The following is a 55597-nucleotide window of genomic DNA, read 5'->3' as shown; positions in this document are numbered from 1 at the left end:
TGCGCGCTGGAGCAGTGGCGCGAAGCGGGGATGAAGCAGGGGATCGAGGCCCGCAAGGACCTTTATGCCAATGTGGCAACCGCACTGGAAGAGCTGGGGCAGGGGCTGGTGGCAGCCAATCCGGACCTCCGCGAGAAACTGCAGAGTAGCACGGAGGCAAGGCAGGCCCTTTTCGAGGAAATGCTGCGCACGGTCTATCGCCTGATCTTCCTGGCCGTGGCCGAGGACCGCGATCTGCTGCACCCGCGCCGCACCGGGCAGGACGCACGCGGACTTTATTCCGCAGGATACAGCTTCGGTTTCTGGCGCGAACGCAGCCGCCGACGCGTGGCGCGCGATGCGCACCACGATGCCTGGGAAGCGATGAAGGTAACGCTGGCGGCGCTGGAGCACGGTGAGGACATGCTGGGCCTGCCGGCGCTTGGCGGATTGTTTGCCAGCGGATCGACGCCACACCTGAATGCGGCGCGCATCCCCAACCGCCGCTTCTTGGAGGCGCTGTTCAAACTTGGTTATATCAAGAAGGACGGCGTGCTTCACCGCATCAACTGGCGCGATCTCAAGACCGAGGAACTGGGCTCCGTCTACGAAGGCCTCCTCGAAATCCGCCCCAGCCTCACCGCCAGCGGCGATTTCCAGCTGGGCAGCGGCGCCAAGGGCAACGACCGCAAGACCTCCGGCTCCTACTACACCCCCGACAGCCTCGTCGAATGCCTGCTCGACAGCGCCCTCAATCCGGTGCTCGAACGCGCCGAGGCCTCCGGCGCCACGCCCGAGGAGAAGGTCGCCGCCATCCTCGACCTCAAGGTCATCGACCCTGCCTGCGGATCCGGCCACTTCCTGCTCGGCGCCGCCCGTCGCATGGCCGACCGTGTCGCGCGCCTGCGCAACGAGGATGCGGGCAAGGAGGAAACCCAGGCCGCCCTACGCGATGTCGTCTCCCGCTGCATCCACGGGGTCGATCGCAACCCGATGGCGGTCGAACTCGCCAAGGTCGCTCTGTGGATCGAGTCCGTCTCGCCCGGCCAGCCTCTGGGCTTCCTCGATGCCAACATCCGCTGCGGCGACGCGCTGCTCGGCGTGTTCGACCTCGCCGTGCTCGAAGAGGGCATCCCGGACGAGGCCTACAAGCCGCTCACCGGCGACAACAAGGACGCGGCGAAGTTCTACCTCAAGCTGAACCGTGACGCGAAGAAGGGGCAGGGCAGTTTCGACTTCGCGGGCGGCGGCGGGTCCCTGCCCGCCAAGCCCATCGCGGCGGGGCTTGGCCGGATCAAATCCATGCCCGAGGATACCGTCGGCCAGGTCGAGAAGAAGCGGCAGGCGTTCGAGGCGTGGAAGGCCGATCCCGCGCGCTACGGCACCGAAGTCGCCTGCGATCTCTACATGGCCGCCTTCCTGATGCCCAAGACCGAGGTGCCATTGAACTACCAGCGCGCGATGGTGCCGACCACCGGCGACGTGCGACAGAAGCTGGCGGGCGGCAATGTCTATGGCCCGCTGGAGGGCGCCGCGCGTGAAGTGGCGGGCGCGGCGAGCGTGCTGCACTGGCCGCTTGAGTTTCCCGATGTGATGGTGGGCAAGGGCGGGTTCGACGTGGTGCTCGGCAATCCGCCGTGGGAGCGGATCAAGCTACAGGAGCAGGAGTTCTTTTCATCTGGTTCGATTGAAATCGCGACCGCGCCGAACAAGGCAGCCCGAGACAAGCTTATCAAGGCCCTCGCCGACGCTCCAGAAGGTAGTTCGGATCAGGCCCTCTTTGCTTCGTTTGTCTCAGCAAAGCGAACATCGGAAGCCATCAGCGAGTTTGCTCGTGTTCCTGGTAATCTAGGCGGGCGTTTCACGCATACAGGTCGAGGGGACGTAAACACCTACGCTTTGTTCTCAGAGCTCGTCTTGAACCTGGTCTCAAGGGCTGGGAGATCAGGAACGATCGTCCCGACGGGCATTTGCACCGACGCGAATAATCAATGGTTCTTCAACGAACTAATATCAACCGGCAGGCTGGTATCGCTATACAGCTTCTACGAGATCAGATTGGTATTCACGGCCACTGATGACCGCAATTCCTTCTGTCTTATGACGTTGGGTGAAGGAGGCAACGACCCCGAGTTTGCCTTCTCGATCCTAGACACATCGATGATCTCAGATGAAAATCGTAGATTTCGACTTTCAGCAGACGACATTCGGGCAATAAATCCCTCGACAGGCACTGCCCCGATTTTTCGCAGCAAATCTGACGCAAAACTGACTGCAAAAATTTATCGAAGCGTCTCGCCCCTTTGTGTTGACCGGATTGATGGTCAGTCAAACCCTTGGGGGGCATTCTATCTGCGCCTCGTCGACTTTGGAGATCATTCTGAGGAGCTGCGAACTAAAGATCAAGCAGTCGCGGAAGGCTTCGAATTTAATGGTAGTCGCGGACATCGCGGCAATGAGGTCTTGCTGCCAGTTTATGAAAGCAAATATATAAACTCATACAACCATCGGTTTGCTCAATCTCGAAATGATGGTGAAACAGAGGAGTTTTCATCCTACAGATCGCCGACGGATGAAATTGAAACAAGATATTGGGTTTCTCAGGATTTCTTCTCTGGTCTGATCAAAAAATACCCATATGACCGTGAATGGCTCATTGGCTACCGAGACATAACAAATTCCTCCGCTGAGAGGACGACTATTCCTGTAGCAATTCCTCTTCTGCCAGCGTCAAGGAACCTTCCGATCCTAGGGTTCGACAGCAAGATGCCCGGATTTGCCTTACTTGCGAATTTAAATGCAATCGTCCTTGATTATGTGTCGAGGCAAAAAGTTGGTGGAACACACCTCACATTTACAATCCTAAAGCAACTCCCCATCCTCCCGCCCAGCGCCTACGACGAAGCCGCGCTCGCCTTCATCGTCCCGCGCGTGCTGGAGCTCACCTACACCAGCCACTCCATGGCCCCCTTCGCCCGCGACCTCGGCTACGAAGGCCCCCCCTTCGCATGGGACGAAGACCGCCGCGCACACCTGCGCGCCGAGCTCGACGCCTGGTATGCCCTCGCCTACGGCCTCACCCGCGACGAGCTGCGCTACGTCCTCGATCCCAAGGACGTGATGGGCGAAGACTACCCCAGCGAAACCTTCCGCGTCCTCCAGAAAAACGAAATCGCCCGCCACGGCGAATACCGCACCCGCCGCCTCGTCCTCGCCGCCTACGACGAACTGACGGCGCAAGGGATGCGGCCCAGAACGGAGGGCTGGCGGTGAGCGACTGGCGCGCTCTTCCGGCAGGCAATTTGCCGAAGTACGACAGCGGCCTGCTGCGGCGTTTTCATTCTGAGATCGGGGATCCGACAGCCGTAGTCCTCAACAAGGCTCTGAACAGAAGCTACAAAGCGCCCGTCTACAGTTCAGTCGCGATCCAGCAGCTGTTTTGCCTCAATCTGGAGGGTCACTGTTTCGGCGAGGCACCGCACGCTTGGGCCAAGTTCCACGAGCCGCAGATAACCAAGGGGCTGGCGTACTATCTCGACGCAGGCACCACGGATCTGACCCGGGCTCGGGCGCTGGCATTCTACCGTGCCGCCTGCCGCTGCGCCAACGGCTCGTTCCGCGAGCTGACAGAGGCCGATATCGCCGATGTCGAGATCGTGCCGGAAGAGCGGACTTCCACCGAGCGTGCCAAGCGCGGCACGAAGCGCGTGGCGAGGGGAAGAATTGACGTACTGGTCCACTTCGAACTGGAAGACGGCGGTTCTACGGGCGTCGCACTGGAAGCGAAGTTCGATCACTCGCTGACGGCGGGCCAGCTCAAGAAGTATTCCTGCTATCTAGAGGGGACGCGGAAATGGACGCTGGAGGAATCGCCGCTCCTGCTCGTGGGCCGCGGCGCGCCGGAGATATCAGACTGCAAACATTGGGGCGCGACAACCTGGTGGAAGTTGATGCTCGAATTTGAGCGCGAGATGGCTTCTGTCGACGATGCAGAATTCCGGCAGTTCCGCCGCACGATATGGGAAACGGCTTATGGCTGAGCAGCAGCAACCAGAGATGTTCCATTTCAGCGAAAGCGTGCGCGAGTATTTCGGCAAGCCGGAAGTAAGGTCAGCCGTGGACCTCCTAGTCGAAAATAAGTTCGTCTTTGCCCCAAGCGCCGACGATGAATGGCGAAAGGTCGACACCTTCTACGATGCATTATTGGCCGCGAGACAAACCCAGATCGAATTGGCGAAGGACTTGGCACGGCTCTGGCATGAGGTATGGGGTCAGAACTTTGACGAGCTTAAGCCGATTGCTTCGGACCCAGCTGACGAAACATTGTCCCTAAGCCCTGAAATACGCTGGAATGAAGAATACTTCGAGAGACACTTCAGCTTTGCTCATTCCAGGAAAGCTTGTCTTTGGGTGGTTTTGGGCGATGGGCCAAAGGAACTTTCTACGTTTGATATCGCCTTTGACGTCCGTGCCGGGAAGCGCAGTGTCGCCAAGCGACATCAGAATGCGTTGCCTCCGCAATTGAGTGAGTGGAGGTTCAAACATGATGCGATCCGTGTCTCCATCCAGGCAAATGATGCCGGTGTCTTCAACCTAAAAGAGGCCCGCCAGTTGGCAAAAAACGCCGTCAAGGTGATTGGGACTTTCACATGGTAATCCACATGCAAGAGCAGCAAATGGTGTTTTGAGCATGGCGTCCGACGTCCCTTTGCGCTCACGCACTCCCGGTATGGTCGCCCGATCAGAGTTGCAGGAGGCAGCTTTCAATCACGGGTACCGCAAGGAGACCGGGGTTGCGGATGGGTGGCTCTATTTCCGCTCCGACGAGGGCGTTCCTGGCGAGGTGGGGCTCTCTGCCGGGACGGGAGCCGATGGTGCGCCGTGGTTCCTAGCGGTCGAACACGCCGGTGTGGCGTTCCAGATGCGTGGTGAGTTTGCCTCAGCAGTCGTTGAGCCGCCGCCCGGCCGGTTTCGCGCGTGCTTTGCCTTTGCGCAGCGGACAGCGATGCGGACAGCGCTATCTCGAGCTTTCCACCTGGCGCGCAGCTTGCCAACTTTTCCACTCGCGCAGTTTGAGGACGAAGTGGCTGGGCTTGGCGATACCGAGATCGAGCGGATCGTAAAGCAGCGTGTGGGGCAGGGGTATTTCCGCAAGGCGCTCCTCGATTATTGGAACGGTCGCTGCCCGATCACGGATGTCCGGGAGCCGGCGCTTTTGCGTGCCAGCCACATTGTGCCCTGGGCTCAATGCAAGAGCGACGCAGAGCGTCTCGACGTGCATAACGGGTTATTGCTGGCGGCCCACTGGGATGCGGCCTTCGATGCAGGACTGATCAGCTTCTCGGACGAGGGGGTCGCGATTGCGAAGCCCGGTCTGGCCACCGATGTGGCAGAGCTCCTTGGCCTCTATCAAGCTCGCCCTTTGCCACTGACAATGGACCATCGCAGAAATTTGGCTTGGCATCGCCAGCATTTCGGCTTCGCGTGATGTGCGCCCGGAACTGACGGGTCATTCAGTTATGGATTTCGTGAAGGGTTGGATAGCGCGTGTTCAAGACCGGTGACTTCGTAAGGCTGAAAGAAGATCCTTCCCGAGGGGGAATGATCACCGGCAATACCTCAGTTTCGCGCAACCGGCTGTACTGGGAAGTGATGCTTGCCGATGGTACCGGCACTCAGCTTTTCGCAGAGAGCAAATTAGAAGCGAATGCGGGGCGTGTTGACCCGCTTGAGGAATTGGCGCGAGGCCGGTTTACCGATCCTGACAGATTGCGCCGCTCAATTCTGCATCATCGCCTCACGGGGCGGTTGCGGGACATGATCTACAGCATTGATGCAACCGACACAGACTTTCACGCCTATCAATTCAAACCGGTCGTCAAGTTGCTCGCTTCGCCGTCCCAAGGCCTGCTAATTGCTGATGAAGTGGGTTTAGGCAAAACGATCGAAGCCGGGCTTGTTTGGACCGAATTGGTTGCGCGCTTCGACGCGTCACGTCTGTTGGTAGTTTGCCCCAAATCCCTCACCGAGAAATGGCGCCTGGAACTTCGCCAAAAGTTCTCAGTGGATGCGCGGATCGTCGATGCGCGCGGTTTAATGGAAGCGCTGCGAGACGATGCCGAAGGCGGAGACGGTTTTGCGCTTATCGTATCGCTTTCGGCAGTGCGGCCGCCTAAAGAATGGGAGGACGATGACAAATCGGCTCGCGCGGCGCTGTGCCGTCACTTGAGCGATAGCGAGAGCAATCCACGCGCCTTGTTTGACTGCGTCATCTTTGACGAGGCGCACCACCTGCGCAACCGCGACACCCTTGCTCACACCTTCGCCCGGGCAGCCATGGGGGTGGCCGACTTCAAATTGCTGTTAAGCGCGACGCCGATCAACCTCCACAGTGAGGATTTGCGCAATCTACTCGCCCTGCTCGATCCCGATACCTTCGACAGTGAATACGCCTTTTCGATTCTTAACGAAGAAAACCGGCCGCTGGTCCAAGCGCGAGACATGGTGTTGAACCAAAAGACGCCGTTTGCAGAGCTAGTCGAGTCCCTGAAAGCGATACCGCGTGGCGATATGCTGAAGATCGAACGGCAGTTGGACAATCTGCAGCGAGAACTCCGGCAGCCGGGCCTTAAGGATGGGCATGACTTGCGCGTGCGTGTGGCGGCAATGCTTGAGGAAATGTCCCTGCTCGGCACCATCGTCAATCGCACGCGCCGACGGGATGTGAACGACCTTCAGGTGAAGCGCGAGGTCGATGATTTACGTTGGGAGATGACCGAGCGTGAAAGAGAGTTTTATGACGCAGTGTCCGACGTCGTCCGACAGCATGCGTTTGAACTAGACGCCTCCGAAAGGTTCCTGCTGGCGACACCGCAGCGCCTCATTGCATCGTCGTTGGCAGCAGCTTTCGCGCACTGGTCAAAGATACCAGAGGGCTACTCAGAGGATGACGAAGGAGACGACGACACACGCAAGCGTGCACGCGGGGGTCCGTTGTCCAGCAAGCTGGCAGAGTTGTGTCGTTCACTAGGGAACGGCCGAGCGCTGGAGCTGGATGATACCAAATATGCAACTTTGCGACATGCTATCGAACAGCATCGCGCCAAAGGAGACGACAAGCTGATCGTCTTCTCAAGCTTTCGGACAACACTTGATTACCTAAGCCGCCGTTTGCGTTCCGACGGCTTCGACATTGAAGTGATGCACGGTGGCATCAAAGATGATCGAAGTGCAATAGTCGCTCGCTTTGCAGAGCGAACTGGAGCCTGCGTTCTCCTGACCTCTGAGGTCGGGGGTGAAGGTTTGGACATGCAGTTCTGCCGGTCCCTGATCAATTATGATCTGCCGTGGAACCCGATGAAAGTAGAGCAGCGGATCGGGCGTATCGATCGTATTGGCCAAGCTGCCGAGCGGATCAACATTCTCTCGCTCGTATCAAAAGATACTATCGAAGAGCGGATCTACGACCGGCTTTATCGGCGCCTTTTGACCATCCAGGAAACTCTTGGTGCGTTTGAGGCGGTACTCGGAAAGGAGATTCCCGATCTGGAGAAGCGTCTGCTGGACCCGCAGCTTTCCGAAGATGAGAAGGAAGTCGAAATCGAACGCAGTGCGATGGCACTAATAACGCGACAGAAGCAAATCGAGAAACTCGAGGAAGACGCACCCGGTCTTATTGCGCATGGAGACATGATCCTTGCGCAAATTGAGGCGAACAGGCGTCCAGAGCGACGCATCGACGGAGCAGAGCTCGCCGACTATGTCCACGAGGCAATTGCCGGCCGATATCCTGGAAGCCGCGTGTCAGATGCACCGGGCATAGAGGGCGTCTTTGAAGTTGTGCTAAGCGAGTCTGCCCAGTTGGCATTGAAGAGGGTGACGGCAAAGCTCGGCCGTGCGCGAACGGTTCTCAATAGAGAAAAGGCCACTCTAGCTGCTTTCGAAAAGCGCTCCGGCCTGCCGAAGCGGACCGAGATCATCTCCAGCGTACATCCGCTTGTACGCCTCGCGGCATCGATCCGCGACGAGGTGGCCGCCGGAGCTTCCGCTGAACCAGTCATAAGCGTTCACGTACCAGCGGTGTTGCTGCCCGACATCGCGAGTGGAACTTACATCGCATCGGCTGCGAGGTGGTCTGTCGAAGGCGCTGTACGAATTGATCGTCTGTTTTATGGCGCTCAAGCATTGACGGGTCGATCGCTCGCGGCAGTAGATGCGGAGCGGCTGGTACAAGTGGCATTACGGCAGGGGACTCATTTCGACCCACAAGCTTCGCTTGTTACCATCCAGAATGGAATGCGGCGACTGATCGAGAATGTGATGGAGCCAGCCTTCGATAACTTCCTCGAAGAAGAAGAGGCACGTCATGAAGATCGTGCCGATACGTCTCTTGCTCGCATTGAAAGACAGGCGGAGAAGCGCCGAAGAGAGACGGAAGCTAAGCTTTACGAATGGAAAATGAGTGGCGATCCGAAAAAAATAAAGATGGTAAGTCCTGAGCAGGGGAAGTTAGATAAACTCATTGCCCGCCTTGAAGAGCGCAAAAGTCTTCTTCGGTCAGCTCGGGCGCGCTTTTCGCATAACAACATCATTGTTGGGATGTTGGTAGTCGAACTGGCTTAAGGAGACGATCATGAAGAATCGGGGCGGATTTGAAATCCTTAAGCAGCTGTTTGCTCCTAGTCAGCCAGACCGGAATGCTTCGCCCGCTCAGACTGCTAGCCGTGTCGTACAAATCGAGGATTTTGAGCAAGCAGCGGCTGCGAAGCCATCTTCGCGTGTGGAGGCCGAACTCACGAAAGTACAAAAGAAGCTGAAGCGCGGGAAAGCTAAGAAAAGTAAGGCGCAGACAAAGCTCAAACTGCCCCCCGAACTTGTCAAATCCGTGTATAGCGAAATTGGTCGCGAGGGAAACTCTGCAAAGCCAAGCGCAGGTGAATCCGCATCACGAATGGACTTCGGTGAATCTGCATTCGCGAAGATTCAGGGCATGGGGCATGCGCTCGAAAAATTTCTGGCGGATCACCGCGCGCCAGATCAGGTAGGTTGCGAAACCGAATTGTCAGTACGAAGAGCTATTGAGTTCTGTGCCGCAAACCTAGTTGACCTGGTCGACCCTGAAGCGGACGGCTATATCGGGTATGACTTCGGCACAAGTTCAACCAAGGCGGTAATCCGTTGGCCTAACAAACCGCGGAGCCCAGCGCGTGCTGTGCCGGTTCCGGATGAATGGTGTGGGGGAGGCGTGCCACACACTTGGCCGTCGGTTGTTTTTCTCGATCCTGAGAATCTCGCTTTCCATCTGCTACCGTCAGAGGGTCGAATTAAGATTGACGGCTTCAAAGCGGCATTGATTGCAAATCAAGGCAATCGCCTCGCTTGCGCACCACAAGTGACGAAGTTGGAGGCCGCTGTCGCGTTTCTCGCTTTGCATTTGGCTTATGTGATTGGCACTGTTGGTAGTCGCAAGGGCGATAAGATTAGTCTGGTGAACGTCGCGGTGCCGGTTGCAGCGCTTGCTGACGCGCCTGGTCTGAAAATCTTTGATCTTGCGATCACTGCGGCGATATCTCTGCTACCGCGGGCGGACCGCTTGACTCTTGCAGACGTCCGCGCCGCGATTGCTCACCCCGGTGAACAAGTTCTTGAGCATGACCTCCATGCCGAGCTCTCCGGCGTTATTGCGGGGTACTGCCGGAGTCCTAGGCGTCACATCGGCTCCCACATGGTGATCGATTGTGGATCTGCTACTCTTGATATCGCGACCTTTCGGCTCGAAGCGCAGAGCAATTGGCCGATTGGTCTATATGCCGCAGAGGTTCAGCTACTTGGAGCCGACTCATGCGCAGCGTACGTAAAAAGCGGCGCGACATGGGACACTTGTAGCGGAGCAGCACGCTATGAGGACCATCTGGTTTATCGGCGCACCCTTGAGCATAATCGCGCTGGCTTTGCTGAGACGGAAGACAAGAAGCTGGGCTACCAGATTATCCTCGCCGGTGGAGGGATAGATAACCCTGCGATTCTTGCAATGTTATCGCGTTGGCAGAACGCCTTCAACCTGCGCTTTGACCGTCCCCAACTCGACAAAGCACTTGATTACGATGGTAAGTGCCCTTCGTCGCGTTTACTTCTTGCCGACGGGCTAGCTTACGACCCGATAAACCTGCGAAAGGTGCTGCTGCCTCTGGCATCAACTGAGAGGCCCTTTAACCCGAGTGGCCACGACTGGACGGCAAAATAGCCCTTGCCTGACTAACTCGTTAGAGGGGCAAAGCCTGCTGCAAAGCCGCAAAGTTTTGTAGGTGGTAGAGTTCCGAAATCCGTCTGCCCAGAACGGCTATAATTTCGCGACAACTTTGGCCGCTGCGTTCGCTTCGACGCTTAAGGCCTGCGAATAGCGGGCTGGCTGTTGTGGACTTTTCCAACGCAAAGCCTGCATGATACCGGCCAGATCCTGTCCTGCTGCAAATAGATCCTGCGTTAGCCCCACGCGGGTCGAGTGAGCCGTGAGACTCTGCCGCCAATGCTCAAAATCAGCCTCAGCAATGTTACCCAGCAAATCCGCGGCGAGCGCCTTATCCAGCAGTGCCCTATATATAAGTGTCACGGACTGGGCGGTTAGTCCCGTACCAACTGTCCAGACATCCGCACCAGCTTTATCCCTTGTACGGTGCAACCGCCGAAACACCGGTCCTTCTTCTCCGGATACGCCTTGCCATTCGCGCAAGTCTGCCATCGTTCGTGCAGAGAGATAGGCATAAGCACCAGCGCCCTCCTGGTCGGACTTGCTGCGCGGGACGAACAGACGCCCGGCGCCTGCGGTCCCGCGTTCGATGTGCGCCCAGCGCACGGCGACGATCTCGCTGCGGCGCAGCCCGGTATCGAACGCAAGCGAGAGCAGGGCGCGGTCGCGCAAACCCTGGACCGTTTGCGGGGCGGCGGCCAACATGGCTTCGACGCAAACCCCGACTGGTCCCACGGCTACAAGTGGGTCAGCGACCTCGCCGCGAAAGCGTAGTCCTTTGGCCTGACGCTGCCTGACGCCGAGTGCGCGGCGCTGAGCCTTAAGCTCGAGACGGACCAGTTCCGCTTTGGTTGGATCCGGTACACTGGCCATCGAATGCGCCCGCGCGATCGAACTTGCATAGCGCGACAACGTTGCAGCCTTTCTTCCGAGCTCGGCCTGAGCGCGCAAGAAGGCGGCAACTGTTGCCGGCTGCGCTGGCAGAGAGGCCAAGTTTTGTGCCGCTGTCCACTCAGCGAAGACCTTGAGATCAGCTCGAAGGGCGCGCCACGAGTTTTCGCTCATGGCCCGGCGCGCGACATCGAGCATCGCTTCGTCGATGACGGCGATTCTATGCTCGGATGACTGCTCGGCAGAGAGAAGTTCGAACTCGCGATCCATGGCTGGCACCATGCCCCTGGTTGCCCGCAATCGCAAGCGTACTAGTGATAGCGGTTATTATCGCTAATACGCTCCACAGCGTCTCTCCACGCTACGGCGCGGATTTAGGTTGAGGTAATCCGCATTGCTCACGGATCTGCCCTACCGCATTGCACGTGCGTGGATCTTTGTGGAGATAGCATATGGCCAAGACCCGTGAACGAAAGAATCACCTGGTATCGATGCGTCTCCCCGATGCCGACATTGCCCTGATTGATCGTGCGGCAAGCGCGCGCGGGCGCTCGCGCACCGATTTCATGCGAGAGGCTGCCGTGCGGGCCGCCGAAGATGTCCTGATGGACCAGAGGCTCGTGCGGATGAGTGGCGAAGGCTTTGCCGAATTCATCGCGCTGCTGCGACAGCCTACCGAGGCGGCTCCGGCGCTCGTCGATGTGCTCAGGCGACCGGCGCCTTGGGACACGCCCTCGGAAGATCGCACTGACAATTGAGCCTGTCGAAGCCGGAACTGTTGACCGCAGCACACAAAGTCGATGACTTCGACTGCGGCAAGCCTGCGCTCAATCACTGGATCAAGACGCGGGCCCTCGCAGATCAGGAGCGGGGGTTCACCGCGGTGTTGGTCGTGCATGAGGCGATGCGGGTGATCGGCTGCTATGGCTTGGCTCCGAGTTCAGTGGTGCCCGGCATTCTGCCGCGCTCCATCCGGACGGGGCAGCCACCCGATCCCATCCCTTGCCTGCTGCTCGGTCAACTTACGTGCGATTTGGCATGGGTGGGACAGGGCTTCGGATCGGGGTTGCTGCGTCACGCACTGAGGCGGTGCCTGGAGGCTTCCCGCCTCGTTGGCGGTCGTGCAGTGATCGTCAATGCCATCGACGACGAGGCAGCGGCCTTCTGGCAAAGAAAAGGCTTCCTGCCTTCTCGCGACGATCCACACGTACTGTTCCAGTCGATCGGTGCTATTGCTGCTTCCCTGGCAGCGGCAGAACTGTGAGCTTTTGCTGCGAGAAGGACTTTGGATGAAAGCCAGCTCACAATTGCAGCTAGTGCCACCTGAGCGTCCGGATTGTTGGCGTAGACTACCGGCAGCTATCCGGCGGTCGTAGTACTGGTGCCGTCGGCACAGATTTTTGCAACGTCCGCACCGGAAAAGCCGGAGTTGGTTGGCAACTACCGAAGCGGAACGCCGCTTCTGGGCCATCCCTTCATTCCGACACGTTGGAACTGACGGCGAATCTATAGCTAGTAACTGACGCTCAGCGATTTTACCTGACGTCAAAGCCCGCGACTGCAAGTGGGCCGGTTGACAGGCGGCTTCGAGTCAAACGGGCTCTGAAAGCTGCCGCCGTCAGTTAGCTGTCGGACCCGGCCCAGATCGCGTCTCGTTCCAAGCCGCTGGGACGATCAGTTCTGGATCCGTGCCCAGCTACTCCAAATACCCACAACAGTCCCGCTTCTCCGTGTCGGGCAGAGCGTTTCAGTTGACATTTTGGGAACAGGTTCTGGAAAATCTGCCTCACTTAGGGCATCGATGCTACCAATCTTACCGCGAATTTCTTGGAAATGCCCGTTCTGCAGAAACACTGGACAGTCGGGAAAGACTACCTCCGGGCGCGATGAGCTTCTAAATCGGATAAACGGATGTGGGGGTATGTTAGTGCAAACTGGGTCGCCTGAAGCCTACTTGGCCACTTTGGTACGTCGCCTTAAGACAGTCGATGCTGCGACTACCTATCTCGAAGAAGATGCACGCAGCAGCTTCAGAGATGATCTTCGTCGGGCACTGCGCGATTGCCAGATAACCAGTCTTTTATATGATCATATGGTGATCGCAGTGGCCGGCGACCAAGGCGCCGGCAAGACCCGACTGATGCGGCTGCTCTATGATCTGGATACGACCTGGCTCGGTGATAATGCTGGTCGAGGTGAGTACCTGCCGGTTCTGGTGCTGGAGGATCCGAGCAAAGGTGAGGTGCATGGCTGCATCTACCGCTGGAACGATGAGACCGATCCAGGAGAGCCGCGCGGTGAGCCGGTCTGCGCAGAGAGATTCCAACAGGCGGTACGGAGCTGGACAGGGGACGTACTGGAACTTCCGGTTTTACGCGTACCAACACGGTACTTTGGAGGGCAGAAGAATCACGGTTTCTTGCTGCTTCCTGGTTACGAGAAAATCACCGCAAGTAACCGGCCTTGGCAGGAATTTATGCGACTTGCTTTAGTTGCCTCCAGCGCCTGCATCTTAGTCACGAATGGCGGACTGTTAGCTCAAGAGCAAGACGCAATCAGGACAGACCTCCAGAAGAACCAGCTTTCTGGGGTGCAGCCTGTTATTGCAATCACCGGCACTGAGACGCTGCCAGTTGACCGGCAGGAGCAATTGCGCGCGACCGCTGCAGAACGCTTTCAGGTCCCGCTTAGCGGGGTCATCTGCACCGGCATCGGTGATCAGGACTATCAGGAGTCAATCCGAACTTCCATCCTAGACGCCCTGAACAGGCAAGGCGGCGCTGGTTTGGGGGCGCGTCAGCGGCAGCTGGAGGATCTGGAAGAACTGAGCCTTCAGATCGGCACGGTGGTGAGTGAGGCTCGACAGGCTGTCCGCAGCAGCCGAGACGCTCAACCTGAGAACGAGGAAATGAGGCTCGAGATCATGGAGGCGCTTGAAAACTCTATTGAGATAACTCGGGGCGACTACAAGCGCAATCTGGAACAGAAGCTCAACAGTGTGGAGCGGCAGGCTCTGGCGATCGCCAGAAGGGACTTCGACGAAACCGAAAGTGGTTGGGACGCCCGCTTGCGCGATGCGAGAGACTTCGTTGCCCTGAAATTCGGCGGAGCGGAGGACCGAATGTACGCCCGTCTGCAATCAGCTGTCGATCAAAGCGGGGGCGGCGCAGCTTTCGCCGCAACGCATGCCACGGTGTTGGCGGATCTATCTCGGCAACAGCTCGATCTTCCAGAGCCGTCCGAAAGCCTGAGTGCAACAACTGCTGAAGATAAAGGCACGGCAGGGGAGCCCACAGTCGTCCGCCAGCAGGCAGCACCGACGGGTCCCCAGAGGTCCCTCAAGGCACTGCAACGCATCCTGTCGCACCGTCGCGATCACGAGAGCCCCCCGCTATGCGGGCAGGATGCGAAGGAACTGAAGCAGGCTGTTCGCCTGCTACCCGCAATCGCCACCAGCTACATGTCGCTCATGCAGAGCGCGGTTGCAGCCTCCACCGCACCAGGCGAAGTCCCCACCACGGACTTGCGCCAGATACTGCAGGATATCACGGACACCACGGTCGAGATGCACGGACTGACCAAGCCCCTGTTGAAAGCTGCAGCCGGCGTGCTGGCGATCGACGTGGCGGTAGATGGGGAGATTGATACCATTCCAGCCTTCGTCAATGCCATCTTGACCGTCTTGCAGGGGTCTAGCTCCGCCGCGGGTTCCTCCGCAACGGTCGCGGCGGGTTCTGTAAGTATGGCGCTTGGCGCGGCCGTGCTCACCTATGGCGTCATCTCAGCCTTGGAAAAGCAGCAAACTAAAGGGCGAGCGCACGTATCGGAGGCGATAAGAAGCGCCTTTCGTGAACAGAGAACTCAGCACTTGGCATATTTTGACGAAGTGATGTGCTGGATAAAGCGACGCGTCAGCGATCAAATGGAGGTCGTTCTTCGATTGGACGAAAGTCTTGGCCATCGCTTTCGGGCGACGCTTGCAATTGATGATCTGAGAAACGCGCAAACCAGTTTCTTGGATGAGATGCGCGGCCGCCCCGCATGACTGTGCCCGTATGGAACCGGCTGCATGGGGAGACCCTGGACTGGGCGATCCAAGCGAATGACGAATGGGTTGCCTCACTTTCCGAGGACCACGAGACGCTGCAGCGCAGTCCGGAGACCGTCGTTCTGTTATTCGGCCCGACGCAGGTTGGAAAGACGACGCTGCTTCTAAGCCTTCTGGGAATTGCGGATGGTCTTGCCTTCGATGCGGTCCAAAACGTTCTCCGTGGCGGACGGCAGCATGGAGAATCGTCGACGGCAACGCCGATGCGCTATGCCCGGTCTCTGGACGATCACTGGCGATGCCACAGACCGGATGGGCCGGGCCAAAGCGCTGATGAGATGCGAGCAGAACTTGCCAACATCCGAAGGCAGGTGGAGGACGGCAGTTGGCAGAGTACTGATCCAATCTCGCTGTACATTCCCGCCTGCTATTTCGCTGAGAGCGACCCATCGGTTCGAGTGGCCATTCTCGACCTGCCCGGCATAGCGGCGGCTAACCCGCAGGAGCGCGCATTGGTCGAACGGATCGCGCAACATCACCTCCCCACCGCTAGCCTAATTTTGCTGGTAAGCACCGCCAATCGGCTAGGCGTTTTTGAACCGGAAAAGCTTGGACAAGAACTGGAGCAACTCAAGGGCTGGGTCCGATCGCCTATCCGCTACCGTCTAGTAATTACTTACGCCTATTCACAAGACTCAGTTCGCCGCTGGCGCAAGAGCGAGATTGAGGCAGGTCGCACATGCGATCTCGACGCACTCCGGGGCTTCTTCAACCGGGAAATTGCCCATTTCGAGCTAAAGATGCCTGCTGATCTGCCCGACCGGATCTATCCGCTAGAGCTCGGCGACAGCTGGGCTGGTATGGCACTGAACGGTGGCGACCATCACCGCTGGTCCACACGGGTGCAGGCGTCTGCGCGGCAGGCGCTGACGGCAGACATCCGTCGATCATGTGAAGGTGAACGGCGGCTACGGATCAGCAAGGAAGTGCGCGAACAGGTTTATTGGCGGCAGGAAGATCTGTGGCACCAATGGCGGCACAATCGGCGCGCATCGCGTATGGCAGCCAGCAAATGCCAAGATGCCATCACAGCGGTGGAGGCCCGCAAGGCCAGATGGCACAAATGGTACCTGCGCTATGATAAGAGGCTAAGCAGGTTGGATGCTATCGAAGCCCTAGTTGTGGACCAGGTCCGCAGTTTGCTGGGTGATGCAAGTGTCGCGTCACATACAATCTCGCCATCGCCTGGTGTCCAGCAGCAGCAGTTGCTGCACGGTTGCGAACCAATCAAGCCGACGGTCAACGCCCTGCAGGAATGGCTGGTGACCGATCAGGCGAAGCTATTCGACGTTTGCGACCGCCTCACCGAATGGTTCAACGAGAAGACGAGCCTTCAAAACAAACCGTTGCTTCCGCCGCATTGTGCCCAAGTTGCAGATATCCGCAAGCTGCTGAACGCGTATCGCATGGATGCGTACTGGACTTGGATCACGAACCAGTTCGAATCTGACAGTACTGCGCTGGCGGACGCTGCCGCTGCACAAAGGAAGGCAATGCAGGATCATCTGTCGAAACAACTACGCGAGCGGCTGCAGGATGCACGGGATACACCCAGGGTACGGCGCAGGATTGCCGCCCAGCAGCGTGACCAATGCAATATCGATATTGCAAAGTTAAGAGCACAGCAGGCGCATATTCGCGAAGAGCGGAAGCAGTCATGGGAACTGCACCTGAGTAGGATGCGGCCTATCAGGCATGACCTCAAGCGCGTCGCTGATTTTGAAAGCCACATGACTAACGCGCATGTACGCGAGTCGAAACGAGTGTCCAGCATGGTGCGCGATGCGGTGCGTGTCGGGCAGCCGGCGCTCGCCCTTGCGCGGTTGTGCCAGATGCGCCTGACAAGAAACATCTACCGCAAATACTGCACAGGTGCGGCATGACCCAGACTGATATGGAAGCAGAAGTAGCTGATCTTTCCGATCTTCTGGAGGGGCTGATTTCGAAGCCGGTAAAGGATGAGCTGGCGGTACATTTCGAAGAGGTGGCGAGTTGCTTTGATCGGCAGCGCAAACGCTTTGCCGCCCAAGTCGCCGAGGTTCAGGATGTTACCACGACCGAGGCAAAGCGCTTGCGCAGCAAGCTAAATGGGATCGAGACAGCACTCGATCAGCTTTCCGCCCAAGCTGCTGATGACGTGGCCGTTGACCGAAACCAGGCCGCAAAGCAATTCGAGGTACTGCAGGGCCAGTTTGCTGCAGTGCTCGACCGCGTGGTCGTTTTGGCAGGCGAACAGCAGGCGTGGCGCGAGGATGTACGCCTCGCGATGGAGACGGCCGCTATCCGGCAGCTTTCGCAAATGGAACAGGAAGAGTCTGCACGTCGCAGGCAGACGCGCACTTTAGCACTTTTAGTGCCTTTCGCCGGCCTGTTAGGGGCAGGAGCGGTAGAGCTGCTGCATCTGTTCGCCTGAAGCAGGAGCAGGGTTCGGTCTGATCGGGCTGAGCGGCAGATTGGGTCTCGACCAGACGGCGGTCGGAGTTGAAATCAATAACCGGGTTTGATCGGCATCCACCGTTGCTGCCCCCTCGTTTGGACGGCCGTTTACGCGATCCGTAAGCCGCCCTTCCAGTCTGCCCACAACACCAGTCTGAATGACTTACTCAAACGAATTGCATGGGAAAGGACTGACCGGGTCACAGAGCTTCTCGTCGGCGCAACAAGAGGTCAGCTGCGTCAGGCAGGTAAAAAATTTAGACTGGCAAGAAAGCTTGTCGGCGTGAGCTCTGCGTGTGCCGACAATGGCGGACGCAGAGCGAATGCCTTGGGTTCGCGCGCGAAGTTCCAGAGCCTCACCAAGTGCCAATCATTTGCCCGTGCCTCTGCTATCGCAATCTCATTGGCCGAGATGTGAAAAGGCGTGCGCTCCCAGCCATTGGTGGTCTTGACCTCTAAGAGCCTTTCTCGTCCATCAGGCTCAAAGCTTAAGATATCATACCCGTACCCATCGCCGTCCTGTTCAGACGTCCACCGTACCTTGTCTGCCAAGTCTTCACGGCCGGCGTGCGTGAGACTCGTACGCTCATGGTGCAGGACAAGTGCCTCACCTGCTTTCCCAAGCGCACGGTTTCTGGCGTCGCGTGCCGCCACATCCCACTTCCGGCCGAAAGTCTCGAGCACTCTTGGATCAACCGGAGGTGGTTCATTGCGCTGCGTGGGCGGAGGTCCGATCCACAGCGTCGGCAAGTCGCTCCGCAAGACTGCTTGTCCCTGCCCTTCCCCAACCTCGGCAACAACCGATGGCCTCCACCACTCCCGGGGTGCAAGCCAGTCGGGATGACTATCGAGCCATCGCCGCACGCCATCCACAAGCGCAGCCTGGAAATTCATTGCAGGCTTGTAGCCAGGAATCCAAGGCTGTCCGAAACCCAGCAGAACCGCGCTGATGTTCTGATGCTTAAACTCGATCGAACCCTTGCTCCGGCCGATCAATGCCTGCAGCGCCCGATTGTGATCAGCTTTCACGTATGGTCGCTCGGCGATGTCCAGCGCGAGCATCGCAAAGTAGTCCGCGACGATGAGGTCGATCTCGTGGTCGGTCCAGTCGCTACCGCTCATCCCTCGACCACCGGGTAATGCGGCATGGGCCACTCATGATCGGGATTGTCCATCATCAAGTCGATGAAGAGGGGAAGCAGGCAGGAGAGGATTGCGGCGCCGTCACGCACTTGCGCGCGGTTGACCGAGCTGTTCCAGGTCGCACCGCCGTGGATCAGCTGATTGCGCAGGACATAAAGCCTGCCGAAGACGATCGAGAGCAGGGTTGCCGTATCATGCCTGGCTAGAGCCGATCGGATCGCAATGTCTTCCCGGTCCATCCGGTCGCGCCAATCGGCAAAGCCGGCAATACCGTTGTGGTGCAGCCAGAAGGGCGCAAAAACATGGCGATTGCCAAGCAGGACACGGATTTCCTGCGCAAATCTCTGCCAAACCATGTTGTAAAGCCGGTGCTGTCCGTCAAATCCTACAAGAGTGACGAAGAAGCGCATGAACACGTCGCGCTCGCGCTGGCTCTCCTGCCCCAGCGCCAGCGATACGTCGCCAGCATAAGCGGCGTTGAAGCCAATCCACGACAGGAGGAAGCGGACATCGAGATCATCCTTCTCTTCCCCGGCACGCATCAGCCAAGAAAGTGCTCGGTGGACCCGCAGGGTGAGCGGCGTAGGAAACGCGTCACGAAGCCGCCGCTGCTTCTCTTTCAGCGCCTTGGGAAGCAAGAGATCGATCGGGGCAGCGCGCTTGTCCATCGCCTGAGGCTAACCGCAGAACTTCAAGAACAAAAGACTTTCAGGCACTTGTTCTGGTCGCAATGTGCGCGCGAAGAGCGACCAGTTCGTCGGCGAGTGCCTCATGATGCCGCGCTAGTTCGCGATCCGCGCTTTGCGCAAGTCTTTCGACATCCTCAACCAGACCGCGTATCGCCTCGTTACGCTTTGAACGAGAGGCCGTGGCGCAAAGCTTGGCGACGGTGTTGGCCAGTTGCGGGAGGTTGCGCTTCAGCATCGTCGAGAGCTCGATCAAGGACGGGTCGATCGTGTCCCCTTCTCCTAGCGCCAGCACCTGGGCGCATTTCCGCCTGGCCACCTTTACCCGCGCCCGTTGGCCGGGAGCAAGTTCCTCAATCGTTTGCCATGCCGCTCTCACATTTCTGTCGGTTTCCGGCGCGAAATCCTCGTCGCTTCCTGCCTCGTCAGGCTCACGCAACTCAGTGACTCTTGCCTTGCGAGGTCGAGGTTCAGTATCCACCGATCGGGTATCCGAGGGGAGATAGCGACGGGCTGCGTAAGCCATTGCCGAGACAAAGAAGGCAACCCCACAGATCGCGCCCGCAAGGTCGGCGTGGGAATAGCCCCACGCTTCCCCCAGATGCTGGATGACTATCGCGATCGCGAATGACGCCGCTGCAGCAAGACCAGCCACGAGCACGGCCGCAAGCAGCCAAAGTACAGCGGCCGCGATCATTGCAATCACGCCCAGTACGGCGATCACGATAATCACGGCAATGACCAGTCCGAGCACAATACCCAAGATCGCTTCCTTCCGTCCGAGCCCTATGCAACGCTACTGCGACAGATACGGTCGCATCCGAGAAACGTGGCTGGACAACGTTTTGTGCAGATGAAATGGAGGATGTGAAAGAGAGAACTGGAAGTTCTGAGGACGTAGGAGCCCCAGCGTGAGCGGCAATCATGATGGATGCTCATTCGAAGCGCTTTATCTTTTCCTCGGTTGCAAGCTACGTTCGTAAGTTCATCTTTTTAACCGTTACGAACAGTTGGTTTTTCATTAAATTGGTAACGTCTTGAATAGGAAGCGTGAGAATGAGCGATACGGTTCCAGTATTCATAGAATGGCCAAATTCTTTTGATCGGCGGCAGATTGTGCGGAAGCTTGATCAACTCGCGCTTTCCGCTGACGCCAAAATTTTAATGGGTGAACTGCTTGAAACGACGACCGAAGTGGCCGCGCGATTGTGCTATGTTGGCCGTTCGATCGTCGCTTTCGTTTTTGACCTGACCAAACGCTTTACCAACACAACCTTAGGGGTCTTGGTGGGAATGACTGTTACCGCCCTTGTTGGGTCCATTCCCCTACTGGGGATCGTGTTAAGTCCGCTCGTCGGTCCCCTTCTAGCTGCCTTTACGATCACTGCGGGGGCGCTTGCAGACATGCGCAATGGAACTATGGATCGGCAAATTGAGCTCTTTTCTGCCAAGCTAGATGCGGCCCTGAGCCGTGCGTGAGCAAGCCCCTCTCGAATGGCATGGCATCGATGGCACCGGCATTGATCAAGTCGTCACGAACCCGTGCTCCTCGCTGAACCTGCTCCGCTTCATATTCATCCGACTCCTTGAAGGGCCGGACGCTACTCAAACCTGGAGGAAATCTACGGGCTCAGACCAAGCCTTAAAGTAAGCTGAAAGGGTCACACGGAGGCCCCATCGCGACGTGTCAGGGGAAAGCGTCAGTCTGCCGCAATCGCCTGGATGATCCTTGCCAGCTTTTCAATCGATATTGGCCTCTTAAGATTGATAAGTGCTTCAACAGCCAGGCTGACACCACGAGGGAGGTTTCCTGAAAACCGCACGTCCGTTGATCCGTCCGATAACTGGTTGGACCAATAACCCACGCGTATTGGAGCGGCGGTCGGTCGCCGAAAAGCAATAGACAAATCGGCTCCCTCTAACTTGAGCGCCAAGCCAATTTTATGCCCAACCGCAGGCGAAACTGCTGTCTCACCTCTTAATATCCGGCTGATTGTGTAGCGGGGCAGCCCAGTCTCGCGAGCCAAATCGGACTGTGACCAGCCTCGCTTTGCCATCTCTGCTTTTATCAAGCTTCTGACCATATCCCGCTGATCACCGCGATCATCGATGACCTCGCTATCCATCAAAAGCCCTTCTCTACACTGCATCCTTCGACGCTATCCTCTGCTCTTCTCCCTCGCAATGCGCCATCAAAATATCAGTTGCTACGACGAGACTCTGTGCGGCTGTTTTGGTTTCGATTGATCCTGCCGAGCATTCAGCCAGCGCCATCTTAGCAAGCTGATTTACCACCCTCGAATAACGATAAAGGGTTGCCATGTCACAAGAGCCGAGGCTCTTATTCTGTAGCTTTTGTAGCGTGCGTATTAGCGTCAATGGCTGACCGCAGATTGCTAGCACATCGCAATAGCCCTCCCCCATCACGACTTCCGGAATTTGATGGGGAAACACGTCTGAATAGCGAATGAGTTGCAGTGCCTCGTCGGGACCCACGTTCGTCGAAACTCCTTTTGCGAGGCACATGGGCACATTTTGAATCGCACGTGACTCAGCCAAGAGCTATGCCAATTGCCTAAAACTCTTCATTTCCACAACGGCTTCAAAAACTTTTTTGTGCGCATGGTCAGTTGTTAGTCTAACGCCATGGGCGCGCAAAAATGCACTGGAAATCGGAGCAATTGCCGCAGATTTCCATCCAATCGGCCTTTCCTCTCACCATGGCTGGAACCGCGTTCCCAACCGGTTGAAACTGGAAAGTGACGCTCAAGCCACAAAATTGGCCGTTGCTTATCGTGCGGCGCACAGCGACAATTACATTCGTGAGCGCTATGGAGTGTGCGAAATGCGAAAGCCCAAGAACGACGGTAAAGTTTTTGTCCCGATTCTCGACAGGATTGCGCAGTTGAGGACGAAGCTTCTCGAAAAGAAGCCCAACTTGCGGATGCCGGCACTCGCGGGATCTAACTCAGCAGCGGATATCCATACTGTTGCGAAGTTGCTGTCGTGTCTGCCTTCCACCTTCTATCCTCGCGGCGGCCGTCCGGCAGCTGCCTTCGTCGCTATCGAGAACCTCGTTCATGAATTCGGCGTCATGAACCTACGAGATTTCAAGGATGCCGGCGGCTTGGCGGACGACATGATTGTTGGCGCGTACGTCGAGTGCCCATCACAAGCAGCCGTGGCTCGTTATCGCCAGTTCCTGATTGATAACGATCTTCGGGTACCGGAGAGTACGCGCTGTAAAGGCCAGATCTACGGTAGTTTGATTGCTCAGGAGATTGGCATCTGTCCTTCTCGCCTGGTTAGTACGGGGCCAAGCAGGGCCGCAGTCACAGCAATCGCTGACGAGATTGGCTTAATGAGCGCAAAGGACTATGTGAAAGCGCGCATGAGTATCGCGCCCATGGCCGGCTCGGTCGACGCCACAGCGCCATCACAAGCAGACTCTGCGGCGGGGCACGACACTGACAAGAAGTCTAAGCTCTTGGCTCACTTGAAGCTCCATCACATGGACAACCTGGCTCCGCTCCCGGCCTCCAATCGGAATATAAACCTGCCCGCATACCGATCCATTTTCCTTTCCGCTGACGTGCCGTTTAAAGGCCTCGGCGCGGAACACGAGCTTTGCGCAGTAATTGACGCAGCGGGGCTTGCGGTGGGTGTTGGTCCCGCTCGTGTGAAGCCGCTTCTGCCCAGCTTTAAGACCTTCGGTGACTTGATGTCTGCCGGGAAGCAGCACTTCCAACTTTTGCACGGTTGTGTCGCGCCTGCAAATCTTGGCCGTTTTGTTTGGGCTTTGAACACCGTCATGAAGGCTGTCGGCGCAACTTTGTCAATGCCAATTGACGATACCATGAGCACGATGCTCAACGACGTCGTGAGCCAATGTGCTGCCAATATCCATAACAAAAATACGAAGCAGCAGTTTCTTGCGGCTATGCGTGAATGGCAGCGAGTTTTCAAGTTCTCGCAGATTGCTGATGGCGGCTTGCCGGAAACGTTCGCCGGTGCCTTTGCAATTCTTTTCAAGCGTAGTGGCTACAAATCTGTGCGCGATCTTTGCCGCGCCGCCAAGATTAAGGATATGCAGCCCGAGGTGCAAAACTGGCTAAAGGGGCTGACTGCTCCCGCGAGCGCAGACGAAATGGTCATCCGAGCGATTGAGGCCGCCCTTGGCGCGGCCTCAAACACACTCATCTCCAGAGTAGGCTTTAACCGCGACTTTGAGCCTAACTACCATATTCCAGTCTCAAAGCGTCCGACAGCACTTCGTGGCAATGTTAAGCTTTGGGGGCTCGTTCGGCCGCTACTGCCTGCACACTTTTTGCATCTCCCAGAGTCCGAACGTGAACGTATCGGCGACTGTTATTTTGACGAATACACTAGGACCTCCGAGTACCGCGAAAAGCTTCGCAGTCGCAAAAAGTGGCGACTGCCTGCGCTCCCTGCCGATCTGCAAGCCGAATGGGACCAACTGGTTCGATACAAGACCGCAATCGTAGCTCCTCATCCGCGTGTCACTACTTGGCGCGCAGGCACAGTTGACCGTAATCTCAATGTGATGCTCGAATTTTTCAGCGTGCTCGTTCTACCTCTCGAAGAAGGCGGGCTCGCCCTAAAGCCTGGCCACCTGTGCTTAGCCATGGTCGGGGTGCCAGCCATCGTACAGCACTACTTCCAGTGGTTACGCGAACGGTCGCCTGATGGCATGCACACCGGCACCCGCACGATTATTGGTCTATTTGCCAATTTGACTGCAGAAGAGGCTGGCGAACAGCACGGCAATAAGGCGAAGCGTAAAGCCGCCGGGTATCTGCATTACCAAGCGAAGTTGACCGCTCGCCTAGCGCCAATTGCTGGCTTGGTCTCCGCTACAGACATCAGCTGGCTCCGCTCCGACGGATGGGCAAGTGCACTCAAGGAGACCAACGAGTATGTCTGGTCAGTTATGCACGAAACCGAGGATAGCTGGGTTTTCAGCCGTAACCCCTTCGCCGAGATCCTGCCAATTCTGCATTCAGCTCGCCCTATGGACGCGCTGATCGACCTTCTGCGGCAGCTCTACAATGCATTGCCGTCCGCTCGGTTGGTCACAGCACTTACTCGTGCAATGGCCATACGTCGTTTTGTTGGCAGTTTGATCTTGGTCCGCACGGCTCTCAGGCTCAAGAATGTTCGTGAACTTACTTACGACCCTGCTGGTAATGGAAAAATTCGCAAGGTCGAAGGGCATTGGGTAATTGAGATTCCTGCCAAAGAATTCAAGAACTCATCTGGGCGTTATTTCAGAGAGAATAAGGCTCGCGGCAATCCATCGCCTTCATACTTCTTCAAATTTCCAAAAGAAGACACGCCGATATTGGACGAGTACGCCTTTATCAGTCGCCCGACATTGTGTGGAGGTGTTGCCTTACCCCCTGTATTTTTTGTTACTGAAGGTGGGGGGAAGCTTGGTCTAGACGCCATTTCTCACGAAATGCGCGAGCATAGTTGGCAGTATCTTGTCTACCATGAAGCATCGCGCACCGGTATAAAGGGGCTTATGAGCTTCGGCGCTCACGCAATTAGGTCGATAACTGCCACACACATCCTTAAGGTCACCGGTGACCCGCTTATGGCGGCAAACGCCATCCAAGATAGTGTAGAGACTGTACTCCTTCATTACGCCCAGTTCTGCACCGCGGACAAACAGGAACTTGTTTCACGCTTTTTGGACAAGGACTTGGGAAGTGCTTATGGTTAGTCACTCTCCCACAAAATAAACAATATTAAACTTGGTGATTATTGACTATTTCTTCAACGATCTCACATCTGGCCGGAGTACCCTAAGGATATTCCGGCCAAATCTTCAATTAACGTCGAGGAGGTTGGTAATGCCGCAGGATCATGCCGACAGCATCGCCAAGTGCGCCAAACCGTCGGCATCATTGGCCTCTGTCTTGTTCGTAGCCATGTCGAACGCGGCCTTGGCATGGCGTAAATCTATGCAGATCGCCGGCAAACCTTATGCGGTCAGAGCGTGATAAAACCAAACGGCCAGTGGCCCGGTCTCGAAAACTGCACGCTTTACGCGAGGAGCGCGCTTGCGGATCAGGTCAGCAGGCAACTCTGGGTCTGAAACACACTTGCCGCGCCGAACGCGTTTACCGTTCTCACGAACCGATATCGAAGTGTCTTTTTTGAGAAACGTCGAGCCCGATATGCTGATCCACGGTCGTCCTCCATCTGATGCTTAGGCCCGGCCCAAAATCGTGAGCCAGTTCTTCGCCCTCTCGGGGGGGCAACCAACCTTCCAGGAATCTCGTGGCTATGGCCTCAGGCCGTCACCCCCGCGATTACGTCATGTTCGTGCGTTGGTCGGGACCGACCGCTGCAACGTTGGCCTGCTGACTGGCATATGCCGCCAACATAGCGGACGTCCGGGCGATTTGAAGCACGCAGCAAAAACGGTCGTTCATTTAGCTCCTGTAGCCCCGACTTTTAATGGTCAGGCGTCCGTCAGGATCAACGGCGGTGACTTTTTCTAAGGTCGACATTTCTGCCCACTCTCGCTGAGATATGTTCTTTGGTCGTGCGAAGCCGCTGAGCTTTCTCTGCTGATCGATGCCACCCGGTTTAGTTGGCGCTGGCTGTCGCGGTACATCCCTGCCGCCGCTTAAGCAGAGCCAATATCTCGTAGCACGCTTGAGCACAGCTTCCCGAAGATCGTCCGCCGTCGCGTACCTGAAAGGCGCAAGATCGATTTCCAATACTGACATATTCAGATCACGATAGGCTCGAATTTTGTTGGCTGGACAACCATGCGTAACCTTCACCTCGATAATCAATTCATGCCCTTTCAGGGAGCCCACAAGATCGGCCCTGAATCCTGCTATCCGTTCTTCCGTTCGCACGGGCGCGAGCTGCATGAATCGCGGGTGCAACGCCCCCCAAGCGTCAGGTCTTACGCTGGCGACGTACAGCCCGCCGGCCTCGTTTATCACTGCCTTGGCATAACGGTGTGCCTGAGTTTCGACCCCACCCGCGCAATCCGAGTCTGCTTGGTGAGCAAAGGACCACTCTCGCACCGATCCCTGGCGAGCAACAAGGCGGCTGTTGCACTCCCAACAAGTGCAATTGCACGCTAGTCCCCGCTCGACCTCATCGATCCAGCGTTCTGCGCCATCCTCACCGCGCGCTACCACAACCCGCGGTTGATGGCCGGGGCCTCCAATCAATTGACCAAGAGGGTTGAGGAGGCGGGTCATCTTGCTACCATAATCTCACTCTCGGTTTCCGGTGCAAGAAGAATGCAAGCGCCTCACGCCTTGAACCCGGACATTCGCGCTCAGTTTTGTCGTGATCGATCTCTGCCCTTCGTCCAGCTCCCGCTAGCAATGGCGGAAAGACTTGGCTTGAGACTTTGCAGTCATTCCCGCGTGAGGGGTTTAGCGACGGTTAATTGTCAATACCCGACTCTCAGCTAGCGCCGATCGGCCGGGCACTTTGACTGCAACTGGGCCGGGAATGGACTGGCAAATGTTCGCCGGCAATCTCGAGTTAGCTGCCGTTCGATCAACGCGCTTGCGACGATGAAAAGCCACAATCCTATTTGCTGATCCATCAGTAAAACACTTCCGTAGGCATCGTTGGCGGACGAACCAAATCGACCAATTGAAGCTATCGACTGAATTCCGGCGTCAGATGATCAATGAAAAGAGACGCGATGGTCCGAGCGCCGCGCCGCTGGTCATTCTTCCAGGTCATGTGTTTGTGGCCTCGGGCGGGCACATTCGCGCCGGAATATTGGCCTTCCTCATCACGTCCGCGATATGGCTGGTGAGACCAACCTCGCCAACGAGCTCGACGCCTTCACCCGGTTCGAGCGTCGCGAGTAGTTTCCGCAACATCTCGAGTCCCTGCGCGACTTCAAATCTCGTCCAGTGCCTTGCGGTTCCTGGCACAAGCACTCCCGCCGCGCTGACAGTCGCGCCGCGATGCATCTGGACTACCCAGGCGCGCTCACCATCATGAACCCACTCCAGCCGGACCGGGCCGAGCTCGGCAGCCGCCGCCGCATGTAGACGGTGTACATCATCCAGAACATTTGAAGGCAAGCGCTCGGCCTTGGCTGTTCCCTGCATGAATGCGTCGCCGGGCCCCGCCACACCCTCGGTCGCGATCTCACCCGTTCGAAGAACGATTGACGCTCCCGAATGCAGCGGAATCACACTTGCCTGTCCGATCATCGACGCGATTGCCTCTTGCTCGGGATCCTCTGATGCCATGATACGAAAGGGGTCGCTCCACCCGCGGGTCGTGGTGAACTTCCCGGGCATTTGTTCAATAGGCGCGGTGCGAAGCCAGATTTCCGCCGATCCGGTAGGCTGCCCGAAAACGAAGGGCGCGACGCGACGATTGATTACGGTGGTCCGAGGAACAGGCAGACCAATATGGTCGGCGACTAAGAGACCGAAGACCTTGTCGCCGATCATGCGGCTGAACTGGTTGGGCCATTGGATTGTCGGAGGCAGCCCTAGCCCTTCATGCTCCGCGATCTCCCAGCCGAGCGTATGCGTGTGGCGCCAGCCGCGTGGCTTCGGATGGATACTGAATTCGAGACGGGTGTTCTCGGGAACCGCCAGATCGGGCTCGAACCCGTAGACGGTGGCCAGCAGTCGCGATCCCCACCCAAGCGGCAGGGACGCGGTTCCAGGCTTCTCTACAGCGCGCGGGGTGTCGTCGGGCGCGAACTCTATCAGATTGCCAAGGATCACCCCCGAGACACCACCATCATGGATGTCCACGGTCTCGTTGATGATCGTGTTGAGCCCCTCAGCGGTCAATCGCGCCACCGCCGACACGACGGCATCGGTTGTCTTCAGCCCGTAAATAAATTCGCGGCTTAGCGGACTCTCGGGGGTGAAGCTTCGCACATTCACTGAACGGTCGGCACTGCGGGCCAGCAGCGCCTCGGCTGCTTCCCTGACACTGGAAAAGTCGCGATTTGGCACTTCGCCGAGTACGCGCGAGAACGCCTGTTTCGGCTTACCGCCCGCTGGTTCGTAGCTGACGAATTGCGCGACGTTGATCAACTCGGCCAGTCGGTCGAGCGAGGCGTCCTTGCGCGGCATGCCTCCGCCGGGAACGAAGACTATCGTCGGCAGCGTATCTTCGAGGCGCTGCGCCGTCGCGCGCAGGATCTCAGCAAGATAGGTGGGTACCGCGTCGAGCGCTTCGACCTCAGCCAGCGCCCGCCGGATCGCGGCGATGCCATCACGGGCCACAAGAGGTGTCCCATCAATCCGCGCCGTTGGCACCCCATCGAGATGGGCGCGGCAGAATTCAGTGGCACAACCGGCGCTGAACTCCCAGCCATCCATCAGCAGGATGCGGCTAGCGTGATCGGTGATGAAATGTTCCCACAGCTCCAGGTAATCTTGCTGCGACCAGTGACTGACGAAGAGGCTGGCTGGCTCAACTACCGGCTCGGAATGGCGAGAGCGGAGCAGCTCGGCGCTTCGCTTGAGCTGCTCTTCATTCGGTCCGATGACCTCCGCTTGGAGGGCGGCGTTAAATTCTTCCGAACCAGGCGATAACGCATGACCGTCGCGGCGCCACCAGTCGATGAAGCGACGGCCAGTGGTAATTGGCCCCGATAGATAGGCAACACGCTTGGAGCCGAAGGCGGCGTGCCAGACTTGACGAAGCGCGGCGAGGGGTTGGGACACGGGGTCAGTCACCCGGCTGCTCCATCCGCCTACGCAGATCAACCAGAAAGCTTTCGCATTTAGTGATGGGAGTATGGCTCTCGTATTTCTTCACCATCGCCTGCAAAGTATCCTTCCCATCCACCTCCTCCCACAGCTCCACCAGACCCGCGAACTCGTCGTCGGGGAAATCAGTCCAGTCGAAGGTATCGTCGCTCTCCTTGCCGACGCGCTTCAGATAAGAGCCAACAGTTGAGGGGGACCGCTCCGGCTTCGCCACCTCACTAGCGACGTCATCTGTCGTGGCGCTCTTGCCGCCCGCATCGTGGACGGCAGCTTTGATGTCGGAATAACCGTAGAACACCGTCTGCCGCAAAAGCTCTTCGGGCAAGGCAGCATCATCCTTCAAACCCATTTCCGTCTTTAGAATCGCCTTGCGGCGCTCCCGATCCGGCAAGGCAAGCAAATAGTGCTGATCGATCCGCCCCTTCCGCTGGATAGCCGGATCGATACGGTTTGCGTAGTTGGTCGCGATGATGAAGATCGACCGCCCGAGCTTATGCAGGTCGTTGATTTTAGTGAGCATCCCCGGCGTGAGGAATTGAAAGAGCGTATCCTGCTTGTCGTACCGCGCGCTGTCGCGATCCAGAAGGAACGTATCGATTTCATCGAAAAGAATGATGGTATCGAACTGCGCTTCAAGCGTCTGGAAAATCGCCTTGGCCCGAGCCTCCACATACGCCCCACCGCGTCCGAGAAAGTCGCTAACCGTGACGGTGATCATGCGCATTCCCAGCGCGTCTGCCAGATTCTCACCAACGGTGCTCTTCCCGGTCCCGGGGGGGCCGTACAACAACATCGAAGAGGCTTTCTCTTCTTCGTCAGCAGCCCAGGGCTGCAAGAATGAGGTACCGATCTTCCGATAAACCTGCTTCTCATCATCGGCACCAATCCGGGGCTCGAAAGCGCTAACGATCTCTTCCCACTTCTGGACGGCATCACCAAGTCGTTCCCGAGCGGGGCGATTTATCTTCAGGCCGGACAGCTGTAGCGTCCGGCCCGCAATGGCGCGATGGAGGAGCTCGCGATAGGCGAGCATGAATTCCGCAACCTGACTCGTGTCCCACAGGTGCACCAGTTCGGGATCATTGACGTGCTCGGAATGCCAGCCGGCGACTTGCCGGCTTTCACCCTTGAACTTGCTCTTTATCCCCGCCGCTTCCCGAACGGCCTGCTCTCCCACGGCGACGTTGGAGAATGTCGCGTCGAAGCGAACGGCCCGGGCCTGCAACCATTTCCAGAAGCGGCGGGCCATCGGGATGGTCCGAACGCTAAGCGGCTGAAAGTCCTTGCCGCAGTCCTTGATGGCGATTGAACGCATCAGCGACACGGCACCCTCGACGCTGACCGGAAGCATCGTCATGCCCTGGTGCGTGGCATAAATCGGGCGGCTTGGTCGCCAATGGGCACTCTCATCCTGCTTCGCCTCAAGCACATCCAGCACACGGTCGAAGAGACGATCATCGACCGCATTGGGAGCGATCAGGATCAGACCTTCAAGGCAGAAGATCAGCTCAGCAGGGTCGAAACGACTATCTGGAATGTCGCTGTATGATAGCTGCTCGTGCAGTGAAGACTCAAAGAAACGGCGATAATGACTGTCAAAATTCTCTGGTCGCTCTTTATTCTGCAGCTTGGAAAGCGCGATAACCGAACGAGCGATCCGCAGCGGGACGAAAGCGTTCATGAGTCTGTCGGGCTTCCTTCCCGGATCCGACGCGGGATCCTCGCCATCGTAAAGCGGCCGAACGCTCGGCAGGGCGCGGAGGAGAGCCTTTTCGTCCTCCTTTTCGACCACGGCGCTCCGGGGATCGAAGGTCGCGACTGCCCAAAGTTCCTGGATGGCTTCGTTGATCTTATGGTCAATCTCCGAGAACGACGGATCATCGACCTTGGCCATCGCGTCGAGAAGGTCTGCGAAATGGCTTAGTGTGACGGGGTCGTTCACGCCAAATGACCGCGACTTCAGTTTACCGCTGAGGTCCCCAACGAGCCTGCTGATTCCGAGCTTAAGGCTTGCGCGTATGTCATCTTTAGCAGCAAGTTTCAGCCGCGCCGGGCGACCACTCGCAAGACGCCCGCGGCTGCCGATGCGGGCAAGGGCGACCGCGATCATCGCCTGGGTCCCGTGCGAGACTCTGTCGTCTGCCGTGTTGCCTTCGGACTGACGATACAAATAGGGCCAGGCGCCCTTCTGATGCTGCGCGAGGATGAAGATGTTGGCCGTCCGCTCAAGCGTCTCCTCAAGCTGGCTTATATCGTCCACGTCCTGGTGGTAATCGCCCACTAGATAGTCTTCCAAAGTCTCGATCACCATGCTGCCCCGTTGCTGCCGTTTATCTCCGCTATCCTTAGAACGGACGACTTTGCAACCCACGTTCTGAGTGGGCGCGCCATTCGGACGAGATGAACGAACGACTGCTTAAGGCGCCGCAGCACTCGACCGCGAAGGATCGCTATAGGGAGCATTGCTCCCGGACGGCTTCGCGCCGAGCTGATGGCGGGTTTCGGCACCAAAGCTGCCGTTTGGACCGCGTCAGCCAACGGCTAATTCTGGTCGACTGCTGCCTGTGGCACCGCCGCATTCGAATGGCCGCTATCCTGTTTTCGCGGCCCTGAAGCTGCCTAACCGGATCGTCCGCAACCCCGGTCATTTCGGTCCAGCCTTCAGCCATCAAGGATGGGGATAGCTAAACCGCTTCGCCTTGCCATATTACCATTGCTGTGGAAGCTTCAATGGGGCGTCGGTCAGGCCCGGCGCAGAGGCGTGGAGATCTCTCCAGCGATAACTCAGTCAGTTTTTTGGCAGGGTGGTATGAGCGTATTGCCAGCCGGCTCTGCCGATTTTCGTATGCCAAGTGACTGGATTTGGTTAACACCCGGCGAGACCGGCGCCTCTGCTAGGAAAGGAGCGCCGTTAATGCCCTTACGTTTCGATCCACTGAAATTAACGGGGAGCCCTCGTATCGCGGCCAATCTCACCCCGTTTCCTGAACCAGCTCCGCCATCTGCCACGACTGGGAGGCCATCATGAAAGTGTGGATTAATCCCGAGCTTACGACTGAGAGGCTAAACCTACTCAACGACTTCCAAGATGTTGTCATCGAGGAGTTTGGCGGCGGCAACATTCTACCGGGATTGGTTGGTGTAATACCGGACGGGTTTTATACGGATGCAGACATGGACCGGCTGCTGACCCTCATCCAGATCCTCGAAGTGTTGATCGATTTGTGTGGCGATCGTTCTAGAGCCTTTCTCTGGCTGACAGGCAACGATTGCTTCCGAGCGATCGTCGGAAACGATCCCTACTTTTGCCTCGAAGACGGAGACGAGAGCGCTGCCTTTGTGATGCTTGGCTGGCTACAAATCATGCAGCGCTTCCGCCCGGCTGACCTTATCGCGCAGATGTTCCGGGCTTCCACAGAATGACAACTGCAGGTGCGTCTGTGAATTCAGACCGCTTCATCAGACACTGCGCGCCGCCGATCGTGGCACGACGGTCGAAGCGTAGGGCATTGGTGATTTTTGCCTTCCGAGATAGCTCGTCTGACGTGATGTCGTGGACGACCTCCGCACCAGCGTAGCTGTGCAATGATGTGGTCGTTGTAGGTCCACGTCTAGGAGTTGTTCCATGGAGCAGGAGGTTGTCACCGTCGGATTGGATCTGGCGAAGAATGTGTTTCAGGTTCATGCTATTGCCGCCGATGGCGCAGTGCTGATCCGGCGTAAGCTGCGCAGGACCGAGGTTATTCGGTTCTTCGCGAAATTGTCGCCTTACTTGGTCGGCATGGAGGCCTGCGCATCGGCGCATCACTGGAGCAGCTTAGTAGTGATGACGAACCGGTCAGACCGGGGGTTGGTGAAAGTCAGGGGGTCACAGCGCTTCGAGCGCGATGACGTGATTAGGGAGCCGACCTGCGGACTTCATCAGGGCCAGCAGCCATGCGGTGCTGCGCGAACAGGCCGAACACATGGATGCACCCGACCGAGGTCATCAATGCCAAAAGCTCTTGCGCTGCGGAGATCGTCCACGACATCACGTCACCGCCATTTGTCGACCACGTGGTAAACGGCCGCTTTGTCCCAGACCAAGTCCTTCACCTTTCCAAAAATCATGATGAACCAACCGCAGGAATCGATAACCCCAAACTTAAGCGCGAATGTCCGAGTTTAAGGCGCGAGCAAACATATCAGCGTCCGCAACGGAACGACCTAGTTAATCAGCAGGAAGAATGCCAAGTGGGTTGAATATCTCTGCGGATTAGCCGCCAGCGCTAAGCTCTCTGCGGCTAACCATCGTAATTTGAGGACATCCAATCTTCCCTGCTATGCCGGACACGCAAAACGATGACTTCGTCCTCAACTCCCACATCGTAAATCACCAGATGGGCCTTGTACGGATGTACGCGGACAGGCGGCGAGATTTCCTCCCGTAAGCGCGCAGCATGGGGATAGTTCGCGAGAAACGCGAAAATCGCGCTCAGCCCTTCGTGATAGGTATCGGCCTGAGGCAGTCCGAACTGCTCGATGCCTTCGAGAAAGATGGCTGTCAGATCGTCGGCTGCGGCGCGCGTTAAACGAAAGCGAGGCACGGTCAGGCTTGCAAGCCAGCCTGTCTGATCGCTCGCTTCCGGATATCCGCCATCGTCTCGTCGCTCAAATCGCTGGCGCGGGCCTCATCAACAAGGCGCTGCATCGCCGCGACTTTGTCAGCGCGTTCCTGGTCACGACGGATGAGATCGCGCACATAGTCGCTGGCATTGCTATACCGACCAGTGTCAGCTTGCGCTTCCACCCATTGCTTCATCGGATCGGGCAGTGAGATGTTCATCGTCGCCATGGCAACCTCCAAGGCTAGGAGTAGCGAATTTTGGCAAAGTTTGTCAACGAAGCTCCGCGATGACTTTGGGTCGCGTTACATGCGCGGAACGCAGAATTCGGCTGTGTCAAATGTTTAGGCAAAGGCGGCGGAGTGGCTGGAACTGACCCCCGCTTTCACTGAGGGAGCCTTACGTCGCCAAAAGCGTGACGCTCAAAAGAGCAGATGTCGCTTACTCGCTCCGCCCTGCGTTGATTCAGGTCGCTCCTTCAAGCTTCTGCTTGAGAACGACCATCGCCCAGGTGTCTCGCTCACAGTAGGCCCTCAGTCCTTCTGCCAATGCCCATCGCCTTTCTGCGGCACAGTCTGCCCTGATGGCTTCAAGGAATGCCTCCTGGGCTTCCCCGCCATCCTTCACCTCAAGTTCCGAGTAACCAAGGCCATGCGCAATTGTTGGAAGCACGGCTTTGATTGACCAGCTCCCGCGCTGGTCGCGATGATACCAGTGCGCCCTTGCTATCGGAAGAAGATCCACGGTCCGCTTAGCCATGTCGAGGAGCGCCTCTGCATGCGTAGGCACCGCTGCCGCCAGGTCCTTGAGGACAGAACGCTCGAAGCTCGCATTATAGGCAATTATCGCGCCCGTTCCCGGCAAGCTGGCCACCAGAGCTTCTGCACAAGCCTGACGAGGATCTCTACCATCAGCCTTTAGAAACTCGCTGTGGGCGATGGGGCCCCCTTCCCTCTCCTCAATGTGTAGAGAAAACTGGAAAGGGATCTGCTGATAGGGTCTTGTTCCGATCCATAGCGGCAAGGCCGGAGCGATAGTCTCAAAATCCAGGAACGCATGAGGTCTTGGCCAATCTGCCATAGCCTTGCGAGCGCCAACAGCATCGTGGAATGCGCGGTCGTTGCGCGTCGCATCGACAATTCGCGCCTGCAGTGGCCTGAGGTCACCGGCCTTGAGATCGAGCAAATTATCAATTCCTTTCGCGAGCCAAGCCTTGCCACCGCCGTTGGGAAGAACCGTGACTGGCCATTGCGGAGGGGGCGGTAAATGCCGACTGCAATGTGCTACGAATTCACAATCAAACGGGCTGCTGCAGTGGTCTCCTGGTTCTCGCACGGGTTCAGGACCGGCCAACACTGCCCGAGCGGCTTTAACTACTTCCGGCCTCCCCTGCGCGATCGAACGCGCCGACGGCAGCATCTCAGAATGGGTGAAAAGGCCCTCGTAATCCCCTGGGTTGGTCAAGACAAAGCTGTTGTCGATATGCGCAATTGCAGCACTTGTCAGATTGAGCCCGTTGGCCTCAACAACCCAGACTTGTGTGGCTATATCTCCGATGTGGTAGCCCTTCACTCGGGTCGAGCTCTTCACCTCTGCCATACGCCAGCCTTTCCGACCGTGCGGCAACAGAAGATCTGCCCTGATGAGGACGCCATCATGTTGGAAGGTCGCTTCGAAAATCGGACCGCGAAAGCCGTTGTTGAGCAACTCGCTTGTGGCTGTAACTGCAGCCGCCAAGTTGGGCTCGGCTTCAATCATCACGCCGTGGGGATAAAGTCTGCAGGCTGCTTCACCAACCTGATGCCCTGTCGTGAACCGCGCCTGCGCACCGGCATCCAGTTCAGCAAGGTCCGGCCTGTGAACGGTAAGCCAGAGCTTTCGCGGGCATTGTTCGAAGGAGGTGATGCGAGACTTTGAAAGTCCGTGTCGACGGGCGGTGTTGGTCATTGGCAGGTTTCTCGAAGTGGAGGAGAAGGGTGCAGTGTGAGGTCTGCATTGCCGGCACGACACAGACGGTCGTATTACTCGAAGACCCTAAGCAAGTACGGCCTCGAGATTGTATCCCTCTTCATCAAAGACATCATAAAAAGGCGCCCGCGCTTGCGCGGGGTGATTCCTGATTCAGAAGATTCTGATTCAGCGCGAACGAACTCGTTGAATCAAAACGATATTGCGGACCTTATCCTGACCATGCGGGGGCATTGCGCTGACCGGATGGGGGCGAACTCTGACCTGGTGGGGGAGCCAACCTGACCTTACGGGGGCTATCCTGACCTATTGGGGGAAGCCTTACCGATGAGCGATCCCAGGGACAATCGCCGCATTTCCTGTCAGATGATAGCGCATTTGAACCGTTCCATCTCTACGGCAGCGCAAATAGGTGAAACGCTGGATTCATCGCGAGTCGCTCCAAATCGCTATCCTGACTCCTTGGGGGAGCATTACTGACCCCGCTTGACTTTGCAGGTCAGGATAAGATCATGAGCAAGCATGAATCAACCTGCCCAGACATTCTTGGAGGATATCGCAGAAGCTGCTCGCGAGGAGCAGGCGACCGGACGCGCCATGAAAGTGGCGCGGGCTGTTGCATCCAGGAAGACAGACGAGTTCGTAAAACCTGGGGATCTGGTCGAAGTTCGCTTCGTCAAAGGGCATTCACTCAGTCTTACGGCCTCGCGCTTGCTGGCACTGATGATCCTTGCAGCCGGGGCAGACGCTTGGGAGGATCGGCGTCACCGCATGCGCAAGGCCGACATCAGGCGCGGTCACAAAGGGAACGAGCGTATCGGTGAAATGCTCGAGGAGCTTCATCGAACCTTGTTCTCCCACGACGATCGTTCCTGGCGAGGGAAGAAGGCAGTCACGCGCTTTCCCTTGATTCAACTTTCGAGCGAGGAAGTCGACGAAGACGGCACCGTCGACGAAGGCTGGATCGAGTGGGAATTTACGCCCTGGGCGCGCAAGCTGATCAAGGAATCCGAATCCTACGCCGTGATGAACCGCCAGGCCGTGCTTGGCTTCCGTTCGAACTATGCGCTCAGACTGTACGAATTTGGTTCACTTCGCCTTCATCGGCGGCAGCCGGTCTGGAAGACTGACCTGACAGAACTTCGCGCTGGTCTCGGGATCGATCCGGACGTCTATACCGACTTCGCCCAGCTACGTCGCAAGGTGCTCGAAAAGGCCAAAAGCGAAATCGATCAGTTGGCCCACTTCACGGTTGATTGGACTGAACGCAAGCAGGGCCGCAAGGTCATTGGTGTGGACTTCGAGTTCAAGGCCAAGCAGCCGCCAGAGCAGATTGCCACCATCGACGAGCTGTCTCGTCATTCGGTAGGCAGGAAGGCTCGCAGGGACGGCGCAGTGGAGAAGATGGAAGCTCCCTCCCCCGCCCTGCCCCAGTCGTTTCCCTCCGGCAGTCTCAGCTTTGGCGCTGATGAGGAGTTCTTCGGACGCATCGCAGTCGCGCACGGGGGCGGATGGGACCGCAACGTCATTGCACAGGCCTACAGAGACCAGATGGGCCAGCGACTGGCCAAGCTGAAAGGCGAGCGTCTCGTCAAATCGTTCGAGGGCTTCTGCCAGGCTTTCGCCTCCACCCGAGGCCGACCATAGCGCTTCGCTTTGACTTTCGAAAATAGGAGCCCTATCGCTCCAAAATCGAAAGTGAGGCGTGTATGGCTTCGAATACCATGGATATCAGCGGCAGCCGGGCAAATATCTCCCGGCTTGCGGCGCAATCCGCGACGGTTCTCGAGCAACTTCGTAATGAAGTCAGGAATTCGCGAGCCGATGAGCGGCGCGAACCGATCTTCACAATAGGCCGCGCTGCAGAATTGGTCGGTCGAACGCCTGCGGCAATTCGAGACGCCGAGAAGGATGGACGTCTCTCCGCACCGGACAGGACTGCCACCAACCGCCGAGTCGGTTACACACTGCGCCAATTGAATGAGATGCGTGATGTCTTCGGCACGCGGCCCAGTCGCAAGGCCGATGACCCGATTTCCGTCGTTGCTGTCCAGAACTTCAAAGGCGGTGTCGGCAAGTCTACCGTGTCCGTCCATCTCGCCCAGTACCTTGCCATAAAGGGCTACAGGGTCTGCCTCATCGATTGCGACAGCCAGGCATCTGCCACCACCCTTTTCGGCTATGTGCCCGACCTTGATCTGACCGAGGAAGAGACCCTTTACCCTTTCCTCCGCTATGACGACATGTCGAGCCTTTCCTACGCGGTTAAGAAGACCCATTTTGACGGACTGGACTTGGTGCCGGCGAACCTGAGGCTCTTCAACGCGGAGTACGAACTGGCGGCGCGCATGGCCACCGGCGAAGGCGCTTTGTTAAACCGACTGGCCGTCGGAATAGCTTCCATCGCCGACAACTACGATGTCGTGGTGATCGATCCGCCCCCTGCCCTCGGGGCGATTTCGCTATCGGTTCTTCGCGCGGCAAATGCCTTGGTGGTCCCCCTGCCCCCGACCGTGATGGACTTTGCATCGACGACTGCTTTCCTCGTCATGCTTGAGGAAACGATGCTTACACTTGCCGAGCACGGGTATGCCCCCGACTTGGCATTCATGCGTTTCCTGGCGTCCAAGGTTGACGACAACAAGTCAATGCAGCGCGAGATGATGGACCTGTTCCGCAGCCTCTATGGTCATGATCTCATTCGCACGCCGCTCAAGGATTCGGCGGAGATCGATAACGCCACGGCGCGTCTCATGACTGTCTATGAGTTGAGCGGACCCATCACCAGCAAAGGTGTTCGCGATCGCTGCCTCACCTATCTGGAGGGAGTGAATTCGGAAATCGAAACCGAGATCCGGAAGACTTGGCCTAGCCATGCTGAAGCGCTGCGGCGCAGTGGTTTGGCATAAAATTGCACCGGTGCAATTTTGTTGGGATGTGATTGAATGGCAAAGAGAAATCAGGGTTTTGCAGCGGGCTTGGCAGCTAATATCGCGGCACTCCAGAAGGATGCGGCGCCTGCCTCTCACCGGCCGACTGAGACACTTGTTTCGCGAGGGAACACTCTGGCTGAGCTGTCAACCGGCGTAAAGTCGGTGAAAACCCAGCAAAGGGTCGATCCTGCCAAGTGCAAGATGTGGGTGCACCATAACCGCGATTACGGAGCCCTTGATTATACGCGCTGCCAAGACCTGATCGAAAGCATCAAGGCACAGGGTAAACAAGAGGTCCCGGCGATCGTGCGGCGACTCACGGGCGATCCAGACTATGACTTTGAGGTTATCTGCGGAGCAAGGCGGCACTGGTCAGTATCGTGGCTACGACAGCATAACTATCCAGAAATTGGTTTTTTCATCGAAGCACGGGAAATCACCGATGAAGAAGCGTTCCGGATTTCCGACCTCGAAAACCGTGCTCGGGAGGATCTTACCGATTTCGAGCGGGCACGGGATTATCTGCGCGCTCTCGAGCAATATTACGGCGGCAAGCAGAAGGACATGGCCGAGCGCCTCAATGTCACTCCAAGCTGGCTAAGCCGGTACCTTGACCTTGCGCGCTTACCCTTTGAACTTGTGCAGGCATTCCAGAGTCCTCATGATCTCCGCATCAAGCATGTGACCCAGCTCAAGCCGCTGATGAAGCCACCGGTGAAGTATGAGCAGGTTGAGCGGCGAGCAGCCGAACTCGCAAAAGATGTGAAGGCAGGGGGAGCGCTGTCACCTGCCGAAGTAATCAAGCAACTCGCTATCGCCTACAAGGGCCCCCAGAAGGTCAGGATAGGCGCAAGGGGAGGCGGACAGCATGAGACGATCATGGACAAGGCAGGCAAGCCGATAATGACGGTTCACAAGCCGAAGAGAGGCGAGGGCGTCAGTATAACGCTCATTCCGGATGGGAAGGGCAATCGTGCGGAGGTTTTGGCCGCCTTCAAAGATGTGCTTACTGCTTACTGGCCAGAGTAGGTTGGGCGCCAAGCCTTGGCAGCCAAAAGCTCAATCCTGACCTCTTGGGGGCGGAGATATCGCATAGCTGAATCAGTCTGAGAGAACTGATTCGGAATACTTGTTGGACGGGGCGAGCGGGATGACCTCAATCTCCCACCATGGTCCAGAGCAGCACTGAAGCATTCATCTACCTTGAGGCAACCTGCCCGGAACGCAATGTCGCCCGACGATACTCGATCAGCATATCCAGAGATCTTTTCGGCGAGACCATCGTCGATGTTTCATGGGGCCGCATCGGTAGTCGCGGGCAGGGAAGGGCAGTGTCCTTCTCATCATCCGGGGACGCTACTACCTTCGCGCACAAGCTTCTCAATCGACGCAAAGGTGCACCTAAACGTATTGGTACAGCGTACGCTGTGATCGACAGTTACGGTTGGAAGGCGGCGCTTGAGGCGAAAAGTCCAAAGCAAAGCCTTTGAGCAATATGGGCAAAAGTGTGATCAACAATATTGTCCAACCCAGAGCGCTCTGCGATCATTTCCCCGCCTGAAGCTTACTTGATGGTCTCTGCTCAATTGCTCTGAGCTGCAGTATCAATCCTCATGCGACCATAATTGTCGCAGCTGTGCGTAAGCCGCCGGGTAGCACGTATGGCGGAGACGAAATGTTAGACGCAGAATTCAAGGCTTGGCTCGACCAACGTTTGTGGAAGGGCAAGCCCCTTGAGAAGAAGGCGAAGGACAATCGCTACCGCCGGTCAACGCGCGCGGAGAGAGGGTTGGCTGGACTGGGCTTCACGCAAAATACGCTTGAGGCAGTCTATGCCGATGGCCAGTGGAACGCGCTTCTGGAGAAGTTGGCCGAGCTGAAGCGTCCGGACGCCGATCCGGACGTGGTGAGATCAGTCGTGCCACAGGCCGTTGATCCAGCAGGTCAGCTCCGCCAGATGATCGCCGCACTGCGGCAGTATGGTTATTTCCTCGAAGGCAGGGATCCAAATTACGGGCCTGCTCTGGCTGAGCTGCAAGGAGCAGATGACGATGAGTCGGAAACCCCGCTTTACGTCGTTACCAATCTCTACGGCCAGGCCGACGGCTTCGACGGGTTTATCGAGCGGGGCGAATGGACCCTTCTTTATGACAGCGATACTGCGCTGAACCAACTGGTCCGCGAGATGCGGCCGGGCGATATCATCGCCATGCGCGACTATCTTCCGAACCGTCGCGATGTGCCTTTCGATTCGAAAGGCAAACTCGTATCTGCCATGCGTTTCCGGGCCATCGGTACGGTCACGCGCCAGCGTGACGACGGCATCGGCGTGGATGTCGACTGGCATGTCCTGCCCACCCCCAGGACCTGGTATTTCTACACTTATGGCAAAGCAGTCTGGCGCCCGCCTCTGACCAGCCCCTCGGCCGCCCAGCTGCGCGACTTTCTCCTTGAGGACGTACCGCAGGACTTTGACTGGTTCATCGAAAGGTGGTGGCCGGCCAAACCTGCAATTCGAATCAGGAACAACGTGCTCGCTGACCTGCGCAAGCTGTTCCTCGAAAAGCATCCGGACTTTTCGACCTTTGCGGAAACCAAGACATTCCAGGCTGGGGAGGGCGGTTACAAGAACGCGCTGATAGAGCGTGCCGCAATACTCATAGCGGAGTCCCCCGAGGGCGACGACGCAGGCCTTGGCGCTGCACTCCTGGACCTTGCCATCGGCAAAAGCGGCTTGCCCAGCAATCTCATTGACTGGCGAACAGCCAAGCTTGTCGAGACTGTGAGGGAAGCCGAGCCCGGACTTATAGAACGGGCAACCGGTGAACTGGCACGCTCCGAAGACGCGATGGCTGCCGTCATCGCCTGGGTCGACCTGCTTTGGCCAGCGTTCCAGTCAGCGGCACTGGAAGGCAATCCGTACGCGGAAAGCCGCAATGTGCCGACCATCGTTCGTGCGCTGGTCGATCCGGCTGGAATGTTCCCTATTCGTTCTCGTCCGACCGACAATGCTTCCATGATGCTGACTGGTAAGTGGGCTTTCCCATCACAACCTCTCGCGACGGACGATCTGGCTGGGGTCATGGGATTGGCCGATGCCCTGATGGACCGTCTGCGCGAATGGGGGTGGGAGCCTCGCGACTACTGGGATGTCCAAGGCTTCATCTGGGAGACCTGCCAGAAGCGCATCGAGGCCAAGAGCCTGGATAGGGACGAGGTTCAGGAACCGCTGGGCGAGGGACCTTACTGGTTCGTCGGGGCGGCGTTTGGGGGCAAGGAGGACCAGCTCGATCGCTTTCTGGCTCAAGGCGTATGGGAGATCCACACGCCTTCGGACAAGCACCGGGAGCAGGTGCTCCGGATGGCTCCGGGCGAACGGATCGCCATCAAGGCGGCCTACGTCCGCAAGAAGGACCTGCCGTTCGACAACCAGGAGCGGATCGTCTCATGCATGTCGATCAAGGCCACAGGCACTATCACCGGCAACCCGGGCGACGGCGAGCGAGTTACCGTCAAGTGGGACCCGGCGCAGGAACCGCGCGAATGGTACCACTACACATATCAGCCCACAATCTGGGAGGTGTACCCTTCCAAGGAAATGGGCAGGCGCCTGATCGAATTTGCCTTCCATGGACGGGAACAGGACATCCCGTGGTTCATGGCCAACATCAGTAATTGGAAGGATCTGGCCGTAGCCGCGCCTGAAGTCGTGCGCGATCCCGTCTCCTACGACCCGGTCAATCTTGTGCTCTATGGTCCGCCCGGCACTGGAAAGACCTACGCCACCATGGGGGCAGCTGTTCGCCTTTGCCTGGGGCTCACGCAGAATGATCCGCTCATTTGCAATCCTGCGCGACGCGAGGAACTGCGCGAGATCTATGCCGGACTGCGTGAAAGCGGCCAGATTGGCTTCGTCACTTTCCACCAGAACTTCTCGTACGAGGACTTCGTCGAGGGCATGCGCCCCAAGGCCCTGCCGGGCGGCGGATTCACGCTGGAAGCTGTGCCCGGCATCTTTCGCATCATGGCCGAGGCAGCCAGCAAGAGCGCCGAGGAGCACGTACTGGTAATCGACGAGGTCAACCGGGCAAACGTCTCAAAGGTCTTCGGCGAGCTCATCACGCTCATCGAACCCGACAAACGCCAAGGCATGGACGAGCAACTTACGTTGGCCTTGCCCTATAGCCGCGAGGCATTCTCGGTGCCGCCGAACCTGCACATCATCGGTACGATGAACACGGCCGATCGCTCGATCGCCTTGCTCGACACAGCCCTACGCCGCCGCTTCCGGTTCGAGGAAATCGCTCCACAGCCCGAGCTTTTGGGCGAGAACGTCGATGGCGTCCCCATGGCAGCGGTCCTGCGCGCCATCAATGACCGGATCGAGTACTTGATCGACCGTGATCACCGCATCGGTCACGCCTTCTTCATCAGATGCAAGACCCGCGCCGCTATCGACGCTGCCATGCGCGACAAGGTCATCCCTCTGCTTCAGGAATACTTCTTCGAGGACTGGAGCCGGATTGCTGCAGTCGTGGGGAAGGGCTTCATCGAGGAGCGCAAACTGGCTCCACCGCCCGGGCTCGATTTTGCCGAAGCGAAACGAAGTTGGCAGGTGCGCAAGGCATTCCTTCCTGACGCCTACGACATTCTGCTGGGCAATGTGAGAGTGCAGCAAGCCGAGGCAGAGGTGCTGGAGGTCATGGTAACTGCAGAAGAGCAATGACGCATCGGACCTGCCATGAATGGGGCCGCGTGGCCGTGGGGGAGGGGGGCTTCACGCTCGCGCAGTCCGAAGCCCTTCTCGCTGCGGCCAGAGCGCATCCGTGCGGCGGCGGAGATGGTAGCGGCATCCTGGTCGATAACCGACGCCACCTCTCGGCACGGCAGGTCGTAGGCGTCCTGGCGGCTGGCGGGGCGAGCATCGAGATTCTGCCCAAGGTGGACCCGGCGGATCCCGATGAGGCGGCTCCTACCGTGCGCAGGCGACTGCTTCACATGCTCGACGTGGCAATGGGACTCGACCTTGCAGCCGGCCCCTCCGCCAATCTGAGCCTGCAGAACGAGACACTCCTCGACATCCTGATCCGCCATTTCGCGGAACGGCTGCTCACCGAACTGCGCCGCGGCCTTCCCCGCCGTTACAGTGCGCAGGAAGACGATCTTCAAACACTGCGCGGCAGTCTCGACGTCGTGCGGCAGTTCACCGTCCACGCCCTGCGCCCGGATCGCCTTGCCTGCCGCTTTGACAGCCTCGAGAGCGATACGCCGCTCATGCGGATCATGAAGGCCTGCGTGGTCATGCTCGGCGTGTATGCCAAAGGCTTCGAAACCAAGCGCATGCTGGGCGAACTTCGCCACTATCTCGCGGCCATTCCCGATGTCCCGCAGCGCCGGCTGCCGTGGTCCGAGGTCCGCATCGACCGCACCAACCAGCGCTGGCGCAGCTTGTTCGACCTCGCGCAACTGCTTCTCGGCAGGAATTGGCAAAGCACGCAGCACAGCCAGGCCGCGCGCGAAGGCGTCGGCATACTGTTTCCCATGAATGATCTGTTCGAGGCATACGTCGCGGCCAAGCTCAAGCAGGTCATGGCCGGTTCCGATATCGAGCTCGTTGCGCAAGGCGGTCTGCGGCATTGCCTTGGCGAATGGAGCGAGGAGCAGATTTGTCAGGGCAACCTGTTCCTGACCAAGCCCGATCTCCTCCTCAGGCGGCAAGGACAAGTGCTTGCCGTGATCGACACCAAGTGGAAGCGCCTTGGAGACCCACTCGACCGTAAACAGGGCGTATCTCAGTCGGACGTCTACCAGATGATGGCCTACGCGAGACTCTATCGCTGCGATCGCCTGATGCTCCTCTATCCCTCCATCCCCGGCCAACCCAGCTCCATCCGTGGGCAATACGGCTTGGCCAATGGCAGAGAGCGTCTAAGCCTGGGCCAGATCGACGTTGCCAACCTTCAGGGAATAGCCAGCAGTATTCGAGATATCGTGCTGCCGGAACTTGGCATCGGGGCAGTAGAAAATCACCATTTCGGTGGAAGATCCTGATTATCTTTGGATTTTCAGAACTTCTCGTTCGATAAGCAGGGACGATGAGTGGGGGTAATCGATGACTGCGCGGATGGCGAAGCTCGACCGGGCGATCAAGCTCGTCCATTTGCTGTGCGAGTCTGCTGAAGGCCTCACGCTGGACGAAATGGCCGATCGTCTCGAAGTCAATCGCCGCACGGTCGAGCGATTGCGCAACGTGATCATGCTTCATTTCGACCTCGAAGACGTGGTCGATGGCCGGTCCAAGCGCTTCCGTATTCGGGATAGTCTTCGCCGAGTGTATGCGCGCCCGACTGCCGAGGAAATCGCAGCACTACAGGCGGAATGCGAGGCGCGGAGCAGGGAAGGGGGCTCTCAGGCGGTTCTGCTCACCAGCCTCCTCTCGAAGATCAAGGGTTGGCTCGACCAGCGTGAGAAATCGCGCCTCGAACCCGATCTTGATGCACTTGCCAGGCTGCAGCGCAGCCGCGTTACCGCTGGCCCTGCGGTAGGCTCGTGCGATGCGGCAATGTCGCTGATCCAGCAGGCGATCATGGTCGGCGTCGCTGTCGAGTTTGACTACACCCCCGAAGGCGCTTCTGAACCCAAGTGGCGCCGAGTGGTCCCCTATGGTCTGATCCATGGACCGGTGACCTACCTCATCGGCAAGATGCCTTCGCGCGAGCGCGATCCCGTCCATTATCGCCTCGATCGTATGAGCAACCTCAAGTTGGGCAACGAACCACATCCCGTGCCTGATGACTGGGACCTCGATGCCTGGCTGGCGCAAAGCTTCGGAATCTGGCGGGAAGACGATTACGAGATCGTCCTTCGCGTGCTGCCCAGCGCCGTTTTGCGTGCCAAGGCGTGGCGCTTCCATCCATCACAGACTTTCGAGGACGACGGCAACGAACTCCTCGTCCGCTTCCGCGCCGGCGGCCTGCGTGAGGTTGCCGAGCACCTGTTCACATGGGGCGGCGACGTCCGCATCGAGGCACCCGAGGAACTACGCAAGGTCATGCGCGAGCGCGTGATGCTCGCGTGGGCTTCGACATGACGACCGCATTTGTCGTCACAGAGGTTAAAAGATTGACCGACTCATGGGGGCACAGATGACTGACTTTGGAAACGCCTGCAGCGGCTTCAATGCCGAAGAGATCGCAGAACTTGCCGCGATTGCATCTACTTACTTGAGCGCTGGCGGCATGGTGGTGAAGCTTTCAAACCTCCTTGGTAGCAAGATCGAAGGTGTGATTGATGAGATTCCTGCTGCGCTGCAGAACCTGGTAAGCGACGCGTCTGACCTTGCACTTCGCGGTGCCTATCTCGCTGCGGCTGCAACGCAGGCAGACGAGGCCTCCGATAGTTACTTTAACCGGGCAATGACCTACTTCAAGGGAGAGCGCTGGCATAAGATTGCGACCGGCCTCTCCGGGGCTGTGGGCGGGGCGGGAGGCTTGGCAACGACTGCAGCTGAACTTGCCGCAACGACGACATTGATCATGAGGTCGATCCAGCAAATTGCATCTGAGTACGGCGAGGACATTCAGAGCGAGGATGTCAGGGTGCAATGCCTCGCGGTTTTCGGATTCGGCGGCCCTTTGACAGAGGATGACGACGTTGAAACCGGCCTATATGGCGTTCGCATGGCACTCGCGACGAGCAAGACGCTCGAAACGGTCCTCAAGGTCGTCCTGCCGCGCTTCGGTGTGGTGGTGACAGAGAAGGTACTTGCGCAGGCAACCCCACTGCTAGGCGCGGCTGCCGGCGCAACGATCAATCCCATGTTCACGGCCTACTACCAGGATATGGCGCACGTCCATTTCCGCTTGCGCCGCATGGAAAATCTGCATGACCCGGACCAAATCCGGGCATGCTTCGAAAGGATCGTGCGATCTCAGCGAGAGACCAGAAAGCGCACAAAGACCGTAAAGCCCTGACTAATGCTGATCGTGTGTTCTCTCGCACCGACAGCGGCTGCAGATGCCCTCAAAGCGATACTGCGATAGCGCAACCGCGCTGGGTAATGGCTTTTAGACTTCTCTACCGAGCCAATTTCGTTCCTGCGGGATGCGACCAAATTAGTCGACAACGGCGTAAGGATTTAGAGTGAACGTTTTCGAAATTGATGCCGACCTCATTGGCCGCTACGAGAAGTTTGCTCGGTCTTTCACGACGATCAGAGCGCCGGATATTTCGGCGCAGGTCAACGAGATTTACGACAGCAAGCAGTTTTGGCCTGAGCCGCTCATCGGCATCAATCCCGCTTTCCTGAAAGGTCAGAGTCTCCCAGCTCTAGCAGTTTCCGGAGAGGTTGACCCGGATCTGCCAAAGATATTTGCTTTGGGTTCGCCACGATCTCCGATCGGATTGCACCGGCATCAAGAGCAGGCTCTCGCGAAGGCGCTGGCTGGGCGGAATTACGTTGTCACCACTGGCACGGGTTCGGGCAAGTCGCTCTGCTTCTTCGTGCCCATCATCGATCGCATTCTCAAAGCACGGCGTGCGAACGAACCGCGCCGGACACGTGCGATTGTAATCTATCCGATGAACGCCCTGGCAAATTCACAACGTGAGGAGCTCGAAAAGTTTATCGGTGGCTGTGGTTTGGACAAGTCACTCAGGCCCACGTTCGCGCGATACACGGGGCAGGAAAGTGAAGCCGAAAGGCAGCAAGTTGCAAGTGATCCACCAGATATTCTGCTGACAAACTTCATGATGCTCGAACTGCTCATGACAAGGCAGGACGAACTTGACCGCAAGGTCGTTGCGAACATGCAAGGCCTAGAGTTTCTGGTGCTTGATGAGCTCCACACCTACCGTGGCCGGCAGGGCGCCGACGTGGCAATGCTGGTTAGGCGAGTACGTGAGCGGGTTGGCTCGGCCAGCATGCTTTGCGTTGGAACCTCGGCAACCATGGCATCTGGAGATGAAGACGCTGGTAGGGAGGCTGTGGCCAAGGTTGGGACGCTCCTCTTCGGAAGTATCGTTGCGAAAGAAGACGTCATCACGGAAAGTCTGGAGCGCTGCACGGAAGGCGTTCCGACAGAGGCGGCGCTTGCCTCAGCACTTGCGAACCCGGGGCCATTGCCCACTACGCCTGATGCATTTCGTGCCGATCCGCTGGCATGCTGGATTGAAATGAACATCGGCCTGGAAGGTGGAGAAGTTCTGAAGCGACGCACTCCGATCACTTTGACTGCGGCTGCGCAGACTCTCTCCAACCTGACGAACGTGGATGAAGTGCGCTGCCGCACGGTCCTTGCGGATCGTCTCACTGCGATGAGCAACGCAAAGGATGCACAAGACCGAGCCTTTATGGCTTTCAAATTACACCGATTTCTTTCTGGAGCGGGCCACGCCCACTCCACACTTCATGGTTCAGAAAAACGACGGACAACCTTGGCGGCCGAGAAGTTCTCGCGCGAGGAGCCAGAGGCGAGGCTTTATCCGGTGTTCTTCTGTCGCGAATGCGGACAGGAAGTTCACAGCGTAACCATAGATCCCGCCGGAATTGTCATCGCCCGATCTATCGATGTGACACCGCGCGCTACGACCGATGAGGACGGGCAGGAGCATGGGTTCCTAGTACCTGACGCCGACGGCAGTTTGGACTTCGCCGGGGATCTTGAGGATTACCCTGACGATTGGATCGAGCAGTCTCCGAGCGGTTCTCCCAGATTGCGCGCAAGCCATCGCGGCAAGCATGAGGGGCGGATGATGATCCTTGGCCCCGACGGAACGCGCAACGAGGATGGTTTGCGCTGCTGGTTCTTCCCGGGCCGCTATCGTTTCTGTCCACATTGCAAAGATCAGCCTGCGCCGGGCGCGCGCGACATAAACAAGCTTGCGGGTCTCTCTGCCGAAGGTCGAAGTTCGGCAACGACGCTGATTACTGCCACGGCTCTCGATTGGATGGAACGCGCGCAGGTTCCCGAACATTCCTACCGGCGCAAATTGCTCGGTTTTACCGACAATCGCCAAGATGCGGCGTTACAGGCGGGCCATTTCAACGATTTTATTTTCGTGACGCTTCTGCGAGGCGCAATGCTGCGTGCCGTGACCAAAGCGGGCGAAGACGGGCTCGAATACGAGCAGTTCGGAAATGCTCTGCGCAAGGCGCTCGGCTTTGACCCGGAGAACCTCGACCGGCGCAAGCATTGGATGCTGGATCCCGATCCCATTGGTTTCCAGGCCCTCGAGAAAGCGAAAAAGGCCATCAACCGAGTTTTAGCTCACCGGCTTTGGAACGATCTGCGACGTGGATGGCGCTTTACCAATCCAAACCTTGATCAGCTCGATCTATTACGGGTTGAATATCCCGGGCTGGAAATGCTTGCGCATGATGCAAAGGCTTGTGCTGGTGAGGGTTACGACCGGATTGATGATAACCAGAAGCGCGGGTTTGCCCTGCTGTCTCAAGCGACTGCTGCGCAGCGTGTCGACATGTTCAGAAATCTGTTCGAGCACATGCGCCATGGTCTCGCCATCCAGGTCGACGCTCTTGACGAAACGGAAGTTCGCGAAGCAGCGGAGCAATCGCGGCAAGTTTTGAAAGACCCATGGTCCATAGCGTCCGAGGAAGAGAACAGTTTGTCCTTCCAGACCGCGCTGGTCGTCGGCAACGAGGGCGGCAAGTACGACCGCATCGTAAGGGCTTCCGCCAGAGGAAATCTCGCGAAGGCGTTGTCAAAGCCGTTGGGCCACGTTCCGCTTGGCGATCGCGAATTGCTCATTGAGGCGATGCTCCTGGCGGCGCAACGGCATCAGATGGTTCGGCAAATATCCGCCGGGAGAATGACGGGGTGGAGGCTGGCGCCTTCGGCAATCCTATTGAAGCTAGGGTCGGGCAAACCAAAGGCTTCGCAGGACAACGAATTCTTCCGCGATCTTTACGCCGACGTTGCGGCCAGACTGGGTGTCGGTGGGGCCCTGCCAATGGCTTTCGAGGGTCGCGAGCACACCGCACAGGTCGATGCCCTGGTGCGCGAAATGCGCGAGTGCAGGTTCCGGTATGGCGAGCATGACATTGATCGCATGGCCGAGATTTCGCAAGCTTCGGGCGGCAAGGTGAAGGGTGAGAAGCGCGACTTTCTGCCCTTGCTTTACTGCTCCCCCACGATGGAGCTCGGCGTCGATATCTCGCAGCTGAATGTAGTGTACCTTCGCAACGCACCTCCCACCCCCGCCAACTATGCACAGCGCGCCGGTCGTGCGGGTCGCAGCGGTCAAGCCGCCCTAGTTGTAACGTATTGCGCGGCCCAGAGCCCGCATGATCAGTACTATTTTGCGCGCCGCACGGATCTCGTTGCGGGCATCGTAAGGCCCCCTGCAATCGATTTGCTCAATCCTGATCTTCTCGAGACTCATGTCCATGCAGAATGGCTTTCGGCGATGGGACAAAAGCTGGGCAAGTCCATCCCGGAAAATCTGGACATGGCAAATCCTGCGCTACCCATCAGTGAACAGTTGGCAACATCTCTTCGCGTGGCGACCGCAGACCAAGAAGCACGCGATCGTGCTACCCGGGTTATCGCGTCGGCAATTCCGCAAACGGGCTCTGAAGCGATCGGTGATCCGGCGGAGTTCGTGTCTGCCCGCTGGGCAGGCGCAGATGCCGCCTTCGACTCTGCGTTCAACCGGTGGCGTACTCTCTTTAAATCGGCGAATGAGGAGAGGAATGCTGCCGCAAAGCTTGGCGATCAGCCAGGACTTTCAGCGCAGGAGCGCAAAGAAGCGCGTCAGCGTTATGTCGCTGCCGACAAACAGGTCGAACTCCTGCAACAAGGCACGTCGTCTGCGAGTTCGGACTTTTACGCCTATCGCTACCTTGCGACGGAAGGTTTCCTCCCTGGGTACAACTTCCCGCGCCTCCCCCTCTATGCATTCGTTGACAGCGAAAAGGGATCAACCGTCCTTCAAAGGCCCCGCTTCCTGGCGCTCGCTGAGTTTGGCCCCAACAGCCTCGTCTATCATGAAGGCAAAGCCTATCGCTGTAATCGTGCAAAACTCCCTGCGGGTACACGAAATGCCGACAACTCACTGGTCACGCGCAAGCTGCGGTGCTGCCAGAGCTGCGGTGCCGCGCATGAAGCTGAAACGCAGGAACGGTGCATGGTCTGCAACGCTCCGCTGACCGAGGAAGGCGTGCTTGCCAAGCTTTATCGCGTCGAGAACGTAGATGCCGTCCCCGGTGCGCGCATCACCGCAAACGACGAAGATCGCCAGCGGCGTGGCTTCGAGTTGCGAACGGTCTTCCAATGGAATCCAGACAAGCAGGAGCAACTGCTCCTCAAGGCAGACGATAGCCCGCTTGCGGTCGCACGTTACGGGCCCCAGACCCGCCTGTCTCGCGTCAACCTTGGGCTAAGGCGGCGTGCAAAGAAGGAGGATGTCGGCTTCGAGATCGACACAATCTCCGGCCGCTGGCTCAAAAATGCAGATGATGAGGAGGATACCACCGATCCCAAAAGCGCACGGCGTCAGACGATCGTGCCAATGGTTGAGGACACGAAGAACGCTCTCTTGCTGACGTTTGACCAAGCGCTTAAACTCGATAATGAACAGTTGGCGACAGTCCAACACGCCTTGATCCGCGCGATTGAAACTGAGCACGTTCTTGAAACAGGTGAGTTGCTGGGCGAGCCACTGCCGACCCGTGACAATCGCCAGGCAATCCTTTTTTACGAGGCGTCAGAAGGCGGAGCGGGTGTTCTGAAACGTCTGATGGAAGACGCGGGGCGTTGGCGGCGCCTAGCCGAAGTTGCTCTCGAACTCATGCACTATAAACGCGACGGTGTGGATCTTGTCGATAGTGAAGAGCCGTGCGTGGATGGTTGCTACCGCTGTCTGCTTTCCTACTACAACCAGCCTGACCACGAATTGATCAACCGACGAGATACGAAGGTTCTCACGGTCCTTGATCAACTTACTCGCGCAGAAAAGGACAGGCCTGCGACAACGCAATGCAATGCTGAAGAGCCGTTGGCGAGTGCGTGGCGGAAGGCCCTCCTCAATTGGAATGCGCCGCTTCCGGTGTCAGAGACAATCGACGGCGTCGTTTATCCTCTGTGCTGGCCGCAGTTGATGGCAATGGCAGTGCAGGGGGAGGCACCTTCGGCACTTGTTACAAGATGCAATTCGATCGGCCGAATTCTCATTGAATTGCCGGAATCGCCCGGCGCCGAAATACCTGCCGAACTCGCGTTGGCCCTTGGAGTGACACAATGAATTCTGAAGCAAGTGTCCTACAGGTCTCGCAGGTGCAGATCGGCGATCTCGTGCAAGCTCGCGGGCGCGAATGGATAGTTCTCGCAAAGCCAACCGATACCCTCCTGCGGGTGCGACCGCTTTCCGGATCTGAAGAAGATGCGGTCCTGCTCGCGCCGAAGCTTGAACGTGAAAAGGTGCGCCCAGCCACGTTCAGCTTGCCGACACCGCAGCAACTCGACAGCCAGGATGCTGCACGGCTCTTGGCGGATGCTCTGCGTCTTTCGCTACGACGTGGTGCTGGCCCGTTCCGAAGTGCTGCGCACCTGGGCGTAGAGCCTCGTGCCTATCAGTTGGTCCCGATGCTCATGGCGATGCGACTGGACGTGAAGCGGCTGCTGATCGCGGACGACGTTGGCATTGGCAAGACGATCGAAGCTGGCATGATCCTGCGTGAGATGCTTGATCGCGGCGAAGTCGACAGCTTCACTGTGCTATGCCCTCCCCACCTTGTAGATCAGTGGGTTGCCGAGCTCGCTGAGAAGTTCGATATTGACGCTGTCGCGGTCACATCTGCGCGGGCGCGAGCCTTGGAGCAGGGCATTGCGCTGGGGGATACGATCTTTGGCGTGCACCCCTTCACAGTAGTCAGTCTCGACTACATCAAGGCGGATAGCCGGCGGGAGAGTTTTGCGCAGGCTTGTCCGGCGATGGTGATAGTTGATGAAGCACATGCGTGTGTGGGGGGTAGTGAACGAGGAATCCAACAGCGGTTTTCCCTGTTGGAAAGGCTGGCCGAGGACGCGGGGCGGCATATGCTGCTGCTTACCGCCACGCCCCACAGCGGCAACCAAGACGCCTATGCGCGGCTGCTGAGCCTGCTGCACCCCGACCTTGCGGGCGGCCCGGATTCCCCCGACCCGAACGCGGTGGAGCGCTATCGCCGCCGCCTTGCCCAGCATTTCGTGCAACGCCGACGCCCCGACATTGCCGACAAGTGGGGCGAGGCCCGCGCTTTTGCCAAGGCGATGAAAGCCGACGCGCCCTATACCCTGACCGGCGACTTCCAGGCTTTCCAGGAGGACGTGCTGGAATACTGCCTCGGCGTGGCCACGCGGGCCGATGGCGAGCGCGCGCGCAGGCTGGCGTTCTGGGGCACGCTGGCGCTGATGCGCTGCGTCGGATCAAGCCCGGCAGCTGCGGTATCGGCCCTGCGCAACCGGTTGGGTGGCATGGCAGAGGAGGCCGCGCTAGAGCCGGTGCTGTTCGATGCCGACGAAGGCCAGCTGGCCGACAACGACGTGGAACCCGCCACCGCACCTGACAGCGAGGAAGCCGCCGAGCTGAAGACGCTGATCACCCGCGCCGAAAACCTTGCCGCACGCTTTGGCGAAGACCCCAAGCTGCGCGAGCTGGTGCGGCAGGTGAAGGTCCTCATCGAGAAGGGCGCGCGGCCGGTCATCTTCTGCCGCTTCATCACCACCGCCGAGGCGCTGGGCGAGGCCCTGCGCGCGCAGTTCAAGAAGCAGACCGTGGAAGTCGTCACCGGCCGCCTGACGCCCGAGGAACGGCGCGAGCGCGTGGAAGCACTGGCCGACTTCCCCGACCGCATCCTGGTGGCGACCGATTGCCTTTCCGAAGGCATCAATCTGCAATCGCTGTTCAGCGCGGTGGTCCACTACGACCTCAACTGGAACCCCACCCGCCACCAGCAGCGCGACGGACGCGTCGACCGCTTTGGCCAGCAGGCAGAGCAGGTGTTTTCGATCATGATGTTCGGCGCCAATTCGATCATCGATGGCGCGGTGATCAAGGTGATTACCGAAAAGATGCGCCGGATCGAGAAGGAGACCGGCGTGGTCGTGCCGATCCCCGAGGATTCCGCCAGCGTTTCCAGCGCGTTGATGCAGGCCATGTTGCTCGATCCCAACCGATCGCGCCGACAGATCCAGTTCGATTTCGGCGACGCGGACCAGCAGCTTGAAATTCGGTGGAAGGACGCCGAGGAGACCGCCCGCAAGAGCCAGACGCGATATGCCCAAGGCGCGCTGAAGCCCGAGGAAGTCCTGCCCGAATGGCAGCGGATGCGCGACCTGCTGGGCGCACAAACCGAAGTGGAGCGCTTCACCCGCCGCGCCCTGGCGCGCGTGGAAACGCCGATGGGCGAGAAGGGCCGGAACTGGCGCGTGCGCTATGAAGATCTGCCGCTGCAACTGGCCGAGAAGCTGAAAGCGCGCGGACTGACCGGCACCCGCACGATCAGCTTTGCCGATCATCCCGCGCCCGACGTGGCCCACGTGGGCCGCACCCACCCGCTGGTGGCGACACTGGCCGAGACCATGGCCGAAGGCGCGCTCGATCCCGGTGGGGTGGAAGGCAAGGCCACGCTGGGCCGCGCCGGAGCCTGGCGCACGCGGGCGGTGCAGACCCTGACGACGGTGCTGCTGCTGCGCCTGCGCTTCAAGCTGAAAACCAGCGGACGGCGCACGCTGCTGGCCGAAGAGGCAACCGCGATTGCCTTTGGCCCCGATGCGTTCGCGCATGGCCCAGAGGCACTGGCCCTGCTGGAGCCACAGGCAACCGGCGATCTGGCCGAACATATCATCCCCCGGCAGGTGGAGCAGGCGCTTTCCCGCCTGCCGCAATATCAGGCCGCGATTGCCGCCCATGCGCAGGAGCGTGCCGCCGCCCTGCGCGAGGATCATGACCGGGTGCGCGCCGCCACGCGCGGGGAAGGGGTGACGACCGAAGTGGAAGCCGTGCTGCCTGCCGACGTGATCGGCATCTATGTGCTTGTGCCGGAGGCGAACTGATGGCCCGCAAATCCCGCGTTGCCGAACTGGGCCTTGTTGCGCTGACCATCGAAGGCGGCTTGATCGCGCCCGAACAGGTGCAGAAGATCATCGGCGCGGATCGTACGCCCAAGACCGCCGAATCCTATGCCTGTCCCAAGGGCACGAGCCTGGGTGACGAGATTGCCCGATACTTCCGCATCGGGCAGGCAATCTGGCGCGATTATGACAAGGCCGAGGCCAAGACCGTGACGCGCACCGCGCTGTTTGCGCGCGAACTGCTGGAACAGTGCCTTGGCTTTCATGATCTGCACGGGCCGGTGGAGCACTATCAGGGCAATCGCCGCTATCGCTTGGCGCTGGAGGCCAAGGGCGGGCGCGTGCCGGTGGTTTGCGCCGCGCCGGTGCCAGGGGCGGACGGCTTTGCCCGTTCCATGCCCGAATTCGGCGATGGAGAAGGCGGCCGCGCACGGCGCAGCCCGGCGGCGCTGCTGCAGGACTGGCTGAACGCCAATCCGACGTTTTATTGGGGCATGGTCTTTGCCGGAGACCGGGTGCGGCTGCTGCGTGACAATGCCAGCCTGACCCGCCCTGCGTGGATCGAGGCCGATCTGGGCCGGATGTTCGCCGAAGAGGCGCCCTATTCCGATTTCGTAGCGTTCTGGCTGCTGTTCCACGCCACCCGCTTTGGCGCAGAGGGCGCAGCGGCTTCCGATTGCGCGCTGGAGCAGTGGCGCGAAGCGGGGATGAAGCAGGGGATCGAGGCCCGCAAGGACCTTTATGCCAATGTGGCAACCGCACTGGAAGAGCT

The 55597-nt window shown here is 58.3% G+C and carries 35 protein-coding genes and 3 pseudogenes; 26 read left to right on the top strand and 12 right to left on the bottom strand.

Features of this window, described 5'->3' with window-relative positions:
- Positions 1–30: 30 nt before the first annotated feature.
- From IQ25_RS19500 to IQ25_RS19475, 6 genes are read left to right on the top strand one after another with little or no spacing between them, the layout of a single operon-like run.
- Positions 31–3252, top strand: coding sequence for an Eco57I restriction-modification methylase domain-containing protein (locus IQ25_RS19500; protein ID WP_258537076.1), 3222 nt, complete (start codon positions 31–33; stop codon positions 3250–3252).
- Positions 3249–4019 (top strand): hypothetical protein, encoded by a 771-nt coding sequence (locus IQ25_RS19495; RefSeq protein WP_144907953.1) that lies wholly within the window; start codon positions 3249–3251, stop codon positions 4017–4019. Before IQ25_RS19500 ends, IQ25_RS19495 begins: the two co-directional genes overlap by 4 nt.
- Positions 4012–4635 carry a hypothetical protein gene (locus IQ25_RS19490; protein ID WP_144907952.1) on the top strand — a complete coding sequence of 208 codons (624 nt, stop codon included), beginning with the start codon at positions 4012–4014 and terminating at the stop codon, positions 4633–4635. The genes IQ25_RS19495 and IQ25_RS19490 overlap by 8 nt, the downstream gene beginning before the upstream one ends.
- Before the next feature lie 34 nt (positions 4636–4669).
- Positions 4670–5467, top strand: a complete 798-nt coding sequence (locus IQ25_RS19485; protein WP_144907951.1) for an HNH endonuclease — start codon at positions 4670–4672, stop codon at positions 5465–5467.
- Between the two features lie 59 nt (positions 5468–5526).
- The gene (locus IQ25_RS19480) at positions 5527–8601 is read left to right on the top strand and encodes a helicase-related protein (RefSeq protein ID WP_144907950.1); all 3075 of its coding nucleotides are present in this window, start codon (positions 5527–5529) and stop codon (positions 8599–8601) included.
- Between the two features lie 10 nt (positions 8602–8611).
- Positions 8612–10222: a hypothetical protein gene (locus IQ25_RS19475; RefSeq protein ID WP_144907949.1), complete on the top strand. Its 1611-nt coding sequence runs from the start codon at positions 8612–8614 to the stop codon at positions 10220–10222.
- 96 nt (positions 10223–10318) lie between these two features.
- On the opposite strand, the gene IQ25_RS19470 is transcribed toward IQ25_RS19475, so the two are convergent.
- On the bottom strand, positions 10319–11386 hold the full coding sequence (locus IQ25_RS19470; protein ID WP_158637807.1) for a tyrosine-type recombinase/integrase: 1068 nt from the start codon (positions 11384–11386) through the stop codon (positions 10319–10321).
- A 182-nt stretch (positions 11387–11568) separates the two neighbouring features.
- On the opposite strand from IQ25_RS19470, the gene IQ25_RS19465 reads away from it, so the two are divergent.
- The 5 genes from IQ25_RS19465 to IQ25_RS19445 all read left to right on the top strand — a co-directional run bounded on the left by IQ25_RS19465 (position 11569) and on the right by IQ25_RS19445 (position 17637).
- A complete protein-coding gene (locus IQ25_RS19465; RefSeq protein ID WP_144907947.1) occupies positions 11569–11874 on the top strand; it encodes a type II toxin-antitoxin system TacA family antitoxin in 306 nt (101 codons plus the stop codon).
- Positions 11871–12380, top strand: coding sequence for a GNAT family N-acetyltransferase (locus tag IQ25_RS19460; RefSeq protein ID WP_144907946.1), 510 nt, complete (start codon positions 11871–11873; stop codon positions 12378–12380). Before IQ25_RS19465 ends, IQ25_RS19460 begins: the two co-directional genes overlap by 4 nt.
- 690 nt (positions 12381–13070) lie before the next feature.
- On the top strand, positions 13071–15161 hold the full coding sequence (locus IQ25_RS19455; protein WP_144907945.1) for a hypothetical protein: 2091 nt from the start codon (positions 13071–13073) through the stop codon (positions 15159–15161).
- Entirely contained in the window at positions 15158–17107 is a 1950-nt protein-coding gene (locus IQ25_RS19450; protein WP_144907944.1) for a P-loop NTPase family protein, read from the top strand. Before IQ25_RS19455 ends, IQ25_RS19450 begins: the two co-directional genes overlap by 4 nt.
- Positions 17104–17637, top strand: a complete 534-nt coding sequence (locus IQ25_RS19445) for a hypothetical protein (protein ID WP_144907943.1) — start codon at positions 17104–17106, stop codon at positions 17635–17637. The genes IQ25_RS19450 and IQ25_RS19445 overlap by 4 nt, the downstream gene beginning before the upstream one ends.
- Before the next feature lie 263 nt (positions 17638–17900).
- Here the strand turns inward: IQ25_RS19445 and IQ25_RS19440 are convergent, their stop codons facing one another.
- The 3 genes from IQ25_RS19440 to IQ25_RS19430 are packed head-to-tail and all read right to left on the bottom strand — an operon-like array spanning position 17901 to position 20252.
- Entirely contained in the window at positions 17901–18782 is an 882-nt protein-coding gene (locus IQ25_RS19440) for a DUF3883 domain-containing protein (RefSeq protein WP_144907942.1), read from the bottom strand.
- Positions 18779–19471, bottom strand: coding sequence for a HEPN domain-containing protein (locus IQ25_RS19435; protein ID WP_144907941.1), 693 nt, complete (start codon positions 19469–19471; stop codon positions 18779–18781). Before IQ25_RS19435 ends, IQ25_RS19440 begins: the two co-directional genes overlap by 4 nt.
- A gap of 40 nt (positions 19472–19511) precedes the next feature.
- Positions 19512–20252: a hypothetical protein gene (locus tag IQ25_RS19430; RefSeq protein WP_144907940.1), complete on the bottom strand. Its 741-nt coding sequence runs from the start codon at positions 20250–20252 to the stop codon at positions 19512–19514.
- A gap of 293 nt (positions 20253–20545) precedes the next feature.
- Here IQ25_RS19430 and IQ25_RS19425 point away from each other — a divergent pair, with 293 nt between their 5' ends.
- On the top strand, positions 20546–20968 hold the full coding sequence (locus IQ25_RS19425) for a hypothetical protein (protein WP_144907939.1): 423 nt from the start codon (positions 20546–20548) through the stop codon (positions 20966–20968).
- A gap of 221 nt (positions 20969–21189) precedes the next feature.
- Here the strand turns inward: IQ25_RS19425 and IQ25_RS19420 are convergent, their stop codons facing one another.
- Entirely contained in the window at positions 21190–21615 is a 426-nt protein-coding gene (locus IQ25_RS19420) for a helix-turn-helix transcriptional regulator (protein ID WP_158637806.1), read from the bottom strand.
- 13 nt (positions 21616–21628) lie between these two features.
- A complete protein-coding gene (locus IQ25_RS19415) occupies positions 21629–21985 on the bottom strand; it encodes a hypothetical protein (protein WP_144907937.1) in 357 nt (118 codons plus the stop codon).
- A 349-nt stretch (positions 21986–22334) separates the two neighbouring features.
- Between IQ25_RS19415 and IQ25_RS19410 the strand changes: the two genes are divergently transcribed.
- Positions 22335–25235 (top strand): hypothetical protein, encoded by a 2901-nt coding sequence (locus tag IQ25_RS19410; protein WP_158637805.1) that lies wholly within the window; start codon positions 22335–22337, stop codon positions 25233–25235.
- A 156-nt stretch (positions 25236–25391) separates the two neighbouring features.
- Here IQ25_RS19410 and IQ25_RS19405 read toward each other — a convergent pair.
- The 3 genes and pseudogenes from IQ25_RS19405 to IQ25_RS19390 all read right to left on the bottom strand — a co-directional run.
- Positions 25392–25704, bottom strand: a pseudogene (locus IQ25_RS19405) (IS110 family transposase); the annotation flags it as partial.
- Between the two features lie 1530 nt (positions 25705–27234).
- The gene (locus IQ25_RS19395) at positions 27235–29214 is read right to left on the bottom strand and encodes a hypothetical protein (protein ID WP_220094567.1); all 1980 of its coding nucleotides are present in this window, start codon (positions 29212–29214) and stop codon (positions 27235–27237) included.
- Complete coding sequence (locus IQ25_RS19390) at positions 29207–31558, bottom strand: ATP-binding protein (protein ID WP_144907934.1); 2352 nt, start codon at positions 31556–31558, stop codon at positions 29207–29209. The genes IQ25_RS19395 and IQ25_RS19390 overlap by 8 nt, the downstream gene beginning before the upstream one ends.
- Before the next feature lie 713 nt (positions 31559–32271).
- On the opposite strand from IQ25_RS19390, the gene IQ25_RS19385 reads away from it, so the two are divergent.
- Both IQ25_RS19385 and IQ25_RS21390 read left to right on the top strand, forming a co-directional pair.
- Positions 32272–32670 carry a hypothetical protein gene (locus IQ25_RS19385; protein WP_144907933.1) on the top strand — a complete coding sequence of 133 codons (399 nt, stop codon included), beginning with the start codon at positions 32272–32274 and terminating at the stop codon, positions 32668–32670.
- 202 nt (positions 32671–32872) lie between these two features.
- Positions 32873–33061, top strand: a pseudogene (locus tag IQ25_RS21390) (IS110 family transposase); the annotation flags it as partial.
- 469 nt (positions 33062–33530) lie between these two features.
- Here the strand turns inward: IQ25_RS21390 and IQ25_RS19375 are convergent.
- The 3 genes from IQ25_RS19375 to IQ25_RS19365 form a co-directional block, all read right to left on the bottom strand.
- Complete coding sequence (locus IQ25_RS19375; RefSeq protein ID WP_144907932.1) at positions 33531–33833, bottom strand: type II toxin-antitoxin system RelE/ParE family toxin; 303 nt, start codon at positions 33831–33833, stop codon at positions 33531–33533.
- A gap of 2 nt (positions 33834–33835) precedes the next feature.
- The gene (locus IQ25_RS19370) at positions 33836–34081 is read right to left on the bottom strand and encodes a type II toxin-antitoxin system ParD family antitoxin (RefSeq protein ID WP_144907931.1); all 246 of its coding nucleotides are present in this window, start codon (positions 34079–34081) and stop codon (positions 33836–33838) included.
- A gap of 235 nt (positions 34082–34316) precedes the next feature.
- A complete protein-coding gene (locus IQ25_RS19365; protein WP_144907930.1) occupies positions 34317–35798 on the bottom strand; it encodes a DUF2779 domain-containing protein in 1482 nt (493 codons plus the stop codon).
- A 618-nt stretch (positions 35799–36416) separates the two neighbouring features.
- On the opposite strand from IQ25_RS19365, the gene IQ25_RS19360 reads away from it, so the two are divergent.
- From IQ25_RS19360 to IQ25_RS19310, 11 genes and pseudogenes are all read left to right on the top strand, one after another.
- Positions 36417–37466 (top strand): RepB family plasmid replication initiator protein, encoded by a 1050-nt coding sequence (locus tag IQ25_RS19360; protein WP_144907957.1) that lies wholly within the window; start codon positions 36417–36419, stop codon positions 37464–37466.
- Between the two features lie 62 nt (positions 37467–37528).
- Complete coding sequence (locus IQ25_RS19355) at positions 37529–38728, top strand: AAA family ATPase (RefSeq protein ID WP_144907929.1); 1200 nt, start codon at positions 37529–37531, stop codon at positions 38726–38728.
- A 36-nt stretch (positions 38729–38764) separates the two neighbouring features.
- Positions 38765–39781: a ParB/RepB/Spo0J family partition protein gene (locus IQ25_RS19350; RefSeq protein WP_144907928.1), complete on the top strand. Its 1017-nt coding sequence runs from the start codon at positions 38765–38767 to the stop codon at positions 39779–39781.
- Positions 39782–39921: 140 nt separating this feature from the next.
- Positions 39922–40242, top strand: a complete 321-nt coding sequence (locus tag IQ25_RS19345) for a WGR domain-containing protein (protein WP_144907927.1) — start codon at positions 39922–39924, stop codon at positions 40240–40242.
- Positions 40243–40427: 185 nt separating this feature from the next.
- Complete coding sequence (locus IQ25_RS21240; protein WP_220094566.1) at positions 40428–43478, top strand: McrB family protein; 3051 nt, start codon at positions 40428–40430, stop codon at positions 43476–43478.
- Positions 43475–44803: an McrC family protein gene (locus tag IQ25_RS19335; protein ID WP_144907926.1), complete on the top strand. Its 1329-nt coding sequence runs from the start codon at positions 43475–43477 to the stop codon at positions 44801–44803. The genes IQ25_RS21240 and IQ25_RS19335 overlap by 4 nt, the downstream gene beginning before the upstream one ends.
- 61 nt (positions 44804–44864) lie before the next feature.
- Complete coding sequence (locus tag IQ25_RS19330) at positions 44865–45842, top strand: helix-turn-helix transcriptional regulator (RefSeq protein ID WP_144907925.1); 978 nt, start codon at positions 44865–44867, stop codon at positions 45840–45842.
- A 55-nt stretch (positions 45843–45897) separates the two neighbouring features.
- On the top strand, positions 45898–46725 hold the full coding sequence (locus tag IQ25_RS19325; RefSeq protein ID WP_158637804.1) for an EcsC family protein: 828 nt from the start codon (positions 45898–45900) through the stop codon (positions 46723–46725).
- Between the two features lie 169 nt (positions 46726–46894).
- The gene (locus IQ25_RS19320; RefSeq protein WP_144907923.1) at positions 46895–52015 is read left to right on the top strand and encodes a DEAD/DEAH box helicase; all 5121 of its coding nucleotides are present in this window, start codon (positions 46895–46897) and stop codon (positions 52013–52015) included.
- A complete protein-coding gene (locus tag IQ25_RS19315; protein WP_181447290.1) occupies positions 52012–54807 on the top strand; it encodes a DEAD/DEAH box helicase in 2796 nt (931 codons plus the stop codon). The genes IQ25_RS19320 and IQ25_RS19315 overlap by 4 nt, the downstream gene beginning before the upstream one ends.
- Positions 54807–55597 (top strand): annotated as a pseudogene (locus tag IQ25_RS19310) (Eco57I restriction-modification methylase domain-containing protein); the annotation flags it as partial. The gene IQ25_RS19315 and the pseudogene IQ25_RS19310, both read left to right, overlap by 1 nt.

Origin of the sequence: Novosphingobium taihuense (genome assembly GCF_007830315.1) — a bacterium.
Taxonomy (GTDB): Bacteria; Pseudomonadota; Alphaproteobacteria; order Sphingomonadales; family Sphingomonadaceae; genus Novosphingobium; species Novosphingobium taihuense.
This window is presented reverse-complemented; position numbering and strand designations above follow the sequence as displayed.

Coding starts and splice junctions, on each gene's coding strand:
- IQ25_RS19315 (WP_181447290.1), top strand. CDS start 52,012: ATGAATTCTGAAGCAAGTGTCCTACAGGTCTCGCAGGTGCAGATCGGC.
- IQ25_RS19345 (WP_144907927.1), top strand. CDS start 39,922: ATGGTCCAGAGCAGCACTGAAGCATTCATCTACCTTGAGGCAACCTGC.
- IQ25_RS19420 (WP_158637806.1), bottom strand. CDS start 21,615: ATGGATAGCGAGGTCATCGATGATCGCGGTGATCAGCGGGATATGGTC.
- IQ25_RS19365 (WP_144907930.1), bottom strand. CDS start 35,798: ATGACCAACACCGCCCGTCGACACGGACTTTCAAAGTCTCGCATCACC.
- IQ25_RS19325 (WP_158637804.1), top strand. CDS start 45,898: ATGACTGACTTTGGAAACGCCTGCAGCGGCTTCAATGCCGAAGAGATC.
- IQ25_RS19350 (WP_144907928.1), top strand. CDS start 38,765: ATGGCAAAGAGAAATCAGGGTTTTGCAGCGGGCTTGGCAGCTAATATC.
- IQ25_RS19440 (WP_144907942.1), bottom strand. CDS start 18,782: ATGAGCGGTAGCGACTGGACCGACCACGAGATCGACCTCATCGTCGCG.
- IQ25_RS19485 (WP_144907951.1), top strand. CDS start 4,670: ATGGCGTCCGACGTCCCTTTGCGCTCACGCACTCCCGGTATGGTCGCC.
- IQ25_RS19335 (WP_144907926.1), top strand. CDS start 43,475: ATGACGCATCGGACCTGCCATGAATGGGGCCGCGTGGCCGTGGGGGAG.
- IQ25_RS21240 (WP_220094566.1), top strand. CDS start 40,428: ATGTTAGACGCAGAATTCAAGGCTTGGCTCGACCAACGTTTGTGGAAG.
- IQ25_RS19435 (WP_144907941.1), bottom strand. CDS start 19,471: ATGGACAAGCGCGCTGCCCCGATCGATCTCTTGCTTCCCAAGGCGCTG.
- IQ25_RS19470 (WP_158637807.1), bottom strand. CDS start 11,386: ATGGATCGCGAGTTCGAACTTCTCTCTGCCGAGCAGTCATCCGAGCAT.
- IQ25_RS19475 (WP_144907949.1), top strand. CDS start 8,612: ATGAAGAATCGGGGCGGATTTGAAATCCTTAAGCAGCTGTTTGCTCCT.
- IQ25_RS19360 (WP_144907957.1), top strand. CDS start 36,417: ATGAAAGTGGCGCGGGCTGTTGCATCCAGGAAGACAGACGAGTTCGTA.
- IQ25_RS19390 (WP_144907934.1), bottom strand. CDS start 31,558: ATGGTGATCGAGACTTTGGAAGACTATCTAGTGGGCGATTACCACCAG.
- IQ25_RS19370 (WP_144907931.1), bottom strand. CDS start 34,081: ATGGCGACGATGAACATCTCACTGCCCGATCCGATGAAGCAATGGGTG.
- IQ25_RS19410 (WP_158637805.1), top strand. CDS start 22,335: ATGCGAAAGCCCAAGAACGACGGTAAAGTTTTTGTCCCGATTCTCGAC.
- IQ25_RS19490 (WP_144907952.1), top strand. CDS start 4,012: ATGGCTGAGCAGCAGCAACCAGAGATGTTCCATTTCAGCGAAAGCGTG.
- IQ25_RS19355 (WP_144907929.1), top strand. CDS start 37,529: ATGGCTTCGAATACCATGGATATCAGCGGCAGCCGGGCAAATATCTCC.
- IQ25_RS19450 (WP_144907944.1), top strand. CDS start 15,158: ATGACTGTGCCCGTATGGAACCGGCTGCATGGGGAGACCCTGGACTGG.
- IQ25_RS19385 (WP_144907933.1), top strand. CDS start 32,272: ATGAAAGTGTGGATTAATCCCGAGCTTACGACTGAGAGGCTAAACCTA.
- IQ25_RS19500 (WP_258537076.1), top strand. CDS start 31: ATGAAGCAGGGGATCGAGGCCCGCAAGGACCTTTATGCCAATGTGGCA.
- IQ25_RS19425 (WP_144907939.1), top strand. CDS start 20,546: ATGAGCGATACGGTTCCAGTATTCATAGAATGGCCAAATTCTTTTGAT.
- IQ25_RS19445 (WP_144907943.1), top strand. CDS start 17,104: ATGACCCAGACTGATATGGAAGCAGAAGTAGCTGATCTTTCCGATCTT.
- IQ25_RS19330 (WP_144907925.1), top strand. CDS start 44,865: ATGACTGCGCGGATGGCGAAGCTCGACCGGGCGATCAAGCTCGTCCAT.
- IQ25_RS19465 (WP_144907947.1), top strand. CDS start 11,569: ATGGCCAAGACCCGTGAACGAAAGAATCACCTGGTATCGATGCGTCTC.